At 66.4% G+C, this 56970-nt stretch carries 51 protein-coding genes (2 of these 51 cut by a window edge); 33 read left to right on the forward strand and 18 right to left on the reverse strand.

What is annotated here, in order from left to right; translation table 11 throughout:
* The 10 genes from U5805_RS04380 to U5805_RS04425 form a co-directional block, all read left to right on the forward strand.
* Nucleotides 1-1163, forward strand: partial view of a PAS domain S-box protein gene (locus U5805_RS04380; protein WP_322102214.1) — the 3' portion only. The gene continues 1159 nt to the left of window position 1, outside the view; only the last 1163 of its 2322 coding nucleotides appear in the window; the start codon falls outside the window, past its left edge; its stop codon occupies nt 1161-1163.
* Between the two features lie 61 nt (nt 1164-1224).
* Nucleotides 1225-1683, forward strand: a complete 459-nt coding sequence (locus U5805_RS04385) for an NUDIX hydrolase (protein WP_322102215.1) — start codon at nt 1225-1227, stop codon at nt 1681-1683.
* A gap of 19 nt (nt 1684-1702) precedes the next feature.
* A complete protein-coding gene (locus U5805_RS04390) occupies nt 1703-2068 on the forward strand; it encodes a response regulator (protein ID WP_322102216.1) in 366 nt (121 codons plus the stop codon).
* A gap of 425 nt (nt 2069-2493) precedes the next feature.
* Nucleotides 2494-3783, forward strand: a complete 1290-nt coding sequence (locus U5805_RS04395; RefSeq protein ID WP_322102217.1) for a glycosyltransferase family 1 protein — start codon at nt 2494-2496, stop codon at nt 3781-3783.
* A gap of 176 nt (nt 3784-3959) precedes the next feature.
* On the forward strand, nt 3960-5117 hold the full coding sequence (waaF, locus tag U5805_RS04400; RefSeq protein ID WP_322102356.1) for a lipopolysaccharide heptosyltransferase II: 1158 nt from the start codon (nt 3960-3962) through the stop codon (nt 5115-5117).
* 31 nt (nt 5118-5148) lie between these two features.
* Nucleotides 5149-6900 (forward strand): carbamoyltransferase, encoded by a 1752-nt coding sequence (locus tag U5805_RS04405; protein WP_322102218.1) that lies wholly within the window; start codon nt 5149-5151, stop codon nt 6898-6900.
* 53 nt (nt 6901-6953) lie between these two features.
* Nucleotides 6954-7958, forward strand: coding sequence for a glycosyltransferase family 2 protein (locus U5805_RS04410; RefSeq protein ID WP_322102357.1), 1005 nt, complete (start codon nt 6954-6956; stop codon nt 7956-7958).
* Nucleotides 7958-9130: a glycosyltransferase family 9 protein gene (locus U5805_RS04415; RefSeq protein ID WP_322102219.1), complete on the forward strand. Its 1173-nt coding sequence runs from the start codon at nt 7958-7960 to the stop codon at nt 9128-9130. The genes U5805_RS04410 and U5805_RS04415 overlap by 1 nt, the downstream gene beginning before the upstream one ends.
* Nucleotides 9127-10083, forward strand: coding sequence for a glycosyltransferase family 4 protein (locus U5805_RS04420; RefSeq protein ID WP_322102358.1), 957 nt, complete (start codon nt 9127-9129; stop codon nt 10081-10083). Before U5805_RS04415 ends, U5805_RS04420 begins: the two co-directional genes overlap by 4 nt.
* 35 nt (nt 10084-10118) lie before the next feature.
* Nucleotides 10119-11099, forward strand: a complete 981-nt coding sequence (locus tag U5805_RS04425; RefSeq protein WP_322102220.1) for a UDP-glucuronic acid decarboxylase family protein — start codon at nt 10119-10121, stop codon at nt 11097-11099.
* Nucleotides 11100-11176: 77 nt separating this feature from the next.
* Here the strand turns inward: U5805_RS04425 and U5805_RS04430 are convergent, their stop codons facing one another.
* The gene (locus U5805_RS04430) at nt 11177-11713 is read right to left on the reverse strand and encodes a hemerythrin domain-containing protein (RefSeq protein ID WP_322102221.1); all 537 of its coding nucleotides are present in this window, start codon (nt 11711-11713) and stop codon (nt 11177-11179) included.
* A gap of 145 nt (nt 11714-11858) precedes the next feature.
* Between U5805_RS04430 and U5805_RS04435 the strand changes: the two genes are divergently transcribed.
* Nucleotides 11859-13016, forward strand: a complete 1158-nt coding sequence (locus U5805_RS04435) for a Gfo/Idh/MocA family oxidoreductase (protein WP_322102222.1) — start codon at nt 11859-11861, stop codon at nt 13014-13016.
* Between the two features lie 100 nt (nt 13017-13116).
* Here the strand turns inward: U5805_RS04435 and U5805_RS04440 are convergent, their stop codons facing one another.
* The 3 genes from U5805_RS04440 to U5805_RS04450 form a co-directional block, all read right to left on the reverse strand.
* Complete coding sequence (locus U5805_RS04440; protein ID WP_322102223.1) at nt 13117-14670, reverse strand: ATP-binding protein; 1554 nt, start codon at nt 14668-14670, stop codon at nt 13117-13119.
* A gap of 9 nt (nt 14671-14679) precedes the next feature.
* Nucleotides 14680-16194, reverse strand: coding sequence for an ATPase domain-containing protein (locus U5805_RS04445; RefSeq protein ID WP_322102224.1), 1515 nt, complete (start codon nt 16192-16194; stop codon nt 14680-14682).
* Nucleotides 16195-16291: 97 nt separating this feature from the next.
* Nucleotides 16292-16960 (reverse strand): HAD family hydrolase, encoded by a 669-nt coding sequence (locus U5805_RS04450; RefSeq protein WP_322102225.1) that lies wholly within the window; start codon nt 16958-16960, stop codon nt 16292-16294.
* Between the two features lie 253 nt (nt 16961-17213).
* Between U5805_RS04450 and U5805_RS04455 the strand changes: the two genes are divergently transcribed.
* Nucleotides 17214-17417, forward strand: coding sequence for a cold-shock protein (locus U5805_RS04455; protein WP_322102226.1), 204 nt, complete (start codon nt 17214-17216; stop codon nt 17415-17417).
* Between the two features lie 213 nt (nt 17418-17630).
* Nucleotides 17631-18365: an ABC transporter substrate-binding protein gene (locus U5805_RS04460; protein WP_322102227.1), complete on the forward strand. Its 735-nt coding sequence runs from the start codon at nt 17631-17633 to the stop codon at nt 18363-18365.
* A gap of 275 nt (nt 18366-18640) precedes the next feature.
* Here the strand turns inward: U5805_RS04460 and U5805_RS04465 are convergent, their stop codons facing one another.
* The gene (locus U5805_RS04465; protein WP_322102228.1) at nt 18641-19402 is read right to left on the reverse strand and encodes an IclR family transcriptional regulator; all 762 of its coding nucleotides are present in this window, start codon (nt 19400-19402) and stop codon (nt 18641-18643) included.
* A gap of 37 nt (nt 19403-19439) precedes the next feature.
* Nucleotides 19440-20558: an FAD-dependent monooxygenase gene (locus U5805_RS04470; protein WP_322102229.1), complete on the reverse strand. Its 1119-nt coding sequence runs from the start codon at nt 20556-20558 to the stop codon at nt 19440-19442.
* A gap of 363 nt (nt 20559-20921) precedes the next feature.
* Between U5805_RS04470 and U5805_RS04475 the strand changes: the two genes are divergently transcribed.
* The 7 genes from U5805_RS04475 to U5805_RS04505 all read left to right on the forward strand — a co-directional run bounded on the left by U5805_RS04475 (nt 20922) and on the right by U5805_RS04505 (nt 26778).
* Entirely contained in the window at nt 20922-22289 is a 1368-nt protein-coding gene (locus U5805_RS04475; RefSeq protein WP_322102230.1) for an MFS transporter, read from the forward strand.
* 41 nt (nt 22290-22330) lie between these two features.
* The gene (locus tag U5805_RS04480) at nt 22331-22663 is read left to right on the forward strand and encodes a hypothetical protein (protein WP_322102231.1); all 333 of its coding nucleotides are present in this window, start codon (nt 22331-22333) and stop codon (nt 22661-22663) included.
* A complete protein-coding gene (locus U5805_RS04485) occupies nt 22663-22878 on the forward strand; it encodes a recombinase-like helix-turn-helix domain-containing protein (RefSeq protein ID WP_415914534.1) in 216 nt (71 codons plus the stop codon). Before U5805_RS04480 ends, U5805_RS04485 begins: the two co-directional genes overlap by 1 nt.
* 16 nt (nt 22879-22894) lie before the next feature.
* Nucleotides 22895-23914 carry an aromatic ring-hydroxylating dioxygenase subunit alpha gene (locus tag U5805_RS04490; protein WP_322102233.1) on the forward strand — a complete coding sequence of 340 codons (1020 nt, stop codon included), beginning with the start codon at nt 22895-22897 and terminating at the stop codon, nt 23912-23914.
* Nucleotides 23915-23928: 14 nt separating this feature from the next.
* Nucleotides 23929-24387, forward strand: a complete 459-nt coding sequence (locus U5805_RS04495; protein WP_322102234.1) for a RidA family protein — start codon at nt 23929-23931, stop codon at nt 24385-24387.
* 213 nt (nt 24388-24600) lie between these two features.
* Complete coding sequence (locus tag U5805_RS04500; protein ID WP_322102235.1) at nt 24601-25590, forward strand: PDR/VanB family oxidoreductase; 990 nt, start codon at nt 24601-24603, stop codon at nt 25588-25590.
* A gap of 192 nt (nt 25591-25782) precedes the next feature.
* Nucleotides 25783-26778: an IclR family transcriptional regulator gene (locus U5805_RS04505; protein WP_322102236.1), complete on the forward strand. Its 996-nt coding sequence runs from the start codon at nt 25783-25785 to the stop codon at nt 26776-26778.
* Nucleotides 26779-26891: 113 nt separating this feature from the next.
* On the opposite strand, the gene U5805_RS04510 is transcribed toward U5805_RS04505, so the two are convergent.
* Nucleotides 26892-27965: a porin gene (locus U5805_RS04510; RefSeq protein WP_322102237.1), complete on the reverse strand. Its 1074-nt coding sequence runs from the start codon at nt 27963-27965 to the stop codon at nt 26892-26894.
* Between the two features lie 392 nt (nt 27966-28357).
* On the opposite strand from U5805_RS04510, the gene U5805_RS04515 reads away from it, so the two are divergent.
* The 9 genes from U5805_RS04515 (at nt 28358) to U5805_RS04555 (ending at nt 37317) form a co-directional block, all read left to right on the forward strand.
* Nucleotides 28358-29128 carry an SDR family oxidoreductase gene (locus U5805_RS04515; protein WP_322102238.1) on the forward strand — a complete coding sequence of 257 codons (771 nt, stop codon included), beginning with the start codon at nt 28358-28360 and terminating at the stop codon, nt 29126-29128.
* 69 nt (nt 29129-29197) lie between these two features.
* Nucleotides 29198-29737 carry a cupin domain-containing protein gene (locus tag U5805_RS04520; protein WP_322102239.1) on the forward strand — a complete coding sequence of 180 codons (540 nt, stop codon included), beginning with the start codon at nt 29198-29200 and terminating at the stop codon, nt 29735-29737.
* 7 nt (nt 29738-29744) lie between these two features.
* A complete protein-coding gene (locus tag U5805_RS04525; RefSeq protein WP_322102240.1) occupies nt 29745-30689 on the forward strand; it encodes an alpha/beta fold hydrolase in 945 nt (314 codons plus the stop codon).
* Nucleotides 30686-31555 (forward strand): IclR family transcriptional regulator, encoded by an 870-nt coding sequence (locus U5805_RS04530; protein ID WP_322102241.1) that lies wholly within the window; start codon nt 30686-30688, stop codon nt 31553-31555. Before U5805_RS04525 ends, U5805_RS04530 begins: the two co-directional genes overlap by 4 nt.
* The gene (locus U5805_RS04535; RefSeq protein WP_322102242.1) at nt 31556-32353 is read left to right on the forward strand and encodes an SDR family oxidoreductase; all 798 of its coding nucleotides are present in this window, start codon (nt 31556-31558) and stop codon (nt 32351-32353) included.
* Nucleotides 32346-34004 (forward strand): thiamine pyrophosphate-binding protein, encoded by a 1659-nt coding sequence (locus U5805_RS04540; protein ID WP_322102243.1) that lies wholly within the window; start codon nt 32346-32348, stop codon nt 34002-34004. Before U5805_RS04535 ends, U5805_RS04540 begins: the two co-directional genes overlap by 8 nt.
* Nucleotides 33997-34824: an aspartate dehydrogenase gene (locus U5805_RS04545; RefSeq protein ID WP_322102244.1), complete on the forward strand. Its 828-nt coding sequence runs from the start codon at nt 33997-33999 to the stop codon at nt 34822-34824. Before U5805_RS04540 ends, U5805_RS04545 begins: the two co-directional genes overlap by 8 nt.
* Nucleotides 34825-34840: 16 nt before the next feature.
* On the forward strand, nt 34841-36337 hold the full coding sequence (locus U5805_RS04550; protein WP_322102245.1) for an aldehyde dehydrogenase: 1497 nt from the start codon (nt 34841-34843) through the stop codon (nt 36335-36337).
* Between the two features lie 14 nt (nt 36338-36351).
* Nucleotides 36352-37317: a VOC family protein gene (locus tag U5805_RS04555; protein ID WP_322102246.1), complete on the forward strand. Its 966-nt coding sequence runs from the start codon at nt 36352-36354 to the stop codon at nt 37315-37317.
* A gap of 679 nt (nt 37318-37996) precedes the next feature.
* On the opposite strand, the gene U5805_RS04560 is transcribed toward U5805_RS04555, so the two are convergent.
* On the reverse strand, nt 37997-39427 hold the full coding sequence (locus U5805_RS04560; RefSeq protein ID WP_322102247.1) for a DEAD/DEAH box helicase: 1431 nt from the start codon (nt 39425-39427) through the stop codon (nt 37997-37999).
* Nucleotides 39428-39550: 123 nt separating this feature from the next.
* Between U5805_RS04560 and U5805_RS04565 the strand changes: the two genes are divergently transcribed.
* Both U5805_RS04565 and U5805_RS04570 read left to right on the forward strand, forming a co-directional pair.
* Nucleotides 39551-39988, forward strand: coding sequence for a helix-turn-helix transcriptional regulator (locus U5805_RS04565; protein WP_322102248.1), 438 nt, complete (start codon nt 39551-39553; stop codon nt 39986-39988).
* Nucleotides 39989-40055: 67 nt separating this feature from the next.
* Complete coding sequence (locus U5805_RS04570; protein ID WP_322102249.1) at nt 40056-40526, forward strand: VOC family protein; 471 nt, start codon at nt 40056-40058, stop codon at nt 40524-40526.
* A gap of 60 nt (nt 40527-40586) precedes the next feature.
* Here the strand turns inward: U5805_RS04570 and U5805_RS04575 are convergent, their stop codons facing one another.
* From U5805_RS04575 to U5805_RS04585, 3 genes are all read right to left on the reverse strand, one after another.
* Nucleotides 40587-41525, reverse strand: a complete 939-nt coding sequence (locus U5805_RS04575; protein WP_322102250.1) for an ornithine cyclodeaminase family protein — start codon at nt 41523-41525, stop codon at nt 40587-40589.
* 33 nt (nt 41526-41558) lie between these two features.
* Complete coding sequence (locus U5805_RS04580) at nt 41559-43007, reverse strand: short-chain fatty acid transporter (protein ID WP_322102251.1); 1449 nt, start codon at nt 43005-43007, stop codon at nt 41559-41561.
* Between the two features lie 70 nt (nt 43008-43077).
* Nucleotides 43078-46506 carry a molybdopterin-dependent oxidoreductase gene (locus U5805_RS04585; RefSeq protein WP_322102252.1) on the reverse strand — a complete coding sequence of 1143 codons (3429 nt, stop codon included), beginning with the start codon at nt 46504-46506 and terminating at the stop codon, nt 43078-43080.
* 92 nt (nt 46507-46598) lie between these two features.
* Between U5805_RS04585 and U5805_RS04590 the strand changes: the two genes are divergently transcribed.
* Nucleotides 46599-47510 carry a LysR family transcriptional regulator gene (locus U5805_RS04590; protein WP_322102253.1) on the forward strand — a complete coding sequence of 304 codons (912 nt, stop codon included), beginning with the start codon at nt 46599-46601 and terminating at the stop codon, nt 47508-47510.
* A gap of 417 nt (nt 47511-47927) precedes the next feature.
* Here the strand turns inward: U5805_RS04590 and U5805_RS04595 are convergent, their stop codons facing one another.
* Entirely contained in the window at nt 47928-48821 is an 894-nt protein-coding gene (locus tag U5805_RS04595) for a LysR family transcriptional regulator (protein ID WP_322102254.1), read from the reverse strand.
* 95 nt (nt 48822-48916) lie between these two features.
* Here U5805_RS04595 and U5805_RS04600 point away from each other — a divergent pair, with 95 nt between their 5' ends.
* Nucleotides 48917-49894: an NAD-dependent epimerase/dehydratase family protein gene (locus tag U5805_RS04600; protein WP_322102255.1), complete on the forward strand. Its 978-nt coding sequence runs from the start codon at nt 48917-48919 to the stop codon at nt 49892-49894.
* Between the two features lie 516 nt (nt 49895-50410).
* On the opposite strand, the gene U5805_RS04605 is transcribed toward U5805_RS04600, so the two are convergent.
* The 6 genes from U5805_RS04605 to U5805_RS04630 form a co-directional block, all read right to left on the reverse strand.
* Entirely contained in the window at nt 50411-51664 is a 1254-nt protein-coding gene (locus tag U5805_RS04605) for an arsenic transporter (protein WP_322102256.1), read from the reverse strand.
* Nucleotides 51661-52896, reverse strand: a complete 1236-nt coding sequence (locus U5805_RS04610; protein WP_322102359.1) for an MFS transporter — start codon at nt 52894-52896, stop codon at nt 51661-51663. Before U5805_RS04610 ends, U5805_RS04605 begins: the two co-directional genes overlap by 4 nt.
* Before the next feature lie 203 nt (nt 52897-53099).
* Entirely contained in the window at nt 53100-53669 is a 570-nt protein-coding gene (locus U5805_RS04615) for a hypothetical protein (protein ID WP_322102257.1), read from the reverse strand.
* Between the two features lie 91 nt (nt 53670-53760).
* Entirely contained in the window at nt 53761-54399 is a 639-nt protein-coding gene (locus tag U5805_RS04620; protein WP_322102258.1) for a hypothetical protein, read from the reverse strand.
* Nucleotides 54400-54723: 324 nt separating this feature from the next.
* Entirely contained in the window at nt 54724-56103 is a 1380-nt protein-coding gene (locus tag U5805_RS04625) for a sigma-54 dependent transcriptional regulator (protein WP_322102259.1), read from the reverse strand.
* On the reverse strand, nt 56088-56970 hold the 3' portion of the coding sequence (locus tag U5805_RS04630; protein ID WP_322102260.1) for a HAMP domain-containing sensor histidine kinase. The gene runs 602 nt beyond the window's last position; 883 of the gene's 1485 nt are visible here — the last part of the coding sequence; its start codon lies beyond the right edge, outside the window — the gene reads right to left on this strand; its stop codon occupies nt 56088-56090. Before U5805_RS04630 ends, U5805_RS04625 begins: the two co-directional genes overlap by 16 nt.

Below are 56970 nucleotides of genomic sequence, written 5' to 3' on the forward strand. Positions count from 1 at the left end.
ACCATCTCGAGAACGTGGTGCTCAACCTCGCCATCAACAGCCGCGACGCCATGCCGGCGGGCGGCAAGCTCACGCTCGAACTGTCCAACGCGATGCTCGACGAGCATTACCGGCTGCTGCCCGCCGACGTGCCCGAAGGGCAGTACGTGCTGCTCGCCATCACCGACACGGGCGCGGGCATGTCGCGCGAAGTGCTGGAGCGCGCGCTGGAGCCGTTCTTCACGACCAAGCCCGAAGGCGTGGGCACCGGTCTCGGCCTGAGCATGGCCTACGGTTTCGTGAAGCAGAGCGGCGGCCATATGAAGATCTACAGCGAGGAAGGCTACGGCACCACGGTGAAGATCTATTTGCCGCGCTCGTTCGAAAATGTCGTCGAAGAGAAGGCGCCGCCGCGAACGGCCGAAGTCGCGGGCGGCTCGGAAACCATTCTCGTCGTGGAAGACGACCGGCGCGTGCAATCGACGGTCGTCGAAATGCTGACCGAACTGGGCTATCACGTTTTGAAGGCCGACGACGCGCACAGCGCGATGGCGATCCTGCGCAGCGGCATGAAAATCGACCTGCTGTTTTCCGACGTCGTGATGCCCGGCCCGATGCGCAGCACGGAACTCGCGAATCTGGCCGTGCGCATGCTGCCAGGCTTGCGCGTGCTGTTCACGTCGGGCTATACGCAAAATGCGATCGTGCATGGCGGGCGGCTCGACCCCGGCGTGCATCTGCTCAGCAAGCCGTATAGCCGCGAGCAACTGGCCACGAAGGTGCGGCGTCTGCTGGCCGAGGTTCACCCGGAACAGCATGCGAGCGCGCCCGCGCCGGCGGTGTCCGTTTTGCTCGTGGACGACGAAGCCGACTCGCGCGAGGCGTTGGGCGAACTGCTCGTCGCGATGGGTTATGTCGTGCGCCAGGCCGCCAGCGCGGAGACCGCGCTGAGCGAGCTCGACGAAACGCCCGCCGACGTGTTGATCACCGATATCGCGCTGGGCGGCGCGTCCGGCATCGACCTGGCGAAGACCGCGCTGGAGCGACTGCCGCGTTTGAATATCGTGTTCGCCTCGGGCACGGACGCGGACTGCACGGCGCTGGGCTTTCGCTGCTTCGCGTTGCGCAAGCCGTTCAGCGCGAGCGAACTGGACGAGGCCATTCGCACGTTGATGGCGCAATGAACGCCGGGGCCGATAATTGCGGCCCTCGTGCGCGAGAGTCACAAGTCCACCACGAGCGACGATGAAAAACAGGGCGACGGTCATTTGCAGCCGCGCGGACGCCATTCTGCTGGTGACGCGCGGCAATGGGCGCTGGTCGCTGCCGGGCGGCACGGTCAAGCGCGGCGAGTCCGCGCACGAAGCGGCCCTGCGCGAACTCGCGGAAGAAACGGGTCTGCATTTTCCGCGCGTGGAATTCCTGTTCGTATTCGGCGGCTTTCAGAAGCGGCATTACGTGTTTCATTGCGCGCTGCCTTTTGCGGCGGTTCCGCGCGCTTCGCGCGAGATTGCCGGTTGCGCCTGGCACCGCGCGACGCAACCGTTGCCGCATGACGCGAGTGTGCCGACGCGCGAAATCGTGCGTTTGTTTGCCGCGCGCATCCAGGCGAACGGCGGGATCGACGCGGGGGCGAAGGCAGCGGCGGACGCCGATCCGTCGCGGGCCGTATCGGGGGCGGGTGCGCCGGCCTCGCTGGATTGAGAAGAAAAGAGAGCAATACGTGGCAAACATACTGATCGTGGACGACGATCCGCGTCTGCTGGACGCGCTGGCCTGGCTGGTCGCAAGCGAAGGGCATAGCGTGACGCGCGCGAAAAACGGCCGCGACGCGTTGGCCCTCGCAAAGGCGAACCCGCCCGACATCGTGATCACCGATTACATGATGCCGTTCATGAACGGCATCGAACTGGCGGACGCGCTGAGCGCGCATCCCGCCCTCGGCCACATTCCCGTGGTGCTCAATTCCGCCGTTGCGGAGCCGCCGCCCGGCACGCGCTCCATCGCGGCGTTCATTCGCAAGCCGTTTGCCGCTTCGCGGCTGATCGAACTCGTCAACGACCGCGTGGCGGAATTCAGTCGCGCATGAGCGGGCTGTCGTGCGAACTGCCGTGCGAACTGCCGTGCAGCCGCCAGCCGATGCGCGGCTCGGCGCCGGTGCGCACGCTCGTACCGTGACACGGTAACGTCGTTCGTAAAAACTACGTCCGGAATCGGCCTTGCCATGGGCCGCATTCGCTCACTGCTGTTTCAATTCCCGCAGCGTTCCCGTACGCAACCTGAATCTTTGCGTACGCCCACTTTTTCCGGATGCATCGTCTACCGCCCGATGCTCAGTGAAGTCCGAAAGTCGCGTATTTCGGACAGGCCGCCATAACCGGGTTTAAGGCCAGCGTTGCGGCAACGGCGCGGGCATTCCGGCACGGCACATGCGCTTATCGTTGCACCCGGTGCAACATTGCGCGGCAAAGAACGACTTCGCAATGGGCACTCATTTTTCGCGAGGAGCCTCCAATGAAGATCGCCCTGGTCAGTGAACACGCATCTCCACTCGCGATGGCGGGCGGCGTGGATACCGGCGGACAAAACATCTATGTCGCGCACGTTGCGCGTCAGCTTCATCGTGCGGGCCACCAGGTCGACGTTTTCACGCGGCGCGACCGTGCGTTGTTGCCGCCCATTTCGATGATGGACGGCGTGCGCGTCGTGCATGTGCCCGCGGGGCCGCCCATGCAGATGCCCAAGGAATCGCTGTTGCCGCATATGCCGGCCTTTGCCGATTTCCTCGTCGATTTTTGCCGCCGGGAATCGACCCCTTACGACGTGATCCACGCGAATTTTTTCATGTCGGGCATGGCCGCGCTGGCCGTGAAAGACGCGCTGCGCGTGCCGCTCGTCATGACGTTTCATGCACTGGGCCGCGTGCGGCGGATTCACCAGGGCGCAAGCGACGGCTTTCCCGACGAACGTTTCTCGATCGAGGACGAACTCGTGCGCCGCGCCGACTGCATCGTGGCCGAATGCCCCGCTGACGAAGCCGATCTCGTCGAGCATTACCATGCGGACCGCTCGCGCATCGCGCTCGTGGCGTGCGGCTTCGACCCGGAGGAATTCGCGCCCGTGGATCGCGCCGAAGCGCGCGCGCGACTCGGCTGGCCGCGCGACGAATTCGCCGTGCTGCAACTCGGGCGGCTCGTGCAGCGCAAGGGCATCGACAACGTGGTGCGCGGCGTGGCGACGCTGCAAGCGCGTCACGGCGTGAAGGCGCGCCTGTATATCGTGGGCGGCGACTCGGAAATGCCCAACGAAATCGCGACGCCCGAAATCGCGCGGCTGCGCGGCGTGGCGCATCGCTGCGGCATCGACGAGCGCGTGACCTTCGTGGGCCGCCGCGATCGCCATCAATTGCGCGACTTCTACAGCGCCGCCGACGTGTTCGTGACGACGCCGTGGTACGAGCCGTTCGGCATCACGCCGGTGGAAGCGATGGCGTGCGGCACGCCCGTGATCGGCGCGGACGTGGGCGGCATCCGGCATTCGGTGCGTCACGGCGAGACCGGCTGGCTCGTGCCGCCGCGCGACCCCGAGGCGCTCGCGGAACGCCTGCTGGCCGTTCACGCCGACCCGCAAGCCGCGCGTGCGATGGGCGAAGCGGGGCGCGTGCGCGCGCAAACCTACTTCACCTGGCGACGCATCGGCATCGAACTGGAAGACGTGTATGCCCGCATCGCGAAGCGCGGCGGCGCGCGTCGCGCGAGCGCGCCCGCGAAGGCGGACGGCGACCCCATTCGCGCGTTCGGCTGACGGGGACGGGCATGCCGACGTCATCCGCACCGGCGCCTGGGCCGACGGTCCTCGCTCGTCGCGACGACGCATCGCAACGCGCCGGCGCCGCCGACCGCGCTCGCCCGCGCGCCGCCGCGAATCCCGCGAATCCCGCGAACCTCGCGTACCCCGCACACCCGCAGCCGACGAACCGCATGCCGTTCGCCATCGTGCCGGACGGCGCGCATGCGCGCTCGCCCAAGGCGCGGCCCGCGCTGATGCCGTGGGGCGACGAAGTGAAACGCATCCTGTGCGTGCGGCTCGACAATCTCGGCGACGTGCTGATGACGGCGCCCGCGCTGCATGCGCTGCGCGCGAGCGCGCCGCAACGGCACATCACGCTGCTGACCTCGCCGGCGGGCGCGGCCATTGCGAAATTTTTGCCCGACGTGGACGACGTGATCGTGTACGACGCGCCCTGGATCGACGAACGGCGCAGCGCCGGCGAGCGCGACGAGGCGCAACTGCTCGAACGCCTGCGCGCGGGCCGCTTCGATGCGGCGGCGATCTTCACGGTCTATAGCCAGAATCCGCTGCCCGCCGCGATGCTGTGCTTTCTCGCCGGTATCGAGCGCCGCCTCGCGCATTGCCGCGAAAACCCCTATGCGCTGCTCACGCATTGGGTGCCCGAGCGCGAGCCGCATATCGAATTGCGCCATGAAGTCGAGCGTCAACTGGCGCTGGCGCGAAGCGTGGGCGCCCATGTCGAGGACACGCGCATGCATTTGCAGGTGGAGGCAACGGCCCGCGACTCGCTGAAGGAGAAGCTGCTCCGCCACGGCATCGAGGACGGGCAACGGCTACTCGTGCTGCATCCGGGCGCGACGGCCGCCTCGCGCCGTTATCCGCCCGCGCTCTATGCCGAAGCGGTCGAGCGTCTTGCGCCGCACGCCACCATCGTGCTTACCGGCAGCGCAAGCGAAGCGCCGCTGACCGGCGATATCGCGCGCCGCGTGCGGCATGCAGAAACGCTTCCCGTCGATCTCGCGGGCGCGCTCACGCTCGGCGAAATGATCGCGCTGCTCGATCGGGCCGTGCTGCTCGTCGCCAACAATAGCGGGCCGGTGCATATCGCGGCCGCATTGCAGACGCCCGTGGTCGACCTCTATGCGCTCACGAATCCGCAGCACACGCCGTGGATGACGGCGCACCGGCTTCTTTACCGCGACGTGCCCTGCCGCTGGTGTTATCGCGGCGAATGTCCCGAAGGCCATCACGCGTGCCTGCGCGGCGTCACGCCCGAAGCGGTCGCGCAGGCCGCCTGCGAATTGCTCGAAGACGCCGCCGCGCCGCGTGCCGCCGCGCCGGTCTGACTCAAGCCTGTCTCTCGCTTACGGAGTCCACATGTACACACTGGGAATCAATGCCGTCTATCACGACAGTGCCGCTGCGTTGCTCAAGGACGGCGTCGTGCTCGCGGCCGCCGAGGACGAACGCTTCACGCACGTGAAGCATGCGAAGCGGCCGGTGCCGTTTTCGACGTGGCAATTACCGTTCGACGCCATCGACTATTGCCTCAAGGAAGCGGGCATCACGCTCGCCGATGTCGATCACGTGGCGTATTCGTATGACCCGTCGCTGTTTCCCGGCATGCCCGCGAAGCCGCCCGCGACGGTCTCGCTGCCGCTCGATCCCGCGCGCATGAAGCCGGAGGCCAATACGTCGCCGTGGGACCCGTTGTTTCTGAGCTATATCGTGAACGCAAAGGCGCAACTGCTGGACGGCGCGCCGCATCATCTGCGCAAGCGCTTCGCGGGGGTGAATCGCGACGACGCCTTCCAATGGCATTTCGTCGAACATCATCTCGCGCACGAAGCGAGCGCCTTTCTCGCGATGCCGTTCGAAGAAGCCGCCGTGCTCACGATGGACGGACGCGGCGAAGGCGTGACGACGAGCCTCGGCGAATTCCGCAACGGCGTGTACAAACGCATCACGCAAGTGGAATTGCCGCATTCGCTCGGGCTGCTTTACGAGGCCGTGACCGCGTGGCTCGGCTTTTTGCACTCGTCGGACGAATACAAGGTGATGGCGCTGGCGTCTTACGGCGAGCCGCGTTATCTCGACGCCTTTCGCGAGATCGTGCATTACCGCGGCGACGGCCATTACACCGTGGCCGAGCCGCGCCTCGTCGAACGCTTCGGCGAGCCGCGCGAGCGCGGCGGCCCGCTCGAACAGCGTCATTACGACATTGCCGCCTCGCTGCAACGCGTGCTGGAAGAAACCGTGCTGGAAATGGCGCGCTGGCTGCATCAACGCACCGGCCTCTCCAGGCTGTGCATGGCGGGCGGCGTGGCGCTCAACTGCGTGATGAACGCCTATGTGCGCGATCACGGCCCGTTCGACGACGTGTGGGTGCAGCCGGCCGCCGGCGACGCGGGCACGGCGCTGGGCGCGGCGCTGTGGACCGACTACCGCCTGCGCGCGCAGGCGGCCGGCACGCCGAACGCCGAGCGGCGCTGGCAGATGGATCACGCGTATCTCGGGCCCGCGTTCGATGATGAGGAGGTCGAAACATTTTTGCGCTGGTCGAAAACACCCTATGAGCGTTTGGACGACATCGCCGAATCGACCGCCGATCTGCTCGCGGGCGGCAACGTGATCGGCTGGTATCAAGGCCGCACGGAGTTCGGCCCGCGTGCGCTGGGCGCGCGTTCGATTCTCGCTTCGCCCGTCGATCCCGGCATGCAGGCCAAGCTCAACGAGATCAAGGACCGCGAGGACTTCCGGCCGGTCGCGCCCGTGGTGCTGGAGGAGCGCGCGGACGACTGGTTCGTGGGGGCGCGGCGCGCGCCGTTCATGCTGTTCATCTTCGACGTGAAGGCAGACAAGGCCGAGCGTATTCCCGCCGTGCGCCACGTGGACGGCACCGCGCGCGTGCAAACCGTGAATCGCGCGCAACATCCGCTTTACTATGACTTGATCGCGGCGTTCGAGCGGCGCACGGGCGTGCCCGTGCTCGTCAACACGTCGTTCAACACGCGCGGCGAACCGATGGTCAATTCGCCGCGCGACGCGCTCGAATCGTTCTGGACTTCGCCGCTCGATGCGCTCGTGATCGGGCCGTTCCTCGTGCGCAAGGCGGGGGCGAACGCATGAGGCCCGCCGACGTGGAGTTGCGCGAAGCGCGCCCGATCGGCGCGCCCGAGCCGATGTTCGCCGGTTATCCCGGCGCGCTGCTCACGCGCCGCGAGATTGCTGTCGTGGTGCCGACTTATCGCCGGCCCGATCTGTTGCGGCGCTGCATGGAAGCGCTTTGCGCGCAGGACATCGAGCCGCAGCGCTATGAAATCGTCGTTTGCGACGATGGCCCCGACGAAGCCACGCGCGCGCTCGTGGAGAGCATCGCGGCTCGGGAAGCGTCGCGCGGCCTCGCCGTTCACTATCTGGCCGTGACCGCCACGCAAGGGCCCGCGGGCGCGCGCAACGCGGGCTGGCGCGCGGCGCACGCGCCCAACATCGCCTTCACCGACGACGACACGATTCCCCAGCCCAACTGGCTTCGCGCGGGCCTCGCGTCGCTGGCCGATGCGCAAGCCGCCGCGGGCCGCGTCGTGGTGCCGCTGCAAGACGTGCCCACCGATTACGAACTCGACGCGAGCGGGCTGGAACGCGCCGAATTCGTGACCGCGAACGTGTTCGTGCAGCGCGAGGCGTTGCTCGCGGTGGGCGGCTTCGACGAACGCTTTACCTCGGCGTGGCGCGAGGACTCCGACTTGCAGTTTTCGCTGCTGAGCATCGGCGTGAACGTGGCGCGCGCCGACGACGCGGTGGTGGTTCATCCCGTCCGTCCCGCGCATTGGGGCGTGAGTTTGAGCCAGCAGCGCAAGAGCCGCTTCGAAGCGTTGCTGTTTCGCAAGCATCCTTCGTTTTATCGCGAGCGCATTGGTGCGAGGCCGCCGGTTCTTTATTACGTCATCCTGATTGGTTTGCTCGTGACGCTGATGGCGCTCGCGGCCGGTCAGGGCGCCGTGGCCGCAGCGGCGGCACTGGTCTGGCTGGGCGGCACGGCCTGGTTTTGCGCGCGGCGTTTGCGCGCCACGCGCCGCGATGCCCGGCATGTGCTGGAAATGGCGTGGACGTCGCTGTGGATTCCGTTTCTTTCGATTTTCTGGCGGCTCAACGGCGCCGTCCGCTACCGCGTGTGGTTCCTATGATGCCGACCATGACCGATTCCCCGGCGCCGCAAAGCATCGTGGTGTTCCGCGCGCTGCAACTCGGCGACATGCTGTGCAGCGTGCCCGCGTTTCGCGCGCTGCGCGCCGCCTATCCGCATGCGCGCATCGCGCTCGTGGGCCTGCCCTGGGCGCGCACTTTCGTCGCGCGTTATCCGGCGTTGCTCGACGAGTTCATCGCGTTTCCGGGCGCGCGCGGCTTTCCTGAACAGCCCGAAGACGAGCGCGATCTGCCCGCGTTTCTGGACGCCATGTGCGAACGCCGCTTCGATCTCGCGATCCAGTTGCATGGCAGCGGCGGCGTGGCCAACACGCTCGTGCGCGGCTTCGGGGCGCGCGCCATGAGCGGCTTCATGCAGCCGCGCGAAACGCCGCCGCCGGGCTGCTTTATCGCATGGCCCGACGATCTGCCGGAGCCGCTGCGCTATCTCGCGCTCATGCGGGCAATGGGCATTCGCGGGACGGCGGTGCGCGACGACACGTTGTGGTTCCCGCTGCACGACACCGACCGCGACGAATGCGCGGCCGTGATCGAGCATCACGCGCTCGATCCTGCCCGGCTCGTGCTCGTGCATCCGGGCTCGCAATTGCCTTCGCGCCGCTGGCCCGCCGAGCGCTTCGCCGCCGTGGCGGACGCGCTGGCCGCCGAAGGCTGGCAAATCGCCGTGACGGGCACGGAGGGCGAGCGCGAAATCACTGCGGGCGTGCTGGGCGCGATGACGCAACCGGCCCAGCATCTGGCGGGCGAAACCTCGCTGGGCGCGCTCGCGGCGCTCGTGGAGCAGGCGCGTCTGGTCGTCTGCAACGACACCGGGCTTTCGCACGTCGCCGCCGCCATGCGCACGCCGAGCGTGGTGGTCGCCTCGGGCAGCGACACGCGGCGCTGGGCGCCGCTCGACCATGCGCGCCATCGCGTGGTCGCCGACTGGCCGGCTTGCCGGCCGTGCATGTTCCGCGAGTGCCCTTATGGACATCCGTGCGCGCTCAACGTCAGCGTCGAACGGGTGGCCGAGCTGGCGCACGCGCAACTTGGCGGCGCTGACAACCGGCACGCACGCTGGGCGCGTCCGGGCGCGGCGCCTGCCGCGTCTCCCACCTTCCTGGCCGCCGCGCCGTTGCCTCCCGCCGATTCGAGGAGAACCCCCACATGCTGATGCGCAACCGACGGCCGCTGCGCGTGCTGACGTGGCACGTACACGGCAATTACCTTTATTACCTCACGCAGGCGCCGCACGAATTCCACGTGGTGACGAAGCCGGGGAATCCGCCGGGCTACGCAGGGCGCGTGGGCGCGCTGCCGTGGGGCGACAACGTGCACGAAGTGGATATCGACGACGTCAGGAACCGGGAGTTCGACGTTGTCGTGTATCAGCACCGCGATCATTGGGAACGCGATCGCCTGGAAGTGCTAAGCAATGCGCAGCGCGAACTGCCGCGCGTGTATATCGAACACGACCCGCCGCAGGAAGCGCCGTTCGCGCAACCTCATTGGGTGGACGACCCGCAAGCGCTGCTCGTACACGTCACGCCGTTCAATCAACTGATGTGGGACAGCGGGCGCACGCCCACGCGCGTGATCGAGCACGGCGTGGTGGTGCCCGAAGAGGCGCGTTATACCGGCGAGAAGGCGCGCGGCATCGTGGTGGTGAATCACTTGCGCGGGCGCGGCAGAAGGCTGGGTGCCGACGTGTTCGAAGCCGTGCGCGAGCGCGTGCCGCTCGATCTCGTCGGGATGGACGCGCAAAGCCTGGGCGGTATCGGCGAGATCAGCAATCCCGAACTGCCCGCTTTTGTCGGCGCGTATCGCTTCTTTTTCAACCCGATACGCTGGACGAGTCTGGGCCTTGCGATTGTCGAAGCCATGAGCGTGGGCGTGCCCATCGTCGGTTTGGCGACCACCGAATTGCCGAGCGTGATTCGCGACGGCGAGAGCGGTTTCGTCGATACCCGCATCGACCGGCTCGTTGCCCGCATGCATGATTTATTGCGCGACCCGGCGCTCGCGCGCAGCCTCGGCGCCGCCGCGCAACGCGTTGCACGAGAGCGCTTCGGCATCGAGCGCTTCGCACACGACTGGGATCTCGCGCTGCGCGAGGTGACGGCGTAGCGTCATGCCCCTCATGTCAAACCAGGACGGCCATTGTGAAAGAACTGATCCGTAAGCGCATTCTCGTGACCGGCGGCGCCGGCTTTCTCGGCTCGCATTTGTGCGAGCGCCTTGTCGCCCAAGGGCACGACGTTCTCTGCGTCGACAACTTCTATACCGGCACCAAGCGCAACGTCGCGCATCTGCTCGACCACGCGAATTTCGAATTGATGCGGCACGATGTGACCTTTCCGCTTTATGTGGAAGTGGACGAGATTTACAACCTCGCGTGCCCGGCGTCGCCCATTCATTACCAGTACGATCCGGTGCAGACCACCAAGACCAGCGTGCATGGCGCGATCAACATGCTGGGTCTCGCGAAGCGCGTGCGTGCCAAACTGCTGCAAGCGTCTACGAGCGAAGTGTACGGCGACGCGCGCCAGCATCCGCAAACCGAGGACTATTGGGGCCACGTGAATCCGATCGGTCCGCGCTCGTGCTACGACGAAGGCAAGCGTTGCGCGGAAACGCTTTGCATGGACTACAAGCGCCAGCACGGCCTGGACATTCGCATCGCGCGCATCTTCAATACGTATGGCCCGCGCATGCATCCCCAGGACGGGCGCGTGGTATCGAACTTCGTGATGCAGGCGTTGACCGGCGAAGCGCTCACCGTTTATGGCGACGGCTCGCAAACGCGCTGCTTCTGCTACGTGGACGATCTGATCGACGGGTTGATCCGCCTGATGAACGCATCGACGCCGCCCGAGGCGCCCGTCAATCTTGGCAATCCTCACGAAATTTCCATGCTCGATACCGCGCGGCGCGTGATTGCGCTCTCGGGATCGGGTTCGGACATCGCGTTCAAGCCGCTGCCCGTGGACGATCCGTGGCACCGTTGTCCTTCTATCGAACGCGCGCGCACGTTGCTTCAGTGGGAGCCTCATACGTCGCTCGACGTGGGTCTCGAAGCGACGATTGCGTGGTTTCGCCGTTTGATCGAAAGCACGCGCGAACGTGCGGCAATGGCTTATTGATCCGATGGTTGCGACGTGCCCGTGGCAGCGAGTTACGGGCACATCGTCGTATTTCTCGTTACGTCACGCCGCTGCGCTCAAACCGGAAAATCGCGATGCGAAAGCGTCATCGTGCGATCGCCGGTGCTTCTCACGCCTGCGGCGTCGAGCTTGGCGTCCAGCTCGGCCTTGCGTTCGGCCATGCGCTGGCCGAGCTGTTCGAGATTCAGCCCGCTCTTGCGCAGTTGCGGAAACAAGTCTTCTTCCTCCTCCTTCACATGATGCTGCACGAGTTCCGTGAGCACGCGAAACGTGGCGTCGAAGCCCGCGTCGGCCGGCGTGAGCGTAGTGAAGCGTTGAATGAGCGACTTCACGAGATAGTGCTCGACGAACGCTTCGTCCACGTCCAGCGTGTTTTCGGGCAGCGCCTTGGCGGCGGCGGGATAAAGCAATTCTTCTTCGATCATCGTGTGAACGGTCAGCATCTCGCACGCGCGCTTGACCAGCGTGTAGCGGGCGTCTTCGTCGGCCTTGTCGGCCGGCTGCCAGGCGTCGAACAGTTTCTCCACCGCGCGGTGGTCGGCAGTCAGCAGTTCGATGGCGTCCGTGCGGTTCGATTTGGCGCTGGTGTTCATGATCGTCTCCCAATGAAATGAAGGCCACAACGCATTGCGCGTTCCCGCGTGGCGGCGCCGCGGGTATAACCGTTGCGCCAGCGTTTTTACCCTGAAACGCCGGCTCGCAGCGCATGCGGCGAGCCATCTTCACGAGAGGCGCACGATGAGCATTCTTTCCGCTGTAGGCTTGGGCAAGGACCGCAAGATCCGCTATGCGATTGTGGGAGTGGGCGACATTTCGCAGGAAGCGATGATGCCCGGCTTCGATCACACCGGTAACTCCGAAATCACGGCACTGGTTTCCGGCGATCTGGAAAAGGCCCGTAAGGTGGGCGAAAAATACGACGTTACCGATATCTACGGTTATGAGCAGTTCGACCAGATGCTGGCCTCGGGCAAGGTGGATGCCATTTATCTCGCCACGCCCAACTGGCGACATGCCGAATTTGCCATTCCCGCGCTAAAGGCGGGCGTGCATGTGCTGGTCGAAAAGCCGCTGGAGGTATCGACGCAGCAATGCGAGGCCATCATGCAGGCCGTGCAGGCGTCCAGCGCGAAATTGATGGTCGCATACCGTTTGCACTTCGAGCCGGGCACGCTGGATACGATCGAGCGCATTCGTTCGGGCGATCTCGGCGAAGTGGCGTTGTTCACGTCGACGTTCACGCAAAAGGTCGATCCCGCGAATCATCGCGCGAAACATGGCGTGCAGGCGGGGCCGATCTTCGACATGGGTCCGTATCCGTTGAACGCCGCGCGCTATGTGTTCGAGGCGGAGCCGACGGAAGTGGTGTCGGCCGTCGGCGTGCGCCACCCGGAAGCGGGCTTGGGCGATTTCGACGATACCGTGGCCGTTACGCTCAAATTCCCCGGCAATCGCCTTGCGCAGTTCACGGTTTCGTATGCGCTCAACGCGTTCGAGTCGTTTTTTGCCGTGGGCGCGAAGGGCAGTATCGCCATGCAGCCGTGCTACACCTACGGCAAGCCGTTCGAGCAAACGGTGATGATTGGTGAGGATGACGAAACACATTCGTTCAAGAATACGGACCACTTCGGCGGCGAGCTGAAATATTTCTCCGACTGCATTCTCAACGACACCGATCCGGAACCCGATGCCGAAGAAGGTTATGCCGACGTTCGCGTGCTCGAAGGCATCGTGAAGGCGCTGGAAAGCGGCGCGCCGGTGAAGCTCGAACCGTTCGAACGCACGCGTCGCATCGACACGAAAGCGCAGAAGGAAACGCTGCGCGCGGTGAAGTCGCCGGGTCTCGTGGACGCGAGCAACCCCGGCGAGGGCGTGAACAAGGTGCCGAAGAACTGAGGCCGTTCGGGCCGCGGCCGCGGCCCCCTGGTTGCGGCCGGATTTACGGCCGGATTTGCGGCCCGATCGCGGCCCGATTACGGCCTGGTAATGGCCCGATTCACGCCGACCTTAGTTCATGGAACAGGCCAAGCAGGCCGTCGAGATCGACGGGCTTCACAAGGTGATGATCGAAACCCGCCGCCTTCGCGTGCGCCACGTCTTCGGGCTGGCCGTAGCCGGTAATGGCCACCAGCTTGACGGTCGAAAACGAGGGCATGTTCTTCAGGCGCCGCGCCACCTCGTAGCCGTCCATGCCGGGCAACCCGATGTCGAGCAGCACCACGTCGGGCCGGCTTGAGCGGCAGTGGTCCAGCGCGTGCGGGCCGTCGTTCGCGGTGCGCGTGCGATGGCCCTGCATTTCCAGCAAGGTCGCGAGCGAGTCGGCGGCGTCCACGTTGTCGTCCACCACGAGCACGTGCAGCGAAAGCTGCTGCGCCCATTCGACCGGCGCCGCCGCGCGGTCGAGGGGCGGCGCCGCGACCAGAGGAAGCGTGACGACGATCGCGGTGCCGTGGCCCGGCCCCGCGCTGCGCGCTTCCACGCGGCCTTCGTGCATTTCGACGAGCGAGCGCACCACGGAAAGCCCGATGCCCAGACCGCCCTGGGCGCGATCCAGGGCGCGATTCGATTGCGAGAACAGCTCGAACACTTTCGTGAGTTCGTCCTCGGCAATGCCGGAGCCGTTGTCCTCGATCGACACGATCACCGTATCGGCGTGAGCGCGCACGCGAATCTCCACGCGGCCGCCGTCGGGCGTGTATTTCGCCGCGTTGTCGAGCAGATTGCCGAATACCTGCGCCATGCGCGTGGGATCGGCGTTCAGGAACAGCGGCTCGTCGGGCAAGCGCAAAACGAGCGTGTGATGGCGCGAGTCGAGCGCGGGGCGCGCCACGTCCACCGCGGCGGTGAGAACCGAACCCAGTTCGACCGTGGCCCGCTTCAACGTGACCTTGCCCGTCGTGATGCGCGATACGTCGAGCAAATCCTCGAGCAACTCGGCGAGGTGGCGGCTTTGCCGCGCGATCATGTCGCCCGCCCATTGAACGCGGGGCGGCAGCACGCGGTCGGACTGGCGAATCACTTCGGCCGCGTTGCGGATGGGCGCGAGCGGATTGCGCAATTCGTGCGCAAGCATGGCGAGAAAATCGTCTTTCTGACGGTCGGCGGCAAGCAATTGCTCGTTGGCGGCGGCGCGTTCGGCGATCATCGCTCGCGCCTGGTATTGACGCCGCCGCGCCCGCAGCGCGCTGCGCGCGGCGCTGACCAGCGCTTCGCTGCTCACCGGGCGTTCGATCAGCATGACGTTGCCGAGCGACTTGAGGCGGCGGCCTTCCTCGGTCAGCACGCCTTTCTTGCCGTTGCGCATCAGCAGAATGAAGGGAAGATCGGACCACGGCGGCTGCGTGTTCAGCCAGGCGTCGAGCGAGGCGAGCGCGCGCGCGTCCAGCGCTTCATCGACGATCAGCACGCACGCCGCGCCTTCGCGCACGCAGGTCATGAGCGGCTCGACGCCGGCGCACACCACGCTCTCGATCCCCTGGCGCGTGAGCACGCTCTGGACGATCTGGGCGTCTCGCCCATGCGGAGCGACCACCAGAATACGTTCTTCCACGGCGGCTCCTCAGTCGTCGATGCGTTGGCCGAGCAGCGCCTGGGTTCCGCGATAGGACGGCAAGCCCGTGAGCACGCCTTCGAAGTCTTGCAGCGGCTGACCCACCTGCAAGCCGCCCGCGCCGATGCGGAACTCGCGTATGGTGCGCTCGTGTACGCTGGTGCGGCTTTTGAGCACCGCGAGCGCCGAGAGCACCTGTCCCGCGCTTTCGAAAAAGCGGAACAGCAGCAGCGAGTCGCTGAGATAGCTGAGGTCGATTTCCGATGCCACGTTGCCGATCAAACCGTGCTGGCCCAGCACCATCAGCGTGATGATGCCTTGCTGGTTGAGATAGCTCAGCAGCTCGTGCATCTGCAAGAGCAGATAGCGGTGGCCCGGCATGGCCTGGATATAAGCGTTGAGGCTGTCGATCACGACCATCGTCGCGCCGTCGTCCTCCACGGCTTCGCGCACGAGCGTGGCGAACTGCCCCGGCGACATCTCGGCGGGATCGATCTGCTGAATGGACAACTGGCCGTTCTCCACATAGCGGTCGAGCGCCATGTCGAGGTTGCGCGAGCGCGAAAGCAGCGTGCCCAGCGTCTCGTCGAACAGCAGATACTTGACGCGTCCGCCCTGTTGCATCGAACTCAGCGCGCAGCGCACCGCCGTGGTGGTCTTGCCCGCCCCGGACGGCCCGACGAGCAGCGTGTTGGTGCCCGGCACGAGGCCGCCGCCGAGCAGCGCGTCGAGTTCGCGCACGCCCGTGGACTGCGTCGCATCGTCGAATTGCCGGAAGTGCGAAGCGGCAACGAGACGCGGAAACACGGTGATGCCGCCCGTGTCGAGCCGGAAGTCGTGATAGCCGCCGACGAACTTGATTCCGCGCATTTTGACGATGCGCAAGCGCCGCTGGTCCGTGCCGTAGTCCTGCGTCACGTGATCCAGCCCGATCACGCCGTGCGTGATGCTGTGCAACTGAAGATCGCCGGGCTGCGAGGTCTTGTCGTCGAGCAGCCACACGGTGCAGCCCTGGGTGGCGAAGAATTGCTTCAACGCGAGCACCTGGCGCCGGTATTTCAGCGCGTCCTGCGCGAGCAGGCGCAGTTCGGAAAGGCTGTCGAACACGACGCGGCGCGGCCGGTGCCCGAGCACCTGGCGTTTGACTTCCTCGATGGTTTCGCCCAGCTCCACTTCCGAGGGATGCAGGATCGACTGCCCGGCGTCCGCGGCCAGCCCGTCTTCGCTGATCAGTTCGTGGATGGAAAGCCCGTCGAGCGACCAGTTATGGGAGGCCGCCACCGTGCGCAGTTCGGCGGCGGTTTCGGAGAGCGTGATGTAGAGGCCCGGCTCGCCGCAGCGCAATCCGTCGAGCAGAAAATGCAGCCCCAAGGTAGTTTTTCCCGCTCCCGGCTCGCCTTCGATCAAATAGACGCGATTGGCGACGAGACCACCGTTCAGCACGTTGTCCAGGCCGGCGACGCCCGTGGATACGCGCTCCGGCGTGGCGGGACTTGAACTGCCAGCGTTGCCCGTGGCCTGCATATGCGTTCTCGCTCAAAGGGTGATGAGCGCAGGAGAAAGCAAGCCATGTACCAGATTGCATGACGGTCGGGGAAAAGCGGGCGGGTTCCGGTGCGACTCACTTCCCGCGCACGATGGGCGAGGCGTCGAAGCACGCGAACAGCGCCGCCGCGCCGGGATAAACGGCGAGGCAACCCGCGTCGCGAAGGCTGGCTTCCGTGAAGCCGCCGCACAGCACGCCAATGCAGCCGATTCCCGCTTTGCCGGCCGCCTGGGCGTCGTAGGGCGAGTCGCCGACGGCGAGCGTGTCGGGTCCGGCAAGACGGAGCTTCGCGAGCACCGCCTCGAAGATATCGGGTGCGGGCTTGGACTTTTCGGCGTCGGCGGAAGAACTCGATGCGTCCACGAGTTTCGTCACGCCGGCAATGTCCAGATACGTTTGCAATTCGTCGTCTTTCGCCGACGAGGCGACGGCCAGCTTGAGCCCCGCGTCGCGCACGCGCCGGAACAATTCGGGCACGCCGGAAAAAGGCCGCACGCTGCCGAGATGGCGCGACTTGAAGCGCTGCCCGCGCCATTGTTCGAGCGCTTCGCCGTGGTCGGCAATCTCCTGTTCGCTGAGAAAGGCGGGCAGCAACTGGTCGCCGCCTTTGCCGATCTGGCTGCGCGCCTGCTCGAACGTCACGGCATGACCGAACTGCGCGAACGCCTCGTGCCACGCGAGCGCGTGCAGGTCCACGGAGTCGACCAAAGTGCCGTCGATGTCGAAAATTACCGCCTGAATCATGCTCGAACCTCGCGTGGTGGATCGCGTTTCTTAAGACCGTGCGTCAAGACCGTGCGCTCGACGGTTTGAGCGCAATTGCGATGCCGCACGGCCGCCGCAACGCGCCGCGCCGCAGTGCGCAGTGCGCGGCGCGCGCGGGCGGCATGCGACGGCCTCCGGGCACGAGGCATGCTCATGGCTTCCGCCTCGCGATGGCGGATCGTCGGTGCGATCCGGCGCGTAGCGAAAACTTACTGAAATGGAAGAGGACTGTATGGCAACCGGCACGGTGAAGTGGTTCAACGACGCAAAGGGTTACGGTTTCATCACGCCTGACGACGGCAGCGAGGACTTGTTCGCCCACTTTTCGGAAATTCAGAGCAACGGCTTTCGCTCGTTGCAAGAGAATCAAAAAGTCAGTTTCGAAATCAAAATGAGCCCGAAGGGCAAGCAGGCCGGAAGCATCTCCGCGCTCTAACGCGCGAGGGAGACGGCTCGCGTCTGCGTTCCGCTCGCCGCTGTCTCCCTCCGCTACCCGCAGCTACCCGCTGTTATCCGCCGTTATCCGCAACTACCCGCCGTTCTCGCCGTTCCCGCTGTTTCGCCTCGCCTTGCAAGCGCCGCCGCCGCGCTTTCGCGATATCCTGTGAGTTCCGCCTGCGAACGCGCATGGCGTCCACTACGAACTCTCATGGCTATGGATCCCGCTATCGTCAAGGCTTTCGCGCTCACGGGCACGCTGCGCGCCTCCATCAATCTCGGCAATCCGATTCTTGCGAACCGCGACGCGCAAACCGGCGAGCCGTTCGGCGTGTCCATCGACCTTGCGCGCGCGTTCGCCGAGCGTCTTGGCGTGCCGCTCGAACTCGTGGTGTTCGACACGGCGGCGCAGTCCGTCGAAGCCGTGAGCGACGAGCGCGCCGACTTCGGTTTCTTCGCCGTCGATCCCAAACGCGGCGAAACCATCGCCTTCACCGCGCCTTACGTGCTGATCGAAGGCTTCTATCTCGTGCGCGACGATTCGCCCATTCGCAGCAATGCGCAGGTCGATGACGCAAATCATCGCGTCGCGGTGGGCAAGGGCAGCGCCTACGACCTCTTTCTCACGCGCGAACTGAAAGCCGCGCAGATCGTGCGTGCGCCGACTTCGCCCGCGGTCGTGCAAACGTTTCTCGATCAGCAGCTGGAAGTGGCGGCGGGCGTGAAGCAGCAACTCGAAGCCGATGCCGCGAAGGCGGGCGGGTTGCGTTTGCTCGACGAGCGCTTCATGGTGATACGCCAGGCGATGGGCGTGGCCAAAAGCCGGGGCGAGGCGGCCGCCGAAGCGTTGCGTGCGTTCGTGGAAGAGATGAAGCGCTCGGGTTTCGTGGCCGGCGCGCTCGAACGCCACGGCATTCGCGGCGCTTCCGTCGCGCCGGCGGACTGAACGGCGGGCTTGACCGCGCGCGTGGCGGCGGTCGTTTCCGTACCGGCTTTCAAAGTTTAGATTCGGCGCAAGGCCGGCGCGTTTTTTACCGCCGCCGGCATGTGAGCGCTTTCGACAAAGCGCTTTCGTCAAAGCGTTTTCCGCCTTCGCGTGAATCCCGTTTTTCCGCGCGGCAGTCGCGCGGTTCCGTTTCTATCGCCCGCTCACGCGTTATGACGTTCTATCGCCCGCTCACGGGTTATGACATCGCCCGCTCATGCGTCATGACGGCGCGATCAGATCACCAGTCGCGAGATTTGATGGGCCGCGTGCTTCAACTGGTCGGCGAGCGCATCGAAGGCGCGCGGGCGATCGGCGAACATTTGCGACGGTCCCGCCACGCTCAAGGCGGCGAGCACGGCGCCGTCGCCGCGCACGATGGGCGCCGCGCACGAGTCGATGCCCGCTTCGAGGCCCGAGCGGCTCCACGCGCAGCCTTCGGCGCGTATGGCCGCGAGCCGCGCCGATAACGCGTCCCACGCGGGCGCATCGCTTTCGCGCCACGCCGTCGCGCACATATGTTCGACTTCGCCGGGTTCGAGCAGCGCGAGCATCGCGAGACCCGGCGTCGCGCGATAGGCGGGCAGGCGGCTGCCCACGCGTATCTGGCTCACGAGCGGCGTGTCCGGCGTTTCGGACAGCCAGTAGACGATCTCGTGGTCCTCGCGCACGACCAGATACGCCGACATGCGCGTGGATGCCGCGAGCCCCGGCAGCACTTCGCGCGCCCGCGCGATGAGACTGGACGAACCGAGCGCGGCCGAAGCGAGCGTGAGAAACGGCATGCCGAGGCGATGCCCGTCCGCCTCGCCGACGAGCATGCCCGCTTGTTCCAGCACCGCGATGAGACGCATCAGCGTGACGCGGTTGACGCCGATCTGGCGCGCGGCCTCGCTGATGTTGCGCGTGCTGCCGCCTTCGGCAATGAAGCGAAGCAGGCGCAGCGAGCGCTCGACGGCGCCGGAGGCATCGGCCGGCCGGTTATCGGGTGCGGTCATGGCGGTACGGATTCAGGTCGTTTTCGCAAGGACCGAATCATGCCAGAGGAACGCGCCAGGCATCGTAGCCATAGACCCAATCGGCGTTGCCGCCTTCCTTGAGCCAGTTGTTGCCGCGCGAGCCGATCTGGATGCGCGCGGTGCGCTCGCGCCGCGCCTCTTCGTAACGCTGAAGGGCCGTGCCGAGCGTCGCGGCCGACGCGCCTTCCAGCGCGCGCGACAGCACCACCGCATCTTCGATCGCCATGCCCGCGCCTTGCGCCATGAACGGCATCATGGGGTGGCAGGCATCGCCGAGCAGCGTGAAGCCGCCCTCGCTCCACAGCGGCAGCGGATCGCGCACGTACAGCGCGGAGGCGAGCACCGTGTCGCACGCGGCGAGCAGCGCGCGCGCATCGGCGTGGAAATGCCGGTAGGCGTCGCGCAATGCATCGGGGTCGCCGGGCGCGGTCCACGACTCGTGGGTCCAGTCCGTTTGCGCCGTGGTCGCGAAGATAAACACGTCGCGCCCGCGGTTGAGCGGGAAGGTCACGATCTGCGATTCGGGCGTCGGGCCCCACCACTTCACGAACGCGCCCAGTTCGAGGCCGGCGAGCTTCGCGGCCGGCACCACGGCGCGATACGAGACCACGCCGGTGAATTGCGGCCGGTCTTCGCCGAAGACGAATTCGCGCACGCCCGAATGAATGCCGTCCGCGCCGATCACGAGATCGAAGTCGTGCGCGCTGCCGTCGGCGAGCCGGATCGATGCGCCCGCGTCGCGGCGCGCGAAACCGGTGACGCGATGACCGAGCCGCAGGCGCTCCGCGGGCACGGCTTGGGCGAGCGCGTTCACCACGTCGGCGCGATGCATCGTCAGTTGCGGCGCGCCGTACTGGCGCTCGGCTTCGTCCGACATCGGCAGGCGCGAGGTTTCCGCGCCGGTATCCCACATGCGGCTGATGCGCGCCGAAGGCCGCGCCGCCGTTTCGCGCAGCAGATCGCCGATTCCCAGCCCGTCGAGCGCGCGCACCGCGTTGGGCGTGAGGTTGATGTCGGCGCCCACGCGGCCGAACGCCTCGGCCTGCTCGAACACCGTGACTTCGTGCCCCGCGCGCCCGATGGCGATGGCCGCCGCCAATCCGCCGATTCCGCCGCCGTTGATTCCGACCTTCATAACGCCCTCGCTTGCATCTGTTCAAAAATGAACACGTTGATAAGAAAATGAACAGAGCGGATTGTGGGAGCTTTTTATTTTGTCCGCAACGGTTTCTGTCGCCCGGATGCGATACATAAATCGGTGTCAAGCACGAGTGGGCGGGACGATGGACCTCGCGCGTCAGTGTTTTCCCTGAACATCCGAAAATCATTTTTTTCTGGGCGAATACACGGCGTAAAATTCACCATATACGAATCGTTGTTCCTTATACGGAACAGGTGGCCCGCGAAAGAGACCACGGTGACCGTTCAACCGTAACTTGACGATGCAAACCTTATGGATATGAAGGTCGAGGTGAACAGTGCAGCAGGCGCCGGCGCCATGAGCGCGCCCAATGGCCTGACGATGGGCGGTATCGTCGCCCGCATGGAGCGGCTGCCCGGCAACGCGATGCAGGTGCGCGCGCGCGTGCTGATCGGCTGCGCGACGTTTTTCGACGGTTTCGACGTGATCGCCATCGCAGCCACGCTGCCGATGCTGATCGCGAAGTGGGGTCTTTCGCCCTCGCAGATCGCGTTTCTGATCGCGGCCGGTTCGGTTGGGCAACTGGTGGGCGCGCTGCTGTTTCCGGCGCTGGCGGAGCGCTTCGGCCGCGTGCGGACGATCGCGTGGAGTTCCGGCATCATCGGCGTCACGAGCATCGCGTGCGGCTTCGCGCCTTCGTATGCGGTGTTCGTCGCGCTGCGCGCCGCGCAGGGCATCGGGCTGGGCGGCGAGTTGCCGGTCGCGGCGGCCTATATCAGCGAGATCACGCGCGCGCACGGGCGCGGCCGCTTCGTGCTGCTTTACGAAATCATTTTCCCGATCGGCCTGCTGGTGTCGAACGCGCTGGGCGCGTGGCTCGTGCCGAAGCTCGGCTGGGAAGTGATTTATTTCGTGGGCGGCATTCCGCTGATCCTGTTCTTCACGCTGCGCCGCCTCGTGCCCGAGTCGCCGCGCTGGCTCGGTCAACACGGCCGCATGACGGAGGCGGCCGCCTCCCTCGCCGCGTTCGAGGCGAGCGTCAAGGGCGCGCTGCCGCCGCTGCCGCAAGCGGGCGACGCCGAACTCGCGCAACTGACGCCGGTTCACCCGAAGCGCACCGTGCGCGACCTGTTCGGCCCGCTGTATCTGAAGCGCACGATTGCCGTGGCCATGCTGTGGATGACGTGCGGCGTGATCCAGTACGGCCTGCTCACGTGGCTGCCGACCATCTACAAGACGGTCTATCACGCGCCGCTGCAACTCGCGCTGAATCTCGCGGTGGGCGCTTCGGTGCTGGGCGTGGTGGGTTCGCTGATCTGCGCGCTGGTGGTGGACAAGGTAGGCCGCAAGCCGGTCATCAACGTCTCGTTCCTGCTGTGCGCGGCGGCGCTGTTCTGCGCGGCGATCTTCCACGACAGCTCGGTGTACGTGGTGGGCACGTTCTGCGCGCTCTCGTTCGGCTTGCTCGGCTGCGGCTTCATCACCGCTTATGTGTATACGCCCGAGCTGTACCCCACCAGCGTGCGCGCGCTCGGCTGCGGCGTGGGCAGCGCGTGGCTGAAGATCGCCGCGATCGCCGCGCCCGCGCTCGTTTCGAAGACCATTACCACCAACATCAGCGTCGCGTTTTACGCATTCGGCGCGGTGCTGTTCGTGGCCGCCGTGATCATTCACTGGCTCGGCATCGAAACGAAGGGCCGCGTCCTCGAGCAGCTCGAAACCTGATTGGAAGAACGATGGCCCCCCTGCAACAAGGAGTGAGCGCGATGACGTCCGACAACGCCCCGGATACGGTTCTCATCACCGTGTTCCTGCGGCACGACCAATCGAACAATCTCGACGCGATCCAGACCCGGCTCAAGGAAGCCGAATGGTGGGACCGCTTTCCGCCCGAAGGCGTGCGCATCGTCTCGTGGACGGTGGCGATGGGTTTCGGCCAGATCGTCACGCTCGACGTGCCGCCGCGCCTGCTGCCGGTCGTGAACCTGGAACTCGAGCGCTCGGCATGGGGCGTGTTCAGCACCGAATGTTTTCCCACTTACGATTTTTTGCCGGTTCGCGAACGCATTCGCGAGCGGGTTCGCAATGGAGGTAAATGATGGATCGATATCTTGAGCCGCATCAGGCGCGGCAACGTCCCCCGACCCAATACGAAAACCTGCTCGGCGACGCGATCGAACGCGCCTTCGGCCAGGGCATCACCGTTCTGGCGGAACTGGTCGCCTATCTGAACGAATCCGGGCCGCGCGCGCAAAACGGCGAGGCCTGGACGGAAGACAACTTCCGTGCCGAGATGGCGCGCCTGGGACAGTGAACATTCGGAGAACCCCATGAATACGGATCAAAAGGACGATATCGAAGGCACGCTGGCGCGCGGACTGCACAATCTGTGGTATCCGGTTTGCCCGTCGTCGTTCGTGAAGCAGGAACCGGTCTCGCTGCGCCGCCTCGGCCGCAAGCTCGTGTTCTGGCGCGACGTGGACGGCACGCCTTACGCGCTCGAAGATCATTGCCCGCATCGCGGCGCGCCGCTCTCGCGCGGCGTGGTGCTGGGCGACCGCATCCAGTGCGGGTATCACGGCGTACACGTGCGCTGCGACGGCGTGGTGACTTCGGTGCCGGGCAGCCCCGGCTGCAAGCTCGAAGGTTCGCGCGGCGCGCGCTCGTTCCATGTGCGCGAGCGCGCGGGCGTGCTGTTTCTCTACAACTCGGCGGCCAATATCGACGAGCCGCCGCCGCTCGTGCTGCCCGAGGAACTCACGGGCGAGGACTTTTCGTCGTTCCTCTGCTACACGGAGTGGAAGGGCGATTACCGCTACGTGCTCGACAACGTGATGGACCCGATGCACGGTGCGTATCTGCACAAGCAGTCGCACTCGATGTCCGAAGGCGATATCAGCGCGACCTTTGCGATTCGCGACACCGACCGGGGCTTCATGTTCGAGAAAGTCGGCCAGCGCGACGTGAACTTCGACTGGACCGAATGGGCCGACACCGGCTTGCACTGGCTGCGCCTCGAAATTCCGTATCCGAAAACGGGCGGCCCCGGCGGCAACTTCATCATCATCGGCAGCTATACGCCGATCGGCCCGAACATGGCGGCCGTGTTCCACTGGCGCTGCCGCAAGGTGGAAGGCTGGCAGCGCGACACGTGGCGCTTCCTGTATCGCAACCGCCTGGAAGCGCGCCATTGGGCCGTGCTCGAACAGGATCGCGAGATTCTCGAATTCATGGAGCCGGACGCGAACCAGAGCGAGCATCTGTATCAGCACGACATGGGCATCGTGCGGCTGCGCCGGCATCTGCGCAATCTTGCCAAGGCGCAGATCGAAGCCGGATCGGCGCAATGAACGCAGCGAGCGCAATGAACGCAGCGAGCGCAGGGCATCGGGCGATCGGGCGCGTGCGTTGCGAGACGGTGCCCGACGCGCCGCACGCGACGTGGAGCAACGCGCTCGTGATCGGCGACGAGATCGTGATGTCGGGCATGACCGCGCATCCGGCCACGCGCGAGGCGAGCGAGGCGGGCAAGCCGCTTTCCGCCTACGAGCAGACGCTGGCGGTGCTGGAGAAGATTCGCGCGCTCGTCGAGGCGGCGGGCGGCGAGACCGGCGGCATCTACAAGCTCGTGGTCTACGTGACAGATATCGCCGACAAGGCCGAGGTCGGGCGCGCGCGGCAGGCGTTCTTCGCCGCGCAGGTGGAAGCGGGCGGCGCGTACCCGTGCTCGACGCTCGTGGAAGTCTCGGGACTGGTGTTCCCGGAATTGCGCGTGGAGATCGAGGCGTGCGCGCGGCTTGGAGCGAAGCAGGCGGTGCGGTGAACGCGGCGCGGCTGGCGGTGCGCCAAAAGCGGCGTCGCGAGCCGTATCGCGGGCAAACAGGCGGGCAATGCGCGGGCAACACGCGGGCAATGCGCGGGCAAAAAGGCGGGCAACACGCGAGCGGCAATTATCGGCGGCGACGTCGGCAGCAATTATCGGCGGCAAAACGAGCGGCAAGACAGGCAGCACAGCAGAGAGTAGAGAGACGCAAAGATGAGCAATCCAGCAGGCACCCAAGGCGGTTTCACGGCCCTCGTTCGCACGCTGCGGCACGAGGCGCCGGGCATCATGAGCATCGAGCTGATTCCGCCGCGCGGCGAGCGCTTTCCGGCGTTCCAGCCGGGCGCGCATATCGACCTGCATCTGGCCAGCGGCCTGTTGCGCAGCTACTCGCTGCTCAATCCGTGCGGCGAGACCGACCGCTATGTGGTTGGCGTGCAGATCGACAAGAAAGGGCGCGGCGGCTCGCGCTTCATCCACGAGAATTTTCGCGTGGGCATGAGCGTGCAGCTTTCGGCGCCGCGCAATCTGTTCGCGCTCGATGAAAGCGCCGCGCATAGCGTGCTGATCGCGGGCGGGATTGGCGTCACGCCGATTCTCTGCATGTATCGCCGCCTGATCGAACTGGGCCGTCCGGTGCAGATGCTGTACTGCGCGCGCAGCGCGGACCATGCGGCGTTCATCGACGAACTGCGCGCGATGAGCGAAGCCAGCCCGACCGGCGCGAAACTCGACGTGCATTTCGACGCCGAAAACGACGGCCGCCCCGTCGACCTGAAAGCATACCTGGCGAGCGTGCCCGCCGACGCGCACGTGTACTGCTGCGGCCCCGCGCCCATGCTCGACGCCTTCGACGCCGCGTGCGAAAGCGTCGCCATCGCGAACCGGCATATCGAGCGCTTTGCGGCCGTGGTGCAGGCCGAGCCCGCGGCCAGTCACGGCTACAGCGTGGAGCTGGCGCGCAGCCGGAAAGCGGTGGAAGTCGCGCCGGGCCGAAGCTTGCTCGACTCGCTGCTGGAAGCGGGCGTCAACGTCGACCATAGCTGCATGGAAGGCATTTGCGGCTCGTGCGAAACGCGCGTGCTCTCCGGCTGCCCGGATCATCGCGATTCGGTGCTGAGCGCCTCCGAACGCGCGAGTAATCAGGTGATGATGGTGTGCGTGTCGGGCTGCAAGGGCGAGAAGCTCGTGCTCGATCTTTAAGCGGCTTTTGCCGGGTTTTTGGCGGGTTTTTGCCCGGCTTTTTCGGCGGTTTTTCGCGGTTTCTCGCGAATGCCGCGCGCACATGCCGCGCGTGAAAGCGCGCGCCGGGAGAGCGCCATATACGTGAGAACGGCGACTGCGCCATGCCTTCACGCTATTATCGCAGTCTCTCTACTGCGATTTTTGCCGATCATGGCGCGAGCAACTACGACAGGCGCAGCAAAACGGCCCACGGCCAGGAAGGCGCGCAAGGCCGGTGAAGCCGACGAAACCGCCACGCCGGACGCGCCCGCGCCCGGCGCCAAAGCCGCTTCCGGTCCCGCTTCCGGTCCCGCTTCCGTTCCCGTCTCAGCCGAACCCGACGACGAGACCGGTGGCGGCGCTTCGGCCTATTCCGTGCCGGGCCTGGAGCGCGGCTTGCGCATCCTCGCCGAATTCTCCTCGCACGAGCCGGTGCTGGGCGCGCCCGAGTTGTCGCGGCGCATCGGTATTCCGCGCACCACCACGTTCCGGCTGCTGCAAACGCTCGAATCGCTCGGCTTCCTGGAGCGCGCGGCCGGCGAGCGCAGCTACCGGCTGGGCGTGGCGGTGCTGCGGCTGGGCTTCGAATATCTGAGTTCGCTGGAATTGACCGATTTCGGCCAGCCCATTCTCGACCGTCTGCGCGACGACACGGGTTTCAGCTCCCATCTGCTGATTCGCGACGAGCGCGACGTGGTATTCGTCGCGCGAGCGCAAACGCGCGACCCCATGTTCAGTTCCGTGAAGGTGCATGTCGGCACGCGGCTGCCCGCGCATGCCACCGTTCACGGTCAGGTGCTGATGGGCGACCTGACGCTCGCCGACCTGCGACGCCTCTATCCCGAGCGGCAACTGGAGCGCTTCACCGAACGCACGCCCGCGACCGTCGACGAGCTGTATCAGCGCATTCGGGCCACGGCGGCGCAGGGCTACGCGCTGAGCGAAGCCTCGTTCGAGCGCGGCATTTCCGCGATCAGCGCGCCGGTGCGCGACCATGCGGGCCGCATCGTGGCGGCGCTCACGGTTACCGTGCCGCGCTCCGACATCGGCGACGAAGAACGCGCGCCGCTCGTCGCGCGCGCCTGCCAGGCGGCCCTCGATCTTTCGGCGCGGCTCAACTACCGGCCGCGCGTGGGCGACCCCACGCTGTCTTACGCGAACGCCTGACGCGGCGCGCCCGGCTCAAAAGCCAAAAAAAAGCGGCGGTGCCGTGCGCGCCGCCGCTTTCTTCCGCGCTCGAATCGCGCTCGAATCGCGCTTAAACCGCGCTCAAGCCGCGCTTAGAACGAGTGGTGAATGCCCGTCAGCACGATGGTCTGATTGCGCCCGCTCGACACGCCCGCCGTGAAGAACGCCGCGTCGGTGTTGCCGTTCGTGCGCTCGTACAGCACGTTCGCGTAGAGCTGCGTGTTCTTTGAAAGCGAGTAGATGTCGCCGATCTCGAACTGCGTCCAGCGGTGGCCCGCCAGCGTGGTCGTGGCCGCGCCGCCCGCCACGCTGTTGAACGGCGTGATCTGGTAGTTCGCGCCCACGTCGTAGCTCTGATACGTGTTCGAGAAGCCGGCGGATTGCAGCTTCACGCGCGTGTACACGCCATGTACCAGCAGCTTGCCGAGCTGATACGACAGACCCGCGCCCATGTTCTCGACCTTGTCGGCCGTATAGTTCGCCGCCGCCACGCCCTGGAAGCTCGTGATGCCCGTGGTCACGATGGACGGCGTGCGGTTGTGCTCGTTCGAATAAACCGCGCCGGCCTTGAACGGCCCGTTCGCATACGTGACGGTGAAGCCGTAGTTGCGGCCCGTCGCGAAGTTGGTCGTGTTGCCGAGACCCATCATCGCGCCCACGGTGAAGCCGTAGAAGTTCGCCGAGCGGAACTTGGCCGAGTTGTCGAACGGCACGACGCCCGTATCGGCGAGTTCGTCGATGTTGCCCGGGTGGAACGCGAACCAGCTTTGCGCCAGATACGCGGTGCTGAACGGCCCCAGCACGTCGAAGTTGAACGGCGTCTGGTGGCCGAGCGTGAGCTGGCCGATCTTGTCGTCGTTCAAGCCGACATACGCCTGCCGGTTGAACAGCGTGCCCGCTTTCGCGAAGCTGCCCGTGTTCGTGTAGAAACCGCTTTCGAGCCGGAACACGGCGCTCAGGCCGCCGCCCAGGTCCTCGGTGCCGAGCAGGCCCCAGCGGTCCGGCTGCGTGTTCCCCTGTTCTTCCATCCACTTCGAATGGCCGCCGACGTTGCTGACGTAGGCCACGCCCGCGTCGAGGCTGCCGTACAGCGTGACGCTGCTCTGCGCCGACGCCGCCGAACTCACCACAAGACCTGCCACGCCGGCAGCAATGATGCGTTTCACCGTTGGTACTCCTGAAGAGTGGTTATGTTTGGGTCCTGCATTGCCCGACATGGCCAGCGTCGCGAGAAGCAACACCCTCCGCGGCGTGGGGACCCGGCGCATCCGTTTATTCTTGTTAGTTCCATATATGAAACAACGTATCGCCTATGGAAAATTATAGTGAGGCTTGAAGCTGGTCAAAAAAACTTTTGGGGTTGGGGCTTACCCGATGTGGACACGCGTGTTTTGCAGCGATATGCGCGCGCGACATGAAAGATGCAGGCGCGCTTTCCGTCGCCGCTAGTGTTTTCCCTGACGCCGGTAAATTTCTTTTTTTGATCGGCGTCCGCTGACTCTATAATGACCATATATAAACCGACGTTCCTTATATGGAACAACAACCGGAGCGAGGGATGGAACTCCAGTCGACCCGCCAGGCGAGCGGTGCATTGGCCAGCCGGCGCGTGATCGTGACCGGCGGCGCGCGCGGTCTTGGCGCGGACTTCGTCGAAAAACTGGCCGCCGACGGCGCGCAGGTCGTGTTCGGCGACGTGCTGCATGACGAAGGCCGCCGGCTTGCGGAACGGCTCGGCGCGAACGTGCATTTCGTCGCGCTCGATCTCGCCGACGCCGCCAGCATCGACGTCTTCGTGCAAGCGGCCGCGCAACGCATGGGCGGCGTGGACGCGCTCGTGAACAACGCCGCGATTACGAACTCGGGCGGGCGCCTCGCCGACGAATTGAGCCTCGAAACGTGGGACGCGGTGATGAACGTCAACGTGCGCGGCACCTGGCGCATGTGCGTGGCCGCGTTGCCGCATCTGCGCGAGTCGGCGTGCGCGAGCATCGTCAACATCGCGTCCGACACGGCGATCTGGGGCGCGCCCAGGCTGCTCGCTTACGTGGCGAGCAAGGGCGCCGTGATCGCCATGACGCGCTCGCTCGCGCGCGAGTTCGGCGCGCACGGCATCACCGTGAACGCCGTCGCGCCGGGCCTCACCGAAGTGGAAGCCACCGCTTACGTGCCCGCCGAACGCCACGCGCACTACCGGCAGGGCCGTGCCATTTCGCGCTCGCAGGTGGCGGGCGACGTGACGGGGCCGGTGCTGTTTCTGTTGTCCGACGCGGCCCGCTTCGTGACGGGCCAGGTGCTGCCGGTCAACGGCGGCTTCGTGATGAATTGAGATCGAACCCGATTGAACCGAGCCTCGCTTTCGAGCGAGCCAACTAGCGAGCCCATTTGGAGAATGACGATGGCCGATGCCGATATCGAACGTAAATCGTGGGACCAGCCCGCTGACGCGAGCTTCGAACAATGGATGGAAGGGCGCGTCGCGCGCTTCGCCACACGCCGTTACGACTGGGACGCGTTGAAGTTCCAGGCCGACTACGACCCGAAATACCGCCGCGCGCAAATGCGTTACGTGGGCACGGGCGGCACCGGCGTGGCGAAAGACGTGAACACCGTGCCCGCCGGCGGCTTCACGTTCTCGACGATGGTGATTCCGGCCGGCAACGTAGGTCCGAGCCACATTCATATGGACGTCGAAGAAATTTTCTTCGTGCTGCGCGGCAAGATGAAAGTGATCTGCGAGCGCGACGGGCAAACGTGGGAATCGGTGCTGGGCGAGCGCGATCTGATTTCGGTGCCGCCGGGCGTCTATCGCACGGAAGTCAACGTCGGCGAGGAAGATGCGCTGATGTGCGTGATGCTCGGCTCGCCGAAGCCCGTCACGCCCACGTATCCGCCGGATTCCCCGCTCGCGAAGATCAAGCGCGATCTCGCGAAGTAAGGCCGCCATGCGCTCGACCGACCTGTCATTCGAGGCCCGGCTTGCCGCATTCCCCGCGCGCCGCGCGGACGTGGCGCCGTCGCGCGTTGTCGGCTACCGGGAAAGCGGCGCCGCGCACGAGGCTTCGTTGCCGCTTGTGCTGCTGCACGGCATCGGGTCGGGCGCGGCTTCGTGGGTGCAGCAGCTCGAAGCGCTTGGCGCGACGCGCCGCGTGCTGGCGTGGGACGCGCCGGGTTACGGCGAGTCGACGCCCGTGGAAGCCGCGTCGCCGCACGCCGCCGATTACGCCGACGCGTTGCGCGCGTGGCTCGACGCGCTCGGCATCGACCGATGCGTGCTGGTCGGTCATTCGCTGGGTGCGATCGTCGCGGGCCGTTTTGCAGCGGCGCATTCGCGGCGCGTGGCGGGTCTTGCGTTGCTCTCGCCCGCGGCCGGCTATGGCGCGGCGAGCGAAGCGGTGCGCGCGCAAAAACGCGACGCGCGCCTCGCGATGCTGGCGGAACTGGGGCCGCAAGGGCTTGCCGCGCAGCGCAGCGCGAACATGCTCTCGCCGACGGCAAGCGAGCCCGCGCGCGAATGGGTGCGCTGGAACATGGCGCGCATCGTGCCCGCGGGTTATGCCCAAGCCACGCACCTGCTCGCCAACGCCGATCTCGCCGGCGACGTCGCGCGGTATCCGCACGATTCTCGGGACAACGCGCAGGACAGCGCTCAAGACAGCGCGCAGGACAGCGCCGTTTGCGTGGCGGTCGGCGAGGCGGACCGCATCACGCCGCCCGCCGCGTGCGAGCGCATCGCGCAGGCCGCGAACGTGCCGCTGCAATTTATCGCGGGCGCGGGACACGCGGGCTATGTCGAAGCGCCCGGCATTTACAACACGCTCATCGACACGTTCTGCACGGCGTGCGATCGCAGCCAACAAGCCGCACGGCAACAGGAGACGAAGGCATGACGCTGGCACCGACCGGTGGCGTATCGGAAAGCGCGGAGGAAGCGGGCGAAGTCAGCGAAGTCAGTTACCGCGTGCCGGGACTCGAGCGCGGGCTGCGCATACTCAGCGAGTTCTCGCCGCGCGAGCCGGTGCTGGGCGCGCCCGAGTTGTCGCGCCGGCTCGGCATTCCGCGCACGACCGTGTTCCGCCTGTTGCAGACGCTCGAATCGCTCGGCTTTCTCGAACGCGCCGACAGCGAGCGCAACTATCGCCTGGGCGTGGCCGTGCTGCGTCTCGGCTTCGAATACCTGAGTTCGCTCGAACTGACCGATCTCGGCTTGCCGCTGATCGAGGCGCTGCGCGACAGCACGGGGCTTTCCACGCATATCGTGATTCTCGACAGCCGCGACGTGGTGTTCGTCGCCAGGGCGCAGAGCCATGCGCCGGCGTTCAGCGCGGTGAAGGTGAACGTGGGCACGCGGCTGCCCGCCTATGCGACCACGCACGGCCACGTGCTGATGGGCGACCACACGCTCGACGAACTGCGCGAGCTGTATGCGGGCGTCACGCTCGAACGCTTCACGCGTCATACGCCTGGCACCGTCGAGGAACTGTACGAGCGCGTGAAGCTCGACGCCGAACGCGGCTACGCGACGAGCGAATCGTCGTTCGAACACGGCATTTCCGTCGTGAGCGCGCCGGTTCGCGGCGACACCGGGCGCATCGCGGCCGTCGTCACCACGACGGTGCCGCGCGCGCACATCGACACCACGCTGCTCGAAAGCGGCCTGATCGAGAAAGTGCGCGAGACGGCGCTGCAACTTTCGCTGCGGCTCAATTACCGGCCGCCGGCCGAACATCGTTTTATGAAGGCATTGGGGCTTTAAATGATTCAGATCGACCTCACAGGACAGGTGGCCGTGGTGACGGGCGGATCGTCCGGCATCGGGCTCGCCGCGGCGCGGCTGTTTCTACAGGCGGGCGCGTCCGTGGCCATTTGCGGGCGCAACGCCGAACGCCTCGCCGGCGCCGAAAGCGCGCTGCGCGACGCGTTTCCCGGCGCGAAGCTGCTGGCGGCGCGCTGCGACGTGCTGGACGCCGAAGACGTCGCGCGTTTCGCCGCTTCGGTGCGCACCGCGTTCGGCCGCGCCGACATGCTCGTGAACAACGCGGGCCAGGGCCGCGTGTCCACCTTCGCCGACACCACCGACGACGCCTGGCGCGAGGAACTCGACCTCAAGTACTTCAGCATCGTCCGCCCGACGCGCGCGTTCCTGCCCGCGCTCGAACAGTCGCCGCACGGCGCGATCGTCTGCGTGAATTCGCTGCTCGCGTTGCAGCCCGAGCCGCACATGGTCGCGACTTCGTCGGCGCGCGCCGGGGTGCTCAATCTCGTCAAGTCGCTCGCCGTGGAACTGGCGCCGAGGCGCGTGCGCGTGAACTCGATCCTGATCGGCATCGTCGAGTCGGGGCAGTGGCGGCGCCGCTACGAAACGCAGGCGCAGCCGGGCCAAAGCTGGGAGGACTGGACCGGCGAACTCGCGCGCCAGAAGAAGATTCCGCTGGGCCGCTTCGGGCGTCCCGAGGAAGCCGCACAAGCTCTTTTTTATCTGGCCACCCCGCTGTCGTCCTATACGACGGGAAGCCATATCGATGTCTCAGGAGGCGTTGCACGTCATGTCTAATACCACGACGGTTGGCGAACTGATCGCCGCTTTTCTCGAACAGTGCGGCGTCCATACCGCTTTCGGCGTGATCTCGATTCACAACATGCCGATCCTCGATGCGATCAACACGCGCGGCAAGATCCGCTACGTGGGCGCGCGCGGCGAAGCGGGCGCGCTCAACATGGCCGACGGCCTCGCGCGCGTCTCGGGCGGCCTGGGCGTGGCGTTCACGAGCACCGGCACCGCAGCGGGCAACGCGGCCGGCGCGATGGTCGAAGCGCTCACGGCGGGCACCGCGCTCGTACACATCACGGGGCAGATCGAAACCACGTATCTCGATCAAGACCTCGCCTACATTCACGAAGCGCCCGATCAACTGACCATGCTCGCGTCGATCTCGAAGGCCGCGTATCGCGTGCGTTCGGTGGAAACGGCGCTCGCGACGGTGCGCGAAGCGGTGCGCGTCGCGCAGACGGCGCCGAGCGGCCCGGTGAGCGTGGAGATTCCCATCGACATTCAGGCGGCGCAGGTCGAATGGCCCGCCGATCTCGCCGCGCCGCACGTGAGCCTGCCCACGCACGACTCGCAGCGCGTCGCGCAACTCGCCGACGCGCTGGCCGGCGCGAAGCGCCCGCTCCTGTGGGTGGGCGGCGGCGCGCGCCATGCGCGCGCCCAGGTCGAGCGCCTCGTGAAGCTCGGCTTCGGCGTGGTGACGAGCGTGCAGGGCCGCGGCGTGCTGCCCGAGGATCATCCGGCCACGCTCGGCGCGTTCAACGTGCAGGGCAGCGTGGAAGCGTTCTATCGCACCTGCGACGCGATGCTCGTGGTCGGCTCGCGTCTGCGCGGCAACGAAACGCTCAAGTACAAGCTCGCGCTGCCGCAGCCGCTTTATCGCATCGACGCGGACGCGCTCGCGGACAATCGCGGCTATCGCAACACGCAGTTCGTACACGGCGACTCGGCCGCGATTCTCGACGAACTCGCCACGCTGCTCGAAGGCCGCATTCACGTCGATCCGGAATTCGCGCGGGATCTGGCCGCCACGCACGAGGTGGCCGTGGCCGAAACGGGCAAGGGCCTCGGGCCGTACAAGCAGCTCGTGGACGCGCTGCAACGCGCCGTGGGCCGCGACTTCAACTGGGTGCGCGACGTGACGATCTCGAACAGCACGTGGGGCAACCGCTTGCTGAAGATTTTCGAGCCGCGCGCGGGCGTTCACGCGCTGGGCGGCGGCATCGGCCAGGGCGTGCAGATGGCGATCGGCGCGGCGCTCGCCAACGCGGCCGCGAAAACGGTGTGTCTCGTGGGCGACGGCGGCTTGATGGTCAACGTGGGCGAACTCGTCACGGCCGTGCAGGAAAACGCCAACGTGATGATCGTGCTGATGAACGACCAGTGCTACGGCGTGATCCGCAACATTCAGGACGCGCAGTACGGCGGCCGCCGCTGCTACGTGCAACTGCATCAACCCGAATTCGCGCAGTTCTGCGCGAGCTTCGGCATGAAGCACTATCGCATCTCGGCGCTCGAACAGGTCGATGCGGTGATTCGCGACGGCATGGCGGCAAGCGGCCCGGTGATGGTGGAAGTCGACATGCTTTCGATCGGCTCGTTCGCCACCGCGTTCGCCGGCCCGCCCGTCAAGAAAGAGGAGCCCGAACATGCGTGAGCACGCGTTCGCGCCCGGCGGGCGCATTGACGTGGCGATGATCGGCTTCGGCGCGATCGGCCGGACGGTGTATCGCGCCGTGGCCGCCGACGCGCTGGTGCGCGTCGCGCAGGTCGTCGTGCCCGAGCATCAGTGCGACGCGGTGCGCGCGCTGACCGGCCCCGGCGTGGACGTCGTCAGTTCCGTCGCGGCGCTCGCGCGCCAGCCGCGTTTCGCGCTCGAATGCGCGGGGCACGGCGCGTTGATCGACCATGTGGTGCCGCTGCTCAAGTCCGGCACCGACTGCGCCGTGGCGTCGATCGGCGCGCTGTCCGATCTCTCGCTGCTCGAAGCGCTGGAAACGGCGGCCACCGAAGGCAACGCCACGGTTTCGCTGCTTTCCGGCGCGATCGGCGGCATCGACGCGCTGGCTTCCGCGAAAGAGGGCGGTCTCGACGACGTGCAGTACATCGGCCGCAAGCCGCCCATCGGCTGGCTCGGCACGCCCGCCGAAGCGCTGTGCGACCTGCACGCGCTCACCGAGGCGCGCGTGATCTTCGAAGGCAGCGCGCGCGAAGCGGCGCGGCTGTATCCGAAGAACGCCAACGTGGCGGCGACGGTCGCGCTCGCGGGCCTGGGTCTCGACGAAACGCGCGTGCGTTTGATCGCCGATCCGCAGGTCGCGCGCAACGTGCATCGCATCGTGGCCACGGGCGCATTCGGCGAAATGTCGCTGGAAATGTGCGGCAAGCCGCTGCCCGACAACCCCAAGACCTCCGCGCTGACCGCGTTCAGCGCGATACGCGCGCTGCGCAACCGTGCGGCGCACTGCGTGATCTGATTCAAGGAAGCCCGACATGTCAGACAAGGACATCATCGCCTCGCTGGTGCCGACCGCCGATATCTTCGTGGGCGGCGTGTGGAAGCGCGGGCGCGGCGCGACGTTCGCGAGCCAGTATCCGGCGGACGGTTCGGTGAACGCCGAAATCACGACCGCGAACGCGGACGACGCGCGCGAAGCGGTGGACGCCGCCGACCTCGCGTGGCGCAAGCCGGACTGGGCCGGGCTCAAGCCGCATCAGCGCGCGCTGGTGCTGTATCGCATCGCCGATCTCATCATGGCGCGCCACGAAGCGCTCGCGCAGTTGCAGCGCCGCGACAACGGCAAGCCGATCGGCGAAACGCGCGTGCTGGTGGCGAGCGCGGCGAACACGTTCCGCTATTTCGCGGCGTGTCTCGAAACGCTCGACGACGAACTCACGCCTTCGCGCGGCGACTACATGACGATGAGCGTTCATGAGCCGATCGGCGTGATCGCCGCCATCACGCCGTGGAATTCGCCGATCGCGTCCGACGCGCAAAAGCTCGCGCCCGCGCTCGCGGCCGGCAACGCGGTGGTGCTCAAGCCCGCCGAAGTCACGCCGCTCGTCTCGCTCGCGCTCGCGCGCATCTGCGAGGAAGCCGGCGTGCCGCCGGGCGTGCTGAGCGTGCTGCCGGGCAAGGGCTCGGTGATCGGCGACGTGCTGGTGCGGCATCCGCTCGTGAAGAAAGTGTCGTTTACGGGCGGCACGGAAGTGGGGCGCGGCATCGCGCGCATCGCGGCGGAGAAGCTCATGCCGGTGTCGCTGGAGCTGGGCGGCAAGTCGCCCACGATGGTGTTCGCCGACGCGGACCTCGATCATGCGGTCAACGGCGTGCTGTACGGCATTTTCAGCTCGTCGGGCGAGGCGTGCATCGCCGGTTCGCGCCTGTTCGTCGAGCGGCCGGTTTATGACGAATTCATGCACCGTCTCGTGCAGAAGGCGCGCCAGTTGCGCGTGGGCGATCCCGCGCGGGAAACCACGCAAATGGGTCCGCTCATCACCGCGAAGCATCGCGAATCGGTCGAGCGTTATGTGGCGATCGGGCTGGAAGAAGGCGGGCGTTTGCTGTGCGGCGGCGAGCGGCCCGTGGGCGACGATCGCGAGCAGGGTTTTTTCTATCAGCCGACAATACTCGAAGGGCTCGCGAACAGCGCGCGCATCTGCCAGGAAGAGATTTTCGGGCCGGTGCTGGTGGCCATGCCGTTCGACGACGAAGCCGCGTTGCTGAAAGAAGCCAACGACAGCGTGTTCGGTCTCGCCGCCGGCATCTGGACGCGCGACTACAAGCGCGCGTATCGCGTGGCGCGCGCGCTGGAAGCGGGCACGGTGTGGATCAACACCTATAAGCTGTTCTCGATTTCCACGCCGTTCTCGGGCTGGAAGGAGAGCGGCATGGGCCGCGAAAAAGGGCGGCTCGGCATTCGCGAGTACATGCAGCAAAAAAGCCTCTACTGGGGCTTGAACGACGCGCCGCTGGCGTGGGCGAACTAACAGGGCTACGCAACATGACCATTCTGGGCATCGAACAGATCACCTATGGCGTCGAGGATCTGGACGCCTGCCGCCGGTTCTTTTCCGACTGGGGCATGCGCGAAGTCGCGCACGGCGCAGGCGAGGCGCGCTTCGAAACGCTGAACGGCTGCACGGTGCTGGCCGTGCGCGCCGACGACCCCGCGCTGCCGCCCGCGTTCGAGGCGGGTTCGACGCTGCGCGAAGTGACGTGGGGCGTGGCGACGGCCGCCGAACTCGACGGCTACCGCGAGCGCCTCGCGGGCGCGCAAGGCTATTACTCGAACGCCGACGCCGTGGGCTGCATCGACCCGAACGGCATGGCGATTCGCGTGGAAGTCACGCGCAAGCGCGCCATCGACGTGAAAGGCTCGCCCTCCAACGTATGGGGCCAGACGCTGCGCGTGGATACGCCGAGTCCGGTATACGAACGTGCGGAGCCGGTGGAAGTGGGGCACGTCGTGTTCTTCACGAATTGCCTCGCGGAGCATCAGCGTTTCTATCAGGAGCGGCTGGGCTTCGAGATGTCCGACCGTTACCCGGAGCGCGGCGCGTTCATGCGCTGCTCGCCGCACGGCGGTCATCACGACGTGTTCCTGCTGCAACTGCCCACGGGCAAGCGCGGGCTGAATCACGTGGCGTTCACGGTGCGCGATATTCACGAGGTGTTCGGCGGCGGTTTGCATATCAGCCGCTGCGGCTGGGAAACGCAGCTCGGGCCGGGGCGGCACCCGGTTTCGTCGGCGTATTTCTGGTATTTCAAGAATCCGGCGGGCGGCTTGATCGAATACTACGCGGACGAAGATCAACTGACGCCCGAATGGCAGCCGCGCGACTTCGAGCCGGGCCCGACGGTGTTCGCCGAATGGGCCGTGGACGGCGGCCTGGACGGCAACACGCGGCGGCAGATCAACGCGAAGGCGCCCGAAGGCAAGTTCATGACGGACGCCAGGAAAGGCTGATGGCCGAAGCGGGCGATGCGGCGCGGCGCGTGCCGCCCAATTGCTTGCCCCATTGCCCCAATTGCCTGCCGATAAGGCGCGATTTAAGCATTTGATGCAGGATTAATATAATGCGGCCGGTTTTTTTGGTTTAACGTTTGCGTGCCGTATTCGTGTTTGACAACGCTAATATCGTTTAATAGGCTTGTATTGCCTTCCGAGGGCGCAAAAAAACGAAGGAACGCCCGCTGGCCGGGGCGTTACCTTCTGTCTCTGCGGGGAATCGGCGTTCGATTTCCCGTCATGTAAACCGGAAAAATAGCCCGGTTATCCGCGTTAATTTTCACCGCATTAATCAGCGATTAATGCGCGGTTTTCTGTTTTTATAACCCCTGAAACGTGCCTGCGCTGCCGTGACGATTAATTCGGGCACGGTTGTTTGTCCATGCGTTTTCGCTGGGGCGGCGGCGGGCGAGGTTCGCGAGCCGATGCGAGTTCCTTTCGACTTTCCGGCGTTATCCGTGAAGTGCAACTAACAGCCAACCCCGCTCGACGCCCGTAAATTGACGATGCTTGGCTTGACGAGGCGATTCGCCGGGCCGGAGCGCAGCTTGGCCGCGCCCGTGCCCGACCAGCGACCAGCGACCAGCGACCAGCAGATCGCCAGCCTCTCAAGGCCGGCGTTATCCGCATTCGTCGATCAAGGCTGACGTTTGCCGCGTCCGCCGCCGGGTTTTCCAGCCGGTTTGCGCGAACCCGCCGACGGCTTGCCGGCGGGTTTGCCGCGCGGCCGTTGCACGCTGAACGGGCTGCCGCTGATCAAGCTTGCTTCCCTGGCCGAGAGCGAGGGTTCGCGGTTGCTCTCGCCGCCTTGCGCGCGCGGCTTCTTGCCGGGCATTTGCGCGGCGCCGGGCGCGGCTTGCGGCGCTTTCGGCTTCTTCGGCTTTTTGGGCTTCTTGATGATCTCGCCCGTCGCGCTGGTTTGCGGCACGCGGTGCTCGGCCTCGAAACCCGGTTCTTCCTCGCGCGGCAGCGTTTGCCGGATCAGCGCTTCGATCGCGGCGAGTTGCGGCGCTTCGTCGGCACAGACGAGCGACACCGCCACGCCGCTGGCGCCCGCGCGGCCCGTACGGCCGATCCGGTGTACGTAGTCTTGCGCCACGATGGGCAAGTCGACGTTGATGACGAGCGGCAGGTCGTCGATATCGAGCCCGCGCGCGGCCACGTCGGTGGCCACCAGCATCTGCACGTCACCCGTCTTGAAGCGCTCCAAAGCGCGCAGGCGCGCGGGCTGCGGCTTGTCGCCGTGGATGGTGTCAACCGCATAACCCGCGCCGTCGAGCATGGCCGCGAGGTAATCCACGCCGACGCGGGTTTTCACGAACACCAGCGCGTGCTCCCAGCGGTTTTGCGCCACGAGGTGCATGAAGAGGTCCGGCTTGTTCTTTTTATCGACCGTCACCACCCATTGCCTGATCCGGCTGGCCGTGGCGTTGGGCGCACTGACGCTGATATCCACCGGGCTGCGCAGAATGCTCGCCGCCATTGCGCGAATGTCGTCGGTGAAGGTGGCGGAGAACAGCAGCGTTTGGCGCCGCGCGGGCAGCGCGGCAAAGACCGCGTTGAGTTCGCGCGCAAAGCCGAGGTCGAGCATGCGGTCGGCTTCGTCCAGCACCAGCGTTTGCACTTGATCGAACTGCACGGCGTTCTGGCGGTTGAGATCGAGCAAACGGCCCGGCGTCGCCACCAGCACGTCGACGCCCTTGCGCAGCTTCATCATCTGCGGATTGATGCTCACGCCGCCGTAGGCGGCCAGAAATCGCAAGTCGAGCCCTTTGCCGTAATCGACGAAGCTTTGCAGCACTTGCTCGGCCAGCTCGCGCGTGGGCACCAGCACCAGCACGCGCGCGCGGTTGCTGGAGACCGCCGGGCCGTGTTGCACCAGCCGCTGCAACAGCGGCAGCGCGAAACCCGCTGTTTTGCCGGTGCCGGTTTGTGCCGCGGCCATGACGTCCTTGCCGCCGAGCACGGCGGGAATTGCCTTGACCTGCACCGGCGTGGGTGTCTGGTAATTGAGGTCCCGCACATTACGCAGCAAGGGTTCGATCAGGCCAAGCGAGGCAAAAGACATGGACGTGTTCCGGACTAAAACGGTGATTTTAGCGGGGATGGCGCGCCATCGGCCGCAAGCGAATGCCGGCGATCGAGCCCGCGCCCGCTTGAAGCCGTCCGCCGTACATGGCACGATGCGCCGATGGCCACGGCGCTCGGCCCCTCTCTTCGCGATCTCGCGCTGCTCAGGCGCGTGCGCGACCGCATCGACCGCGATTTTGCGCAGGCGCTGAACGTCGAAGCGCTCGCGCAAAGTATTCATGTTTCGTCGGGACACCTGAGCCGGCAGTTTCGGCTGGCGTATGGCGAATCCGTCTATTCGTATCTGATGACGCGCCGCATCGAGCGCGCGATGGCGCTGTTGCGGCGCGGCGAGCACACCGTCACCGAAGTTTGCTTCGAAGTGGGCGGTTCGTCGCTGGGCACCTTCAGCACGCGCTTTACCGAACTGGTCGGCGTTTCGCCCAGCCTCTACAAGCGCGATCACGCCCGCGACACCGAAGGCATTCCGTCCTGCATCGCGAAACAGGTGACACGGCCGATCAGGAATCGAGAAGCCGTGGCGGCGGGAAAGGTTTAAAACGTCAATCGACGGCCGGCGCCTTGCGCCGGCGATGGGTGACCGATGGGTGACCGATGGGTGACCGATGGGTGACCGATGGGTGACTATTGCAATCACGCCTTTTTCACGCCGGAGCCTGATGATGGATATCGTTGTTCACTCGACTTTTCTTCCTCACGCCGACCCCGACGAGTCGCTTGCGTTCTATCGCGATGCGCTCGATTTCGAAGTCCGCAAGGACGTTGCGTTTGGCGCGAACCGGTGGATCACCGTCGGCCCCAAGGGCAGCGCGGGTTCCGCGAGCATCGTGTTATATCCGCCGAATGCCACGCCGGGTATCACCGATCATGAAAAGCGCACGATCGGCGAAATGATGGCCAAGGGGACGTTCGCCACCTTGTTGCTCGCCACCCGGAACCTGGATGCCGCGTTCCAGCGGCTTCAGGATCACGGCGCCGGGATCGTCCAGGAACCCGCCGATCAGCCTTACGGCGTGCGCGATCTGGCCGTGCGCGATCCGGCGGGAAACATGATCCGGATTCAGCAAATCGCTTGAAGCCGAACGGCGAGCCAGGTCCGGCCGCGTCTTTCCGCACCGCGCGCGACGGACCGACGGTCAACGCGCCGTTTGCGCCTCATAAACCCGCGCGGCGGCCGCGAGGTCTTCCAGCGCCGTTCCTACCGACTTGAACACCGTGCGTTCGTCGTCGCGGGTTCGGCCTTGCGCTTGCTCCCGGCACAAGGTTTCGAGCGTCGGCCATTGCTCGGGATTGCTCAGCACGCCGCGTTGCAGCGGCCCGAGCAGATCGCCGGACTTCTGGAAGGCTTCCGCCGTATCGACGAACAGGCGGGCGTTCTGGAAACACGCGTCGTCGGTTTCGCGCATCGCGGGCGTGAAACTGCCGATCAGGTCGAGATGCGAGCCCGGCGCGAGCCACTCGCCGCGTACGACGGGTTCGGTTGCCAGCGTCGCGCAACTGACGATGTCGGCGCGCGCCACGCTCGCGGCCAGATCGTCGGCCACGCGCGCCGCGAAGCCTTGCGCGGCAAGCTCCGCGACAAGGCGCACGGATGCCGCGCGGCTGCGGCTCCAGACCTCCACTTCGCGTATCGGCAGCACGGCGCGGTACGCTTGCGGCACGAGCTTGCCCACGCGCCCGGTGCCGACCAGCGTCATGCGCGTCGAGTCCTTGCGCGCGAGAAAGCTCGCCGCGAGCGCGGACGCCGCCGCCGTGCGCCGCGAAGTGATTTCATCGCCGTCGAGTTGCGCGAGCGGGGCGCCCGTGCGCGCGTCGTAGAGCACATAGGTCGAGTGCAAGCCGGGCAAACCGAGCGCCGCATTGCCCGGAAAAATGTTGACCGTCTTGATGCCGAGATAGCCGCCTTCCTGCCACGCGGGCATGATGAGCACGGTGCCTTCGGCGTCTTGCGCCGCGATCTTGTGAGTGTGCCGCAGCGGCACCTGGCAACCCGCGACGAACATCGCGCGCAGCGCCGCGATCAGTTCGGGAAACGGCAGCGCGTCGCGCGTCGTGGCGGCGTCGAAAATCTTCATGGGCAGCGTGTCCTTGTTCGAGTCGTTGGGGGTTCAGGGCATGACCGGCGGGTGATAGCTCAGCGTTGGCGCGAGCGCCCACAGCATGAACACCACGAGCGGCACATGCACGATCAATTGCGTGAACGTGAAGCCGACCACGTCCTTCGCGCGCAGCCCGAGCACCCCGAGCAGCGGCAGCATCCAGAACGGATTGATCAGGTTCGGCAGTGCTTCGGCCGCGTTATAAACCGTCACCGACCAGCCCAGATGCACGTGCAGCGCCTTGGCCGCCTCGATCACGTAGGGCGCCTCGATGATCCACTTGCCGCCGCCCGAGGGCACGAAGAAGCCGAGCACCGCCGAGTACACGCCCATCACGGCGGGAAACGCGCCCTGCGTGGAAATGGCGACGAAGAAGTGTGCCAGATGCTCCGACAACGGCACGCCGCCGGGCGCGGCGGCCTTGGTGAGCATGAACGCGATGCCGCCATAGAGCGGAAACTGGATCAGCACGCCGGCCGTGGACGGCACCGACTTCGCCACGGCATTGAGAAAGCGGCGCGGGCGCCAGTTCAGCAGCATGCCGAGCAGAATGAACACGAAGTTGTACGTGTTGAGGTTCGAGATCGCGAGCAGCGGATTCTTCGTCGTGAACTCGTGGCCGATCCACACGAGGCCGAGCAGCACGATCAGGACCGTCACGAGCGGGCTGTATTCGAGCCATTCGCCGGGGCGCACGGGCTTTTCCAGCTTCATGTCGATGTCGTCGAGCGAGACGCCCAGTTCCTGCGCCGTGCGCGCGCGCTCGCCGACCGGCGCGGACAAACCCGCGATGACGAGCGATGCGACGGTGAGCGCCGCGACCATCAGCATCGACTGCGGCAGGAAGATGGTTTCGGAGAACGGAATCACGCCCGTGATCGCGAGCAGCGTTTTCGGCAGGCTGTCGGGGTTGGCCTGCAACTGCGCGGCCGCCGAACTCAGGCCCAGCGCCCACGTCGCGCCCATGCCCAGATACGCGGCCGCGCCCGCCGCGCGATAGTCCATGCGCAAGTCGGTTCGGCGCGCCAGGGCGCGCGCCAGCAGACCGCTGAACACGAGGCTGATCGCCCAGTTAAAGAGCGACGCGCCGATGCTCACGAAGGCGACGAACATCACCGCGCCGCGCGCCGTGCGCGGCAGACGCGCGAGCCACGCAATGGCCTTCGAAGCCGGCGGCGAAACGGCGACCACATAGCCGGAGATCGCCACGACGGCCATTTGCATGGTGAACGGAATCAGGCTCCAGAAGCCGTCGCCGAACGCGACGCCCACGCGTTGCACCGGCGCGCCCACGGCGAGCGCGCCCAGCGCGACGACCACCACCGCGATGGCCGCGAAAATATAGGCGTCGGGAAACCAGTTCTCCGCCCAGCGCGTGACGCGCCCGGCCGTGCGTTCCAGCGCGTTGCCCGCCGTGCCTTGCGGCGCGAGCGCTTTTGCCCGTGTGACCTGTTCCATGTTCATTTCCCCTTGATGTGTTGGCGTAGCGCCCGGTACGTGTTGCGTAGTGGAACGACCGCAGATGCCGTCAAGCATCGACGACGAGATCCGACAGCGGTATCGCTTGGCACGCGAAGCACATGTCGGGTTCATCGGGCGCGTGGCCCGACAAGTGATCTATGGCGCCTTGCGCGACGCGAACCGCGCAGCTTTCGCACTGGCCGACCCGGCAGCCGCTCGGCAAGGCAACGCCGTGGCTTTCCGCGAGCGCGAGCAGGCTGCCTTGCTCCGCGGTCCAGCGCGCCGTTTTGTGCGAGCGCGCGAACGTCACCGTGAAGGCTTGCGAGGCGCCGGCGCGCGGCAGGGCGGGCGAGCGGAACGCTTCCTTGAAAATGTCGAACGCAGGCACGCCGCGCGCGACCAAGGCTTCGGTGATCGCGTTCATCATCGGCTCGGCGGCGCAGAGATAGAAGCGCGCGCGGCGCGCGACGAGCGCGTCGCTGACGACCGAGGCGTCGAGATAACCGGCGCGGTCGAAATCGACGCCCGCGATGTCCGCATTCGGACGAGGATGCGCGTAGCAATCGAATACATGCAGCTCGGGCCAGGCCTCGCGCAATTGCCGGATGCGCGCCTTGAAGGCATGCGCCGCGCCGTCGCGATTCGCGTAAAAGAGCCACATTTCAGGGCGTTTTCTTGTTGCCGGACCGTGCGCGAGCGATTCCAGATACGCGACGAACGGCGTGATGCCGATACCGCCCGCGACCATCACCACGGGCTGACGCGACTGCAACGGCAGCACGAAACTGCCGCCGGGCGCGCGCAGCGCCACTTCGTCGCCCACGCGCAATTCGCGGTGAATATGGCTCGACATCGCGCCTTCCTTCCGATGGCGCACGGCGATCGTGTAGGTGCGTCGCGCGCGCTGCCGCGCCGCGCCCACGAGCGAATAGGCGCGCGTGGCGCCGCGTTCGCCGAGCGCGGCGAGATGCACGCTCACGTGCTGACCCGGCAGATAGTCGGGCAGCGTGCCGCCGTCCTTCGCGGCGAAGGTGACGGTGCGCACGCCTTCGGCTTCGTCGGCGAGCCGCGTGACGACGAAGGGCCGCCAATCGCGCCACTTACGGCGCGCACGCTCGAACGCGGGATCGGGCTGCACGTCGCAGGCGAGCGCGCGCATCGGCATGGAGCCGCTCAGCGGGTCGTATTGCCGCCCCGAAACGAGGTTGCTGAAGTTGCTGTTGAGTTCGCCGCGCGCCGCGAAGCCCGGCATGCCGAGTTCGTCGCAAGCTTGCCACCAGCCATACTCGGCGATCAGCACGTCGTCGGCGAGCGCGGGTTCGATGCGCGCGACGAAGCGCGCCGCGCCGCGTGCGGTGCGCACGATCACCCAGTCGTCGGTTTCGAAGCCGTGCCTCGCCGCGACGGCCGCGCTCATTTCGACGAGGGGATACGGCGCGCGCTTGCGCAACCGTGTCACGCCGCGATGCTGGCTGTGGCAGTAATAGCCGTTCTTGGTGGACGTGAGCGTGTACGGGTACGCGGGATCGCGCGCCTCGTTCGAGAAACCGGCCGGCGGCACGTAGTCGGGCACGGGCGCATAGCCGTGGCGCAGCAGCTTTTCCGAATACAGCTCGACGCGCAGCGTTTCCGTGCGAAAGCCGCGCGCGCCGTCGTGCGCGGGCAGCGCGTATTGCCTTTCGCGCTGCACGAGCGGGCGCGCGATGCCCTCGGGATGCGCGCGCAGCGTTTGCACGTCGAGGCCGAGCGGCGCGAGCATGTGATTCCACCCGGCTTCGATACTGCCGCCGAAAAACGCCTCGCCCATGCCGAGCCGCGTGGCGAGCGCGAACACGATGTCGTAGTCGGCGCGGCTCTCGCCGCGCGGCGTCACCATGCGCTGACGCAACTGCACGAGTTCCACCGCGCGCTCGTCGATCTCGAAGCCGATGCGCAAGCCCTCGCGTTCCCACGGCGTGTTGATCGGCAAGAAGATGTCCGCATAGCGCGAGGACGGCGTTTCGTAGAGGTCGCAATGCACGTGGAATTCGAGCTGGCTCAGCGCCTCGTGCGCCGTTTCCGCGTCCGGTTGCGAGACGAGCGGATTGGTGCCGAAGGCGAACAGCGCGCGCACCTTGTACGGCTCGCCGTCCAGCATCGCGCGATACATGTCGCGCGCCGTGATCCAGCCCTGCGAAGGCGGCCCGAGCGGCCGCTCGTCGAGCCCGAGCGCCTTGGCGCGCTGCTGCGGCGCGAGCAGCGCGTAGGTGCTCACGGCGTTGGCCGGCTGCTTGACGAACTCGCGGTTCGAGCCGCGCGTGTCGAAGGCGCCCGTCAGCGCGTAAAGCGTGGCGATGGCACGCTCGGTTTGCGTGGCGTTGGTGTGCTGGGCGACGCCCGACCAGGCGTGATACGCGATGCGCCGGCCGGGCGCGAGCAGGGCGGCGGCGCGTTCGAGCGCTTCGGGCGCGACGCCGGTGATCGCTTCCACGCGCTCGGGCGTAAAGGCGTCGAGCGCGCGCGTGTAGCACGCGAATGCGGGCTCGCAGTCGACAGCGGCAATGGGGAAAACGCCGGCCAGCGCGAAATCCGCCGGGGTCGTGCCGGCTTCCTCGCCGAGCGCTTCCACGCGGCGACGCGTCGCGTTCCACACCATGTAGCGATTGCCCGCCGCGTAGGCGTCCACGTCGCGTTCGCGCAGAAACAGGCCGGTGTCGCGGCGCACGAGCAGCGGCGCGTTGGTCCACGTGCGCACGAAGGTTTCGTCGTAGCCGTTTGTTTCGACGATGCGGCGCGCGATGCCCATGGCCAGCGCCGCGTCGGTGCCGGGGCGCACGCGCAGCCAGACGTCGGCTTCGCGGGCGAGGGCGGTCGGGCGCGGATCGGCGACGATCAGCTTCGCGCCTGCGCGGCGTCCTTGCGCGATCGCGTCGGCCTGCGCGAGCCAGGTGTTGGCGGGGTTCGTGCCCCAGAGCAGGATGACTTCGGCGTGGCGGTAGTCGGCGGTGGGCATGCCGCAGCCGAACGTGAACGCATGCGCGACGTCCTTGTGCCAGTTGCAGATTTCGGTGGCGTAGCAGATGTTGGGGCTGCCGTACGACCAGATGAAGCGCTCGACCCAGTCGATGCTGTCGCTCATCGGCGTGCCGCTGGGCGTGGTCACGCCGAACGCCACGGATTCCGCGCCGTGCTCGCGCCGCAGCGCGCCGAGCCTTGCGGCGATTTCGTCGAGCGCCTCGTCCCAGCTTATGCGCTGCCAGCCGGGGTCGGCGGCGCCTTTGGGCGCGCTGCGGCGCATCGGGTAAAGCACGCGATGCGGGCTATGCACGAGTTCCGGCGCGGACTTGCCCTTCAGGCACATGGCGTGGCCCGTGGGATGCTCGCGGTCAGGGCGCACTTCGGTGAGCTGATCGCCGCGCACGACGTTGATCGTGCCGCAACGGGATCGGCAGAGCGTGCAATAGCCCTTTTTTTCCAGTGCTTTCGTGGCGTCGGGCGTGGCGATGAGCGGTTCCATGGCGCCATCGTACGAGTTTGAAAGAAATGCCAATTTCATATTTTTGATGCGGCATTATTGATTCTCTCAATACCTCCAGGTGCGATCCGCCGATGCCGCAACACATCACCTTGCGCCAGATCGAGTACTTTTTGTCGGTCGCCGATACGGGTCAGATTTCGCAGTCGTCGAATCTGTGCAATGTCTCGCAGTCGTCGATGACGATCGCGCTGCAAAAACTCGAAGAGGCGGTTGGCGTGCCGCTGCTCGCGCGCCATGCGAAGGGCGTGCGGCTCACGGATGCGGGCGTGCGCTTTCTGCGCCACGTGCAGCAGGCGCAGCAGTCGGTGGACCAGGCCGTGATGGCCGCGCAGGAGGAGCCGGGGCGCATTGCGGGGCACGTGCGGCTTGGTGTGACCGAAACCATTTCGGCGTACTTATTACCTTCGATGTTGTCGACCATCACGCGGCGGTTCGGCAATCTTCAGGTGGACGTGATCGAGCGCGAGCGCGAAACCGTCGAACGCATGTTGATCGACGGCGAACTGGATCTGGCGCTGCTGCTCGTTTCGAATACGGCTTTGCACGACGAACTGAAGTGCGAAACGCTGATTCGCTCGCCGCGCCGGCTGTGGACGCCGCCCGATCATCCGCTGCTCGACGCGCAACGCGTCACGCTGGACGACGTGGCCCGCGAGAATTTTCTGCTGCTCGACATGGACGAGCACGTGCGCACGGTCAAAAGCTACTGGGGGCCGTTTGGGGTGTCGCCGCGCGTGCGCATGCAAAGCACGTCGATTGAAGCGGTGCGCAGCCTCGTTGCGTTGGGCGAAGGCGTGACGATTCTTTCCGATCTGGTGTACCGGCCGTGGTCGCTTGAGGGCAATCGCATCAGCCGGCGCGACCTGAGCGTGGCGGTGCCGACGATGGACGTGGGCGCGGTGTGGTGCCGCGAGCAGCCGTTGAGCAAGCAGGTGCATGCGTTGCTCGAACTGTTTCGTTCGAGGAACTGGGTTGATGCTTAGGCAAACTGATTAAAGTTATTGCATGAAGGCACTGGTTTTGTGACCGGCAATGGATGGGGGCGGCGCGCGGGGGGGATAAAGCAGCACTCATCGGCGATGGAGTGGCGGCCCATCCTGGGTGGCCGGACGCCGCTGTTGGGCGGCCGCGCTCGGCCTCGTGTTCGATCATTGTCTAGCCCGTCACGCCTCGTTGCATCGTCCGCGATCCGTCAACCACATCCACTGAACTAAAAAATACTGAGGGGGAGGCGCCCGCATTTGCATATCGGGTCGCGCACCCAACGCGAGCGAACGCCCCAAATTCACACCGTTGATCGAATAACACGTCTGCAAGCCGTTCTTCATGCAACCCACGCACGATCGCACCCTGCATGCGGATTCCTCGGCGGGGCCGCGAACGCGCCCCGCACCATCCCTTCACCGCACGTACTGCAACAAGCCGTCCACCAGCGCATCGAAGGTCGCCCGGCAACCCGCGCTGTTGCGCAAATTCTCGTGCATCGTCACCCACGTTTCCAGTTGGAGCGCGACGAGCTTGGGAAGCAGCCGAACCAGCTTGTCATTGCGGCGCGCCAGTTCGACCTGGCAAACGCCAATGCCCGCTCCCGCGCGAATGAGCGCGAGTTGCGCGAGGTCGGTATCGGTGCGAAGCGACAGTGCCGCGCGCGTATAGCCGGGAAACGCCTTGCTGGCCTCGCGCACGAACGCCGTGGGCCGGTCGTAGCCGATGATCGCGTGCTCCCATAGCGCGGTGAGATTGCGCGGCGTGCCGTGAGCTGCCAGATAGTCGCGATGCGCGTGCAGACCGAGTTCGATGTTGCCAATGCGCCGCGCCACCAGTTGGCGTTGCGCGGGCCGCACCATGCGAACGGCGACATCGGCTTCGCGCTTGAGCAGGTCTTGCACGCGATTCGACAGCACCAGCTCGATCACAAGGCGTGGATGGCGTTCCCGCAGCGCCGCGATGATGGGCGGCAGCACCTCGACGCCGACCACCTCGCTGGCCGCCACGCGCACCACGCCCTGCGCCTGCGCGCCTTCGCCGTGATCGCGCGCCGCGCGTTCCAGCGACTCCGCGGTGCTTTGCATCGTCTCGGCGTGAGAACGTAATGCAATGGCCACGTCGGTCGGTTGCAGGCCGGTTTGCGAACGCGTGAAAAGCGTCACCTTCAACGCGCGTTCGAGCGCTTCGATATGACGGCCCGCGGTGGGCTGAGTGATGCCGAGCCCGCGCGCCGCGCCCGAAAGCGATCCCTCCTGAAGCACCGCGAGAAAGGTGCGATACAGCTCCCAGCCGATGTTCTTGTCCATACAAAAATGTATATCGGATCTACGGTATTCGGTAATTTTATCGCATTGAAAAAGCCGCGAAAATGCACGCATCGAACGACGAAAGGGAGCACGGCATGACGCGGCAAACGGTACTGGTTCTCGGCGCGACAGGCGGCATTGGCGGGGAAGTCGCGCGGCAACTCCATGAGGCGGGGTGGCGCGTGCGCGGTCTGCGCCGCGCGGCGGGCGCAACGTCCGCGGGAAAGGACGGCATCGAATGGCTACAGGGCGACGCGATGAAGCGGGACGACGTCATGCGCGCGGCGCGCGGCGCAGCAGTCATCGTTCACGCCGTGAATCCGCCCGGCTACAAGCGTTGGGCCGAGCTGGTGCTGCCGATGCTCGACAACACCATCGCCGCCGCGCGGGCCGAGGGCGCGACCATCGTGTTGCCGGGAACGGTTTATAACTTTGGTCCCGACGCGCTGCCGCTCATCGCCGACGGCGCGCCGCAGCGGCCGGTCACGCGCAAGGGCGCGATTCGGGTGGAAATGGAAGCGCGTCTGCACCGCGCCAGCGAGGCGGGCGCGCGAGCGCTGATCGTGAGGGCCGGCGACTTCTTCGGCCCGAAGGCCGCCAACAACTGGTTCTCGCAAGGTCTCGTCAAGCCTAATCGGCCGGTGAAGAAGATCGGTTATCCGGGCACGCCGGGCGTGGGGCATCAATGGTCGTATCTGCCGGATGTGGCACGCACGATGGTCGAACTGCTTGCGCGTCGCGACGAACTGCCTGCGTTCGCGTCCTTCCAGATGGCCGGGCACTGGGACGCCGACGGCTCCGCATTCGTTGCCGCCATCCAGCGCGTCGTCGAGCGGCGCACGGGGCAAAGGCCGGTGGTGGCCGCGTTTCCGTGGTGGCTGGTCACGCTGGCTGCTCCCTTCAACACCACGTTTCGCGAGGTCGGCGAGATGCGCTACCTTTGGCGGATGCCCGTGCAGATGTCGAATGCGCGCCTGGTCGACGCGCTCGGCCGCGAACCGCATACGCCGCTCGACGAGGCGGTGGAAACGACGCTCGCCGGTTTGGGCTGCTTGCCCGCGTCGGCTGCTTGAATCGGCTGTATTTGAAGCATTGCGGGCCTGTATTACGCAGATTCCTCGCGGCATTGCGAGCCTCGCTCGCCGGTCATGCGGTTTTCGCCGCGCACGCTATTTCGCGGACTCGGCCCGTGTTGGTAAGCGCCAACTCGACGAACTGCGCGACGCGCGCATTCGCGTCGCCGTAACGATGCGCGATATGAAGTGTCGTCGTCGTCGAGTTGTCGAAACACGACGCCCGGAACGGCAATCGTGCGCAACGACGCGGGCACGAGCGCAATACCCCACGACTTTCGGCTCGAAACCGCGCTTCGCGCACAATGCGAGCATTTGCTCGTGTACGACCACGCCCGCCTTGCGCGGATAAGCGATGAACGAGGCGACGGCGCATTGGTGAAGCCCACGCGCAAGCGGCCCGCTTCGCCGCTCTCATGTTCGACGCACGCGGCGCTACGGCTGTGCCGCCGCAGCGCGGCGTCGCCGCAACAACGACCGCGGCGCGAACGCTCGCCTCGCGTGCTGCCCCTTCGCTCAATGCCCGATCAGAAACCGCGCGCCCAGCGCCAGCAGGAGGGCGGGCGGCATCACGACCGCGCCGGTTTTCAGAAACTGCACGAAGCTCACCTCTTCACCTTCGCGGCGAATCGAAAGCAGCCAGAGAATGGTGGCGAGCGAGCCCGTGATCGACAGGTTCGGGCCGAGATCCACGCCGATCAGCATGGCGTCGACGACCTGCTCGGGGCTATGGGCCTGCAACGCGGTCGCGCTGGCGATCAGCCCGGCGGGCAGATTGTTGATGGCATTGCTGCCCAGCGCGACGATCAGCCCCGATACCGTGGCTGTCGCGAGGCGGCTGTGTTGCGTCGCCCCGGAAAGAAGTTGCGACAGTTGCGCGATCACGCCTGTGTGCGCAAGCATCTCCACGAGCACGAAAAGTCCCGCGACAAGCGGCAGAACGCTCCATGAAATGCCGCGTATCAATTCGACCGGCGATTCGCGTTCCTTCACGAGCACCACCAGTGTGGTGAGGATGCCGAGCACGGCGGTCGGCATGCCCAGTTGCAGACCGCAGGCGGAAACGACCAGCAACGCGACTGCCGTCACGCCGATGCCGGCCAGCGCGACCTTGCCGTTGGCGCTGAGCGTGTCGACCGGCAAATCGCTGGCGCATTCTCCGTTCAGTGCGTGCCGCTGCGTCCAGCGCAGCATGAAGAAAGTGGCCGTGATCGACAACACCGACGGAACGGCGAAGCGGCCGATCCACACACCCAACGGCGGCACCTTGTTCGCGTAGAGCACGAGATTCGCGGGATTCGAAATCGGCAGGACGAAACTCGCCGCGTTGGCAATGAACGCACATACGAACAACAGCGGCAACGGTTTCGTATTGGCCTTCTTCGCAGCGGCAAAAACGGCGGGCGTCAGCACGACGGCCGCCGCGTCGTTCGAGAGGAACGTCGTCACCATCACGCCCACCGCATAAACCAGCAGAAAGAGGCGCCTGGGCGAGCCTTTCGCGTGATTGACCGCGAGCACGGCGATCCAGTCGAATAGCCCTTCGCGCCGTCCCAGTTCCGAGAGCAGCATCATGCCGATGAGAAACAGGTAGACGTCGGTGCCTTTGGCGACTGCCTGAATCGCGAGACCGGGCGGGAGCAGTCCGAGCACGACCAGCAGCAAGGCGCCCGACACCGCCCACACCGCTTCGGGCCAGCGAAACGGGCGCAGCAATACGCCGGCGGTAGCGGCAAGCGCGATGCCCCAGGAAAGAAAGGTCGGATTCATGTAGCGAGCGAGTTGTGGGTGGCGGAATCGTTGTGAACACTACAGGCTTTTTTCAGGGAAGCGCCGAACAGCAGCCATAGCGCGAGCGAACCCGTCGACACCGCGCCCAGCACGAGAAATGCCGCTGCGTAGCCGAAATGCTGCGCGAGGACGCCGCCGAGCGCAGGGCTCAGCGCCGCCCCCGCGCCTTGCACGGTCATCGCCACGCCCTGCCCGACGTTGACTCGCCCGGTGCCCTGGAGAAGCCGCACGATGAGCGCCGGCACCGCGACGCTTTGCAGTCCCGCGCCGATGCCGTCGAGCGCCTGCACGGGCCACACGCCCCAGGCCGAGATGAATAGCGCCGCCACCAGCCCGCGCAGCGGCAACGCAAGAAAGGTGACAAGAATCACGCCCCAGTACCCGAAGCGCAGGATCAAGCGGTTCGCGAAACACGCGGCGAACACCATCACCAGTTGCGCCACCACGATCGTCTGCGCGGTGAAGGCGCTGGGGTCGCCCTTGTGTGCCGCGACCACCGCGAGGCCGTAAAGCGGCAGCATCGCGGCATTGCCGAGGTGGAACATGGCGAGCGCGGCGGACAGGAGCAGGAGCGGGCGGCACGTCAGCAGCACCCGAAAGCCGCGCGCCGGCTCGCGCGCTTGCGCCGGCGAATCCGCGTTCAAGCCTCGGGCGCTGCCGTGGTCGATGGCGTCGCGGCGGATCAGCAACGTGGAGATGACGGACAGGATGCCGAAGGCGCCCGTGAGCGCGAACACCGCGCCGAATCCATAGCGCCAGCCCAGCCAGCCCGAGAGCGCCGCGCCCACGACGTTGCCCGCGTGGTTGGCTACCTGGTTGCGGCCGAACTGCCGGTCGAAGCCGCGCTCGCGCACGATCCCGAGCGTCACGCCCGCCATTGCCGGCCCGAGCGCGGCGCCCGTCACCGCCGTGAGAATCTGCGACGCCGCGACCATCCAGTACGTGTGCGCGGCCCACAGCACGAGCGAGGCGAGGGTCGTCAGCGCGCCCGCCGCGACAATGACGCCGCGCTTGTGACGCGTTGCATCGACGAGCGCGCCGGCGGGCGAAGTGGCGAGCATGCCCGCAATGCCGCCGAGCGTCATTACCGTGCCGATGGCGTCGGGGTGCCACCCGCGCGCCTGCAACAAGACGCCGAGAAACGGCCCGATGCCCGCCTGCACATCGGCCATGAAGAAGCTCAACGCTTCGAGCGCGTAACGTGGATTCACCGCGGGATTCGTCGGCGGATTCGTCAGCGGATTCGTCGGCGGATTCATCGCGCGATCACCGTTCGTGGCGTTGCCGGCTGCGCAATGGCCGCGCGCCCAGGCGCTGCGCGGGCCGGGCTTGCAGCCCGCGACCGGACGAAACGTGCAACGCTGCGAAACGAACGAGGCGGCATGCGCTTTCTCCCTGTCGACGAAAACCGGCTTCAGCGGTTGGCTTCCACGTCGACCAGCTCGGCGATCTCGTCCACTTCGACGGTTCGCCCGTGGCGGTTCCGGACGCCATGACCCCACGCATGGACGTGCGCGCCCGGCGCGAGGTACGACGCCAGCGCGGTGGCCGCGTGCGGCGGCATGCGCAGCGAGGTGCCGTCGTCCAGCAGCGCGCCGCGCAACTCGCCCGTCGGGCCGTAAAGCGGCAGCAGCACTTCGCCGCTCGCCTCCATGGGACTGCGCGCGATGTCGGGCCGATGGGGCCGATGGGGCTTCTCGCCGTTGCGATGCGGGCCTTCGTCCAGGATGACCTTGCCGGTTGTCGTGGTGATCGAGACGGCCGCGATCACGGGCGCGCCGCGCGCTTTCACGCCGCGAACGCGCACCGCGTCGCCCGCTGCCACGAGCCGCGCGATCTGCCGCGACAGGTGAGGCGGGAAATGGACTTGCCGCAAGGGGCGCGCGCCGAGCACGAGGCCGTCCAGTTCGCCGTGCGGGTTAAGAAGAAAACGCGTTACGGTGCCGCGGGTTTCGGGAAGGCTCGCGGGATCGATCCAATGCATGTTGTAAGTCCTTTTTCGACGATGACGGAAGCAGGCAAATGCCGTGTGCGGTGAAGCCGGGCGATAGCGATAGTTGGCGCGACGACGAAGCTCACGGCGCCGGCGGCGCGCGATCGTAGAGTTTCGTCAGATTGCCGGGCGGCCCGAACGCCGTCGCCTGGAGGGCCGTGCCGTACCGCGTGCGCGTGCCGTAGCCTTGCGCCGAGACTTTCGCGCCGGTTTGCACGAGTGCGGGGAATTGCTGGGCGACGGGCGGCGTCATGCGGATCACGGTGCCGTCGGCCAGAATCACGCCGTCCGGCTCGCCGCGCGGCGTGGTCGTCACGTGCGCCACCTCGCCTTGCGCGCTGAGACGCGAGAGCGCCGCGCCGCGCAGATCGGGCGGCAGCGGCTGCGTGCCTGGCAGCGGCGGCTGATCCACGAGTTGCTGGCCGTTGCGCAGGTCGGTGATGCGCTGCGCCGCGAGCGCGCCGCCCGCATCGCGCCATCCGCTGATCTGCACGCTGTCGCCGGGGCGAACCGCCGAGGTGAGCTGCGTGCCCATGTGCGGCGGGAAATGGACCAGCGTGCCGTCGCTCGTCAGCAGGCCGTCGACATCGCCATCCGGGTTGACGAGAAAACGCGCGACCGTGCCTTGCGCGGTGGCGGGAACGCCGTCAGCGCCGAGCGGCGCGGGGCCGGGCGGCAGCGCGGCGGCGGTGTCCGGCGCGGGGGCAGGCGCAGGGGGCATGGCGCCGGCCGCGACCGGCGGCGCGGCGGGTGACGCAGCGGTCAACGCGGCGGGCGACGTCGTTTGGGTCTGGGCGGCGCAGACGGTGCTCGCCGCTATGAGCGTCGCAAGGCTCGCTGCGCTCAACGCGCGGGCGGCGGCGCGGCTACTACTTGGGGGCTTCGGAATCGCTTGCATGGTTCGCTCCTTGAAGGCACGAAGCGTTCTGCAAGGCGTATGCCATGTCGCGAAGCCCCACGCAAAGCGGCCGCAGCGCCCGGAAACAGGATTGCGATGTCGGGAAACCGGACAGCGGGTGTCCGGTTTCCCGACACGTTCGCGCGGTCAGGCGTCGGACAGGCCGAGATTGGCGAGGCGCGCGTAAAGCGACTGACGGCTGATGCCGAGCCGGCGTGCCGCTTCGGCGCGATTGCCGTCGGCGAGCGCGAGCGCCCGGACGATCAATGCGCGTTCGAGCTTCAGGAGCGCGTCGTTGAGCGGCAGGTCGATCAGGCCCGGCGGCAGGGTGTCCGCGTCGTTCCTCGCGGGATCGAACAGGAAAGCGAAATCTTCGCGCGTCAGCAATGCCGCCGGCGCCAGCGCGTGGGCGCGTTCGACGGCGTTGGCAAGCTCTCGCACGTTGCCGGGCCAGCTAAAGCCGACCAGCAGGCGCTGGGCATCCGCCGAAAGATGCTTGCGCGCGGCTTCGCCGGGACCGGCCAGGTTCGCGAGACAATGTTCCGCGAGCGGCAGGATGTCGGCCACGCGTTCGCGCAACGGCGGCATATGCAGCGGAATCACGCTGAGCCGGTACGACAGATCCTGCCGGAAGGCGCCCGCCGCGACCATGGCCGGAAGATCGCGGTGCGTCGCCGCCACCACGCGCACGTCGACGGCCAGCGGCCGGTTGGTCCCCAGCGGCACGATCTGGCGTTCCTGTAGCACGCGCAGCAGCTTGGCCTGCATCGCGAGCGGCATGTCGCCGATCTCGTCGAGAAAGATCGTGCCGCCATGCGCTTCTTCGAAGCGCCCGCGCCGATCCGCATGCGCGCCGGTGAAAGCGCCCCTCGCATGGCCGAACAGTTCGCTTTCGAGCAGGTCAGGCGGAATCGCCGCGCAGTTGACGGCGACGAACGCTCCGCCCGAACGCGCCGACGCGCGGTGCAGCACGCGCGCGGCCACTTCCTTGCCGGTGCCGGTTTCGCCGGTGATCAGGACCGTCGAATTCGTGCCGGCCGCGCGGCCGAGCCGCTTCTGTATCTCGCGCATCGCTTCGCTGATGCCGAGCAGCTGCGGCTCGCGCGAAGGCGTGTCGTCCGCGAACCGGAGGATCGGTTGCGAGGCGGACGTGTCGAGCCGGGTGGCGAGAATGCGTGCGAGCAACGCGGCGATCTCGTCGCGGCCAACCGGTTTGGTCAAATGCTCGAACGCGCCCAGCCGCATCGCGCCGATGGTGTTGTCGCTGGTGGCGTACGCGGTCAGCATCACGACCGGCACGTCCTGTAGTCGAGCCATGCCGCGCAGCGTTTCGAGCACCGAAAGACCGTCCTCGCCCGGCAGCCGGAAGTCGAGAAAAACGCACGCGGGCGACGCTCCTTCGCGCAGGCGCTCGATGGCTTCCACGCCGGACCGCGCCTCGAGCGGGGTGTATCCCAGATCCTGAACGGTCTCTGCCAGGCCGTCGCGGAACGCGTCGTCGTCGTCGATGATCAGGATGGTCGCCATGGTATCTCGATGACAAAGCAGGTCGATGCCGTATCGTCGGCGAGCCACGCGCGGCCGCCGTGCGCCGATGCGATCTCGCGCACGACGGCGAGGCCCAGCCCCGAGCCGTCGGGCCGGCCGGTGACGAACGGCTCGAAGATGCGCTCGCGCTCGCCCGCGCACACGCCCGGCCCATCGTCGACGACTTCGAGCCGCAAGCGCTCGCCTTCGTCCGCCGGCACCGCGCGCGCCCTGACCGTGACGTGCCCGCCGGAAGGCGCGTGCCGCAGCGCGTTGATAGTCAGATTGTCGAGTGCGCGTGCCAGTTGCGCCGCGTCGAAAACCGGAGGCGTCGCGCCGGGCGAGACTTCTGTCTGCAACGTGACACGCCGGCTTTCCGCTTGCGATTCGTGCGTGCGAATCAGGCCCGCGAGCCATGCGTGCAGATCGACCGCCTGCGCGCGGACGGTGACGGGCTGCGTCAGCGCGAGCAAGCCCGCAAGCTGCGATTCGATACGCCCCACTTGCTCGATGATGATCTTCAACGCCGATTCGCGCCGCGCGGCGTCGCCGGCCAACGCGTTTTCCGCCTTCAGGCGCATGGCGCCCACAGGGTTGCGAATCTCGTGCGCGATCTGCGCCGCCATCTTTCCCAGTGTTCCGAAACGTTCGGCCTGCCCGAGTTTCGCACTGAGTTCATTGGCCTCGTGTTGCAGGCGGTTTGCGCGTTCGACATAGCGGTTGAGCGCATCGACAATCTGGTCCAGATCGCGCTCGCCAAGCCGTTCGAGCCGCGTGCCGCGCTCGAGTCCGCCGTCGGGCGCAAGCGCCTGTTCGAGCCGCGTGAGGTTGCGTTTCCAGCGCCTGAGCGCGAGGGCGAGCAATACC

Origin of the sequence: Paraburkholderia sp. J41 (assembly GCF_905220235.1) — a bacterium.
In the GTDB taxonomy this organism is placed as follows: Bacteria; Pseudomonadota; Gammaproteobacteria; order Burkholderiales; family Burkholderiaceae; genus Paraburkholderia.

Excerpts from the sequence above, each read along its gene's own strand:
- U5805_RS04385 (WP_322102215.1), top strand. The coding sequence starts at position 1,225 with ATGAAAAACAGGGCGACGGTCATTTGCAGCCGCGCGGACGCCATTCTG.
- U5805_RS04395 (WP_322102217.1), top strand. The coding sequence starts at position 2,494 with ATGAAGATCGCCCTGGTCAGTGAACACGCATCTCCACTCGCGATGGCG.
- waaF (WP_322102356.1), top strand. The coding sequence starts at position 3,960 with ATGCCGTTCGCCATCGTGCCGGACGGCGCGCATGCGCGCTCGCCCAAG.
- U5805_RS04405 (WP_322102218.1), top strand. The coding sequence starts at position 5,149 with ATGTACACACTGGGAATCAATGCCGTCTATCACGACAGTGCCGCTGCG.
- U5805_RS04410 (WP_322102357.1), top strand. The coding sequence starts at position 6,954 with ATGTTCGCCGGTTATCCCGGCGCGCTGCTCACGCGCCGCGAGATTGCT.
- U5805_RS04415 (WP_322102219.1), top strand. The coding sequence starts at position 7,958 with ATGCCGACCATGACCGATTCCCCGGCGCCGCAAAGCATCGTGGTGTTC.
- U5805_RS04430 (WP_322102221.1), bottom strand. The coding sequence starts at position 11,713 with ATGAACACCAGCGCCAAATCGAACCGCACGGACGCCATCGAACTGCTG.
- U5805_RS04435 (WP_322102222.1), top strand. The coding sequence starts at position 11,859 with ATGAGCATTCTTTCCGCTGTAGGCTTGGGCAAGGACCGCAAGATCCGC.
- U5805_RS04445 (WP_322102224.1), bottom strand. The coding sequence starts at position 16,194 with ATGCAGGCCACGGGCAACGCTGGCAGTTCAAGTCCCGCCACGCCGGAG.
- U5805_RS04450 (WP_322102225.1), bottom strand. The coding sequence starts at position 16,960 with ATGATTCAGGCGGTAATTTTCGACATCGACGGCACTTTGGTCGACTCC.
- U5805_RS04455 (WP_322102226.1), top strand. The coding sequence starts at position 17,214 with ATGGCAACCGGCACGGTGAAGTGGTTCAACGACGCAAAGGGTTACGGT.
- U5805_RS04460 (WP_322102227.1), top strand. The coding sequence starts at position 17,631 with ATGGCTATGGATCCCGCTATCGTCAAGGCTTTCGCGCTCACGGGCACG.
- U5805_RS04465 (WP_322102228.1), bottom strand. The coding sequence starts at position 19,402 with ATGACCGCACCCGATAACCGGCCGGCCGATGCCTCCGGCGCCGTCGAG.
- U5805_RS04470 (WP_322102229.1), bottom strand. The coding sequence starts at position 20,558 with ATGAAGGTCGGAATCAACGGCGGCGGAATCGGCGGATTGGCGGCGGCC.
- U5805_RS04475 (WP_322102230.1), top strand. The coding sequence starts at position 20,922 with ATGAGCGCGCCCAATGGCCTGACGATGGGCGGTATCGTCGCCCGCATG.
- U5805_RS04480 (WP_322102231.1), top strand. The coding sequence starts at position 22,331 with ATGACGTCCGACAACGCCCCGGATACGGTTCTCATCACCGTGTTCCTG.
- U5805_RS04485 (WP_415914534.1), top strand. The coding sequence starts at position 22,663 with ATGGATCGATATCTTGAGCCGCATCAGGCGCGGCAACGTCCCCCGACC.
- U5805_RS04490 (WP_322102233.1), top strand. The coding sequence starts at position 22,895 with ATGAATACGGATCAAAAGGACGATATCGAAGGCACGCTGGCGCGCGGA.
- U5805_RS04495 (WP_322102234.1), top strand. The coding sequence starts at position 23,929 with ATGAACGCAGCGAGCGCAGGGCATCGGGCGATCGGGCGCGTGCGTTGC.
- U5805_RS04500 (WP_322102235.1), top strand. The coding sequence starts at position 24,601 with ATGAGCAATCCAGCAGGCACCCAAGGCGGTTTCACGGCCCTCGTTCGC.
- U5805_RS04505 (WP_322102236.1), top strand. The coding sequence starts at position 25,783 with ATGGCGCGAGCAACTACGACAGGCGCAGCAAAACGGCCCACGGCCAGG.
- U5805_RS04515 (WP_322102238.1), top strand. The coding sequence starts at position 28,358 with ATGGAACTCCAGTCGACCCGCCAGGCGAGCGGTGCATTGGCCAGCCGG.
- U5805_RS04520 (WP_322102239.1), top strand. The coding sequence starts at position 29,198 with ATGGCCGATGCCGATATCGAACGTAAATCGTGGGACCAGCCCGCTGAC.
- U5805_RS04525 (WP_322102240.1), top strand. The coding sequence starts at position 29,745 with ATGCGCTCGACCGACCTGTCATTCGAGGCCCGGCTTGCCGCATTCCCC.
- U5805_RS04530 (WP_322102241.1), top strand. The coding sequence starts at position 30,686 with ATGACGCTGGCACCGACCGGTGGCGTATCGGAAAGCGCGGAGGAAGCG.
- U5805_RS04535 (WP_322102242.1), top strand. The coding sequence starts at position 31,556 with ATGATTCAGATCGACCTCACAGGACAGGTGGCCGTGGTGACGGGCGGA.
- U5805_RS04540 (WP_322102243.1), top strand. The coding sequence starts at position 32,346 with ATGTCTAATACCACGACGGTTGGCGAACTGATCGCCGCTTTTCTCGAA.
- U5805_RS04545 (WP_322102244.1), top strand. The coding sequence starts at position 33,997 with ATGCGTGAGCACGCGTTCGCGCCCGGCGGGCGCATTGACGTGGCGATG.
- U5805_RS04550 (WP_322102245.1), top strand. The coding sequence starts at position 34,841 with ATGTCAGACAAGGACATCATCGCCTCGCTGGTGCCGACCGCCGATATC.
- U5805_RS04555 (WP_322102246.1), top strand. The coding sequence starts at position 36,352 with ATGACCATTCTGGGCATCGAACAGATCACCTATGGCGTCGAGGATCTG.
- U5805_RS04560 (WP_322102247.1), bottom strand. The coding sequence starts at position 39,427 with ATGTCTTTTGCCTCGCTTGGCCTGATCGAACCCTTGCTGCGTAATGTG.
- U5805_RS04565 (WP_322102248.1), top strand. The coding sequence starts at position 39,551 with ATGGCCACGGCGCTCGGCCCCTCTCTTCGCGATCTCGCGCTGCTCAGG.
- U5805_RS04570 (WP_322102249.1), top strand. The coding sequence starts at position 40,056 with ATGGGTGACCGATGGGTGACTATTGCAATCACGCCTTTTTCACGCCGG.
- U5805_RS04575 (WP_322102250.1), bottom strand. The coding sequence starts at position 41,525 with ATGAAGATTTTCGACGCCGCCACGACGCGCGACGCGCTGCCGTTTCCC.
- U5805_RS04580 (WP_322102251.1), bottom strand. The coding sequence starts at position 43,007 with ATGGAACAGGTCACACGGGCAAAAGCGCTCGCGCCGCAAGGCACGGCG.
- U5805_RS04585 (WP_322102252.1), bottom strand. The coding sequence starts at position 46,506 with ATGGAACCGCTCATCGCCACGCCCGACGCCACGAAAGCACTGGAAAAA.
- U5805_RS04590 (WP_322102253.1), top strand. The coding sequence starts at position 46,599 with ATGCCGCAACACATCACCTTGCGCCAGATCGAGTACTTTTTGTCGGTC.
- U5805_RS04595 (WP_322102254.1), bottom strand. The coding sequence starts at position 48,821 with ATGGACAAGAACATCGGCTGGGAGCTGTATCGCACCTTTCTCGCGGTG.
- U5805_RS04600 (WP_322102255.1), top strand. The coding sequence starts at position 48,917 with ATGACGCGGCAAACGGTACTGGTTCTCGGCGCGACAGGCGGCATTGGC.
- U5805_RS04605 (WP_322102256.1), bottom strand. The coding sequence starts at position 51,664 with ATGAATCCGACCTTTCTTTCCTGGGGCATCGCGCTTGCCGCTACCGCC.
- U5805_RS04615 (WP_322102257.1), bottom strand. The coding sequence starts at position 53,669 with ATGCATTGGATCGATCCCGCGAGCCTTCCCGAAACCCGCGGCACCGTA.
- U5805_RS04620 (WP_322102258.1), bottom strand. The coding sequence starts at position 54,399 with ATGCCCCCTGCGCCTGCCCCCGCGCCGGACACCGCCGCCGCGCTGCCG.
- U5805_RS04625 (WP_322102259.1), bottom strand. The coding sequence starts at position 56,103 with ATGGCGACCATCCTGATCATCGACGACGACGACGCGTTCCGCGACGGC.